The organism is Streptosporangium carneum, assembly GCF_027922005.1.
In the GTDB taxonomy this organism is placed as follows: domain Bacteria; phylum Actinomycetota; class Actinomycetes; order Streptosporangiales; family Streptosporangiaceae; genus Streptosporangium; species Streptosporangium carneum.
Genome location: NZ_BSEV01000011.1, coordinates 113877 through 170199, shown reverse-complemented (window position 1 = coordinate 170199; position 56323 = coordinate 113877). Strand labels below are relative to the sequence as shown.

The following is a 56323-nucleotide window of genomic DNA, read 5'->3' as shown; positions in this document are numbered from 1 at the left end:
AGAGAAGAAGGTAGATCAACCCCTTGATCTACTTCGATACACAAAATAATATTTAAACGCCAAATGTAGGCCTGATTCCCGACACCCTCAGCGGTCGGGAAATCAAACCGAAAGAAAGGCGGATCAGGATGAATCTGAAAAGATTGTCCAGAGTGACGGCGTCGGCCGTGTTGGCCGCAGGGCTCATCACAACTGGTACTGCGACACCGGCGTCCGCTGATTCGTCGTGCTCGACCTCCTACTTCTGCGTCTGGAGCGCCCCGTATTACAGCGGCGTCGTCGCACGAAGCACGGTCGCAGTCCCGGAGTGGCATCAGGCAGGGGGTAACTGGCCGACGCTGACCTGGAACGACAGGTCATATAAGAATCGATTCCAAACTCTCGCATGGGTTTGCGTCTACATCTCAGACTATAGTGGTCCGACGGTCTGGGTCGCCGCATCAGACAGCATCGACTATGTGACGGATCCCAACATGGAGGCCGCCATGGGTGACGCGCATCGCGGCCGCAGCTCTGGACAAACTTGCTAAAAAGAGAACGAAAGGGATCGATGATGAGTAGGAGCTTTCACAAGATTGCCTTCGGCGGCATCGCCCTTGCCGCCGTCGCGATCGCGACGGTATCCGGCGGCAATTATCTCCTGTCAACTGCCACCGCCGGAGACACCTCACAGAGCCGCGCCGCGGTCGTCACTCCGCTCGCGAACCACGACCCGGAGGTGCGGGAGGCACTGCTCGCCCTGTTCTCCGGGTCGGCGACAAGATATGCGGCGCAAGAGGAATTAGTGCAACGCTGCATGAAGAAACGTGGATTCACGTACGTCCAAAACCCCTCTTCGGCGACGGACGTCGCCCCGACCCTCGGCGAGGATCCCTACGGCCTCACGGTGGAGCAGGCGCGGAGAACGGGCTACAGGTCCGCGGAGAACGCCGGAGACTCCCCGGGAGAAGTGGACCGATCGGGTATCTCAAAGCTCTCGGAAGAGGAGCGGAAGCGGTGGGGCGAAGCGTTCTTCGGTCGTGACGACGCCCCCGAGATAAAGGCAGACCTGCCGGGCGGAGGAAGAGCAGGGACGACGAGCGAGGGATGCATGGCCGAAGCGAGGGAAAAGCTCTACGGCTCGCTGAGCGATTACGTGAAGTTTACTTACCTGGCCGCAAATCTTCCGATACGGGCCAGGCGGCAGGCGTCGTCGGACGCCGACATGACGCGTGTCGATTCCGCGTGGTCGTCGTGCATGGCGAGCAAGGGACACCCGAACCTCAAGAATCCGGATACGGCGAGAAGCAGTTCGATGGATTCGCACCGGCGGCTCGGCATCGGATCGGACGAGGCGCGCGACCAGGAGATCTCCCTCGCCGTCGCGGACGCTGAGTGCGAGAAGACGACCGACTACGCCGCGCAGCGAATCCGGATCGAGGACCGCCACTACGAGAACATGCTGAAAAAATACGCCACGGAGGTGGCGGACGCCAAGAAAATGAACGCCTCTGCCCTTCTTCGCGCGAAGGAGGCGTTGGGAGCGCAGTAAGAAGAGCTCCCGCCCGCCGAGCTTCAGTCACGCCGTCGTTCCGGCGCAGAGGCCGCGTCTGTTCCGGCAGGGCCCCCGGCAAGATTGGGGATACGCCGCACGAGTCCTCTCAACAGACGGCATGACATCGTGAACGAGCCCGGTCATCGCCCGATTCTCCGTGGTCGAAGGAGGAGGCGACGGCCGGGCTCGTCCGCGCAGACCCCGCGAGCCGGTCGACGGCGCGGATCGAGACGAAGGCCCGTGTCCGCTGCGATCCACGGTGAGGTCCAAGACCAGGACATCCGCGCCGACGGAGTCGACGGTCTGCGCGAGGCGCGGTCCACAGCGTCCATACCGACGGGCGGGGCGCAGCCGCCGAGCGGCCTGAAAGCCCTCGCCGAACCGTTCTTGCCCCCTTTCTCGTAACACCGCCGCCTCCGGCGGCACCGCTCTTTACGGCGACACCGCTCTTTACGGCGACGAGGCCTCCGTGGATGCGCCTCCTGGCCCGCATGCGACGAACGACAAGACCCGACGCCGGTGTGCAACCGTTCGGCCCGCCCGCTCGAAGACAGGGTCAGGACGACCCCGGAGAGGCTCGCAACACCTCGAGCTCCTCGTTCATCGCGTCGAGAAAGGCGGCCACGGTGCGCAACTCCTCCGGGCTGAAACGCCGCAGGGCGTTGTCGGTGCTGCGGCCGAGCGGACGGAAGAAGGCCGCGGCGAACTCCTTCGCCGTGTCGAGGTAGTGCACGTGGACCACGCGCCGGTCGTGCGCGTCGCGCACCCGGCGGATGTGCCCGGCCCGCTCCAGCCTGTCGAGGCACGCGGTGACGGCGCCCGAGGTGAGGTTCAGCTCCTCCCGCAGCCGGCTCGGAGTGATCGGCGACGGAGCGTCGAAGATCTTGATGAGGGCCTGGACGTCCGTGGTGTGCAGCCCGTGCTCGTTGGCGAACTCGTGGGCGACGCGGTTGAACTCGGCGGTCATCCTGCGCAGTCGTGTCGCGAAGGACCGCAGGTCGATGCCCTCCTCGCTGTCGCCGCTCATGTCGCCATGCTACATTAACTCAATCATTGAGTATCTTAATCATTGAGTTATAGGGCGTCACGGAAGGGCGATCTCATGGCGCGGCGACCGATCCGCTGGCTTGTTCCGGCGTTGCTGGTGCTGGTCTGGCTGGCCGTCGGCGGAGGGCTGGGGCCGTTCGCCGGCAAGCTCTCCCAGGTGTCCACCAACGACCAGGCCGCCTTTCTGCCCCAGAGCGCGGAGTCCACGCGCGCGCTGGAAGCGCAGGAGAGGTTCCGCGAGGGGCAGACGCAGCCGCTCATCGTGGTGTGGACCGCCGACGGGAAGACCGTCACTCCCGAGCAGAGCGCCGCGGCGACCCGGACGCTCGCCGCGCTTCGTGGCACGGCGGGTGTCGTCGGGACGCCCACACCCGCCTTCGGATCGGACGACGGCCAGGCGCTGCAGGGCGTGGTCCAGCTCAGCCCCGACCTCGAGGCGCTCGGGGAGACCCTGGAGCGGATCGGCTCGGCGGTGACGGTCGACGGCCTGCGGGCCCAGCTCGCGGGACCGGCGGCCACCCGGGCCGACCTGTCCGACGCCTTCGCCGGGATCGACGGCCTGCTGCTCGGGGTGGCGCTGCTCACCGTGCTGGTCATCCTGCTGGCGGTGTACCGGAGCGTGCTGCTGCCGCTCGTCATCATCGTCGGCGCGGTCTTCGCACTGGGCCTGGCGTGTGCCGTGGTGTACTTCCTGGCCGACCACGACATCGTCCGGGTCGACGGCCAGGTGCAGGGCATCCTGTTCATCCTCGTCATCGGCGCGGCCACCGACTACGCGTTGCTGCTGACCGCCCGCTTCCGGGAGGAACTGGCCGCGACCGGCGACCGCTTCGCCGCGGGCCGCGTCGCGCTGCGACGCTCGTTCGAGCCGATCGTCGCCAGCGCCGCCACCGTCGCCCTGGCTCTGCTCGCCCTGCTGCTCAGCAGCCTGACCAACAACCGCGCGCTCGGCCCGGTGGGCGCCATCGGCATCGTGTGCGCCGCCCTCAGCGCTCTCACCTTCCTGCCCGCGGTTCTCGTCCTGCTGGGACGCGCCGCCCTGTGGCCCGCGAAGCCGCGCCCGGCAGGCGCCGAGGCGCGCGGGATCTGGGGCCGCGTGGCCGCCCTGGTCGACCGCCGTCCGCGCCGACTCTGGATCGCGACCATCCTGCCGCTCATCGCTCTCGCCCTCTTCGCGCCGCAGCTGAACGCCAGAGGCGTGCCGCTGGACGAGACCTTCGTGAACGACGCGCCGTCGGTGGCGGCACAGGCGACGCTGAGCAAGCACTTCCCCGGCGGCTCGGGGCAGCCCGCGGTCATCGTCGCCCCCGCCGATCGGGCGGCGGCCGTGGAGAAGACGGCCCGCGACGTCGAGGGCGTGTCCGACGCCGCGCCGGTGACCCAGAGCGGACGGCCGGGCGACACCCCCAAGATCATCGATGGGCTCGCGCTGGTGGAGGCGACGCTGAGCGACGCCCCGGACAGCGACGCCGCCCAGGACACGGTCAAACGCCTGCGCGCCGCGCTCGCCCCGGACCGCCACGTCATGGTCGGCGGGTACAGCGCCCAGCGGTACGACACGACGGAGACCGCGAAGAACGACACCCTGCTCATCGTCCCGGTCGTCCTGGCGATCATCCTGCTCATCCTGATCGTCCTGCTGCGCTCCCTGATGACGCCCGTGCTCCTGGTCGTCACCGTGGCGCTGAACTTCCTGGCCACCCTCGGCGTCTCCACCCTGGTCTTCACCCACGTGTTCGGATTCACCGGCAGCGACGCGTCCGTTCCGCTGTACGGCTTCGTCTTCCTGGTCGCGCTGGGCGTGGACTACAACATCTTCCTCATGTCCAGGGTGCGCGAGGAGACCGCGCACCTCGGGGCGCGGGAGGGTGTGCTGCGCGGGCTGGTCACCACCGGCGGAGTGATCACTTCGGCGGGCGTCGTGCTCGCCGCCACCTTCGCCGCGCTGGTGGTGATCCCCCTGGCCTTCCTCGCGCAGATAGCCTTCATCGTCGCCTTCGGCGTCCTGCTCGACACCCTGGTGGTGCGCTCCCTGCTGGTCCCGGCGCTGGTACGGGATCTGGACGCGCGGGCCTGGTGGCCCAGCCGCCTGGGCCGCGCCGAGTCGCCGCAGGCGTCCCGGGGACTGACCGAAGCGCCGAGGTGACGCCCGGACCCGCCGATCAGCGCGGTCGCCGCCGACGGAGATCGCAGACGCCCCGGGCCGGCCGGGATGCCGGTGATCCGGAAGAAGGCGCGGAGGCAGTCGAGCACCCCTCCCCCGGCTGACCGGAGCAGGCTGACAAACCGGAGCAGGCTGACAAAGAGGAGTTACCGTGAGCTCATGACCAGCGAATCCGCGCGGCGACGCCACGAGCAGCTCCGTGACTTCCTGCGCATCCGTCGAGCCCGGCTCACACCGGGTGACGTCGGCATTCCTGCGGCGGGCCGGCGACGGACTCCTGGGCTGCGGCGCGAAGAGGTGGCGATGCTGGCCGGGGTCGGAGTGTCCTGGTACACCTGGCTCGAGCAGGGACGCGACATCACCGTCTCGGCTGAGGTGCTCGACGCGATCGCCAGGGCCCTGCGCCTGAGCGAACCGGAGCGGGTGCACCTGTATCTCCTGGCCGGTCTCAACCCGCCGCCCGCCGACGGGACGCCCGGGACCGAGGTCACTCCCGAGGTACGACGCCTGCTCGACGCGTGGGGGCGGCGGCCCGCGGTGTTGCGGGACCGCTACTGGAACGTGCTGGCGTTCAACGACACGGCGCGGGCGGTGTTCGACTTCGACGGCACCGCCCACAACTGCCTGATCACCTTCTTCACCAGTCCCCGGTACCGCGCGGTGCACGACGTGTGGATTTCGGCCGCGTCCGCCGTCGTGGCCGCCTACCGCGCCGATTCGGCGCACTTTCCGGACGATCCCGGGTTCCGGAGGGTGGTGGACGACCTCAGCGTCGCGAGCCCCGAATTCGCCGAACTGTGGGAACGCCACGAGGTGGGCGTCCCGGTCCAGGCCGTGAACGCGCTGCGCCACCCCGAGGCCGGTGAGCTGTTCTTCGACGCGACGACCCTGGCGGTCGCCGACCACCCCGACTGGCGTCTCGTGCTGTACAACCCCCGACCGGGCACCGACACCGACGGCCGGCTCGAAGGACTGCGGCGCATCCGCCTCGCCGCCCCCGCCTGACCAGCGTGGTGGTGTCACACCCACGACAACCACGCACTGTATGTCCGCGGCGCGGGTCGGCACGCTGAACCCATGACGTTCAACGGTTCCCGATTCAGCGACAAGATCGCACTCATCACCGGCGGCACCAGCGGCATGGGGCTGGCCACCGCGCACAGGCTGATCGCCGAAGGCGCGCAGGTGATCATCACCGGGCGCGACAGGACCCGGCTCGACGCCGCGCTCGAGGAGCTCGGCGACCGGGCGTTCGGGATACCCGGTGACGCGACGAGTCTCACCGACCTGGAAGCGCTGACAGCGACCGTCCGCGACCGGTACCGGCGGCTGGACGTGGTGTTCGCCAACGCGGGCGTCGGCGCGTTCCAGCCCATCGGCGACGTCACCGAGGCCGAGTTCCACCGCGTCGTGGACGTCAACTTCAAGGCGGCCTTCTTCACCGTCCAGAAGACGCTTCCGCTGCTGCCCGACCGGGGAGCGATCGTGATCAACGCGTCGTTCGCGCTGCACCGTGGTGTGCCCGACGCCGCTCTCTACTCGGCGACCAAGGCGGCGGTGCACAACCTGACGCGCACCCTCGCGGCCGAACTGGCGCCCCGGCGGATCCGGGTCAACTCCGTGAGCCCCGGCTACGTCGACACCCCGGCGTTCCGCGCCGAGATCTCCGCCGAGGCCCAGAGCGCCATCGCCACCACGGTCGCCGCAGGCCGTGTCGGCACCGCCGACGAGGTGGCCGCCGCGGTCGCCTTCCTCGCCTCCGACGAGGCCTCCTACGTCAACGGGCAGGACATCCTCGTCGACGGCGGGCTGATCCCCGCCGTCCCGGCACCGGCGCTGTAGTCCAGGACGGACCGGCGAGCACAGCGGCACGGAAAATAAATCCATACAGGATCGTCTACAACAAAACTATCTGCTACGGTCACTCCTGTTCCCTTCCGAACAGGAGACGGCGATGCCGCGCACCACCCCTTCCCCTCGACCGGCCCGCACCGACACGTCTCGATCGCGCTGGTCGGCCCTCGCCGTGCTGTCCGCCGCGACGCTGATGACGATCCTGGACGGCAGCATCGTGACCGTGGCGATGCCGGCCATCCAGCGGGAGCTGGGCTTCTCAGCCGCAGGGCTCAGCTGGACCGTCAACGCGTACCTGATCGCCTTCGGCGGGCTGCTGCTTCTGGCCGGTCGGCTGGGCGACCTCATCGGCCGTAAAGCGATGTTCCTGGCAGGGAACGCGGTCTTCACCGCCGCGTCGCTGCTGGCCGGAGCGGCCGGCGGACCCGGCACGCTGATCGCTGCCCGGTTCGCGCAGGGCGTCGGCAGCGCCATGGCCTCCGCGGTCGTGCTGGGCATCCTGGTGACACTGTTCACCGAGCCCAGGGAGCGCGCGAAGGCGATCGGCGTCTTCAGCTTCACCGGCGCCGCCGGAGCCTCGATCGGCCAGGTCCTGGGCGGGATCCTCACCGACGCGTTGAGCTGGAACTGGATCTTCTTCATCAACCTGCCGATCGGGCTGGCCACGATCGCGCTGGCGATCCGGGTGCTGCCCGACGAGCGTGGGGCCGGACTCGCCGCCGGGGCCGACATCATCGGCGCCGTGCTGGTCACCGGCGGACTGATGCTGGGCATCTACACCGTGGTCGGAATCGAGCAGTACGGCTGGCTCTCAGCACACACCCTCGGCCTCGGCGCGGTGTCGCTGGCTCTGCTGGCCGCCTTCGTCGCCCGTCAGGCGACCGCCAGGACCCCGCTGATGCCCCTGCGGATCCTCCGCTCGCGCAACGTCTCCGGCGCCAACCTGGTCCAGATGCTGACACTGTCGGCCATGTTCGCCTTCCAGATCATCGTCGCGCTCTACATGCAGAGGGTCCTCGGCTACGGCGCGCTCGACACCGGCCTGGCGATGCTTCCCGCGGCGGTGGCCATCGGCGGCGTGTCCCTGTTCGTCTCCGCTCGGCTCAACACCCGCTTCGGCGCGCGAGCCGTCCTGCTGGCGGGCCTGGTGCTTCTGCTCGGCGCGATGGGCTGGCTCACCCGCGTCCCGGTGAACGCGGACTACGTCGTCGACCTGCTCCCCGTGATGCTGCTCATCGCGGGCGGCGGGCTGGTGCTCCCGGCGCTGACCACGCTCGGCATGTCCGGCGCCCGAGTCGACGACGCGGGCCTGGCCTCCGGGGTGTTCAACACCACCCAGCAGATCGGCATGGCCGTCGGCGTGGCGGTGCTGTCCACCCTGGCCGCCTCGCGCACCGAAGGGCTGTTGTCGGCCGGCGCCGAGGAGGCCGTCGCGCTGACCGACGGCTACCGCCTGGCCTTCGGCGTCGCCGCCGCTCTGCTCGTGGCCGCCTTCGCCGTCGCACTGACCGTGCTGCGACAGCCCAGGCCGGACACGGCCTCCCGGAACGCGCTCCCTGCCGAGCGAACGGCCCGTTGAACAGCCCGTTGAACAGCCCGGCACCACCGCCGCACCCGACCCGACGACCCACAGCGTAGACAGGAATCGATCCAGATGACCGAGCTCACCGCCACGAACGAGAACGAGCCGGGCTCCGGCCCCGCGCCGCGGATCCTCACCGAGGAGGAGCTGGTGAACCTGCTCGGCGAGCAGCGCTTCGGCGTACTGGCGACCGTGAAAACCAGCGGCCACCCCCATCTGTCCACCGTTCTGTACCACTGGGATCCCGACGAGCGGATCGTACGGATCTCCACCACGAACGACCGCCTCAAAGCGCGTCACATCCGCAGAAACCCCAGCCTCGCCCTGCACGTGAACGGGCCGGACATCTGGTCGTTCGCCGTCGCCGAAGGCGACGCGGAGGTGTCAGAGGCGACGACCGAGCCCGGAGACGCGATCGGTCAGGAACTGCTGGCCCTCACCCCGGGTTTCGAGGACCCCGCGCAGGAGGCGGCCTTCCTCAGGCAGGCGGTGAGGGAACGACGCGTGGTGATCAGACTGCGGGTGTCACGTCTGTACGGCACCGCCCTGGACATCCCCGCCGAGGACTGACCCAGAACGCGACAGCGCGTACGGCGGGAGGGCGGCATCGGCCCCCGCCGTCACCGGCACCGCCGGGACGTCCTTCGTCACCGCGCGTGCAGCTGGAACGTCTCGCCTGATCACGGCACTCACGAACATCCACCGGCCGACCGGATCCGCCGTCTCCGGCAGCGTCGTCGTCGGCCCTCCAGCCCGCAGCCGACGGTCGGACCGAAGCGTTCGGAGCGTCCCCGGTGTCAACACCAGCCTCCGCCCTGCAGGGAAGAGGTCACGTCCACGACGTAGTCGTCGCGGTGTTCCTCCTCCCCCAGCACGTCCAGAAACCACACCGAGAGCTCGACGTCCCTCCCGCCGACGGATTTGGTGAAGCAGTCCATTCCTTTGCCCTCGCTCTCCGGGGAGGGCGTCCAGCCATCCTTGATCGCGGCGTCCCGGTAGAAGGACAGCACGTCGGCCTGCGACCCCGAAACACGATAGGCCTGCCCGACGGTCGTCACCCGGCTGTCGTTCTCACAGGTGCTGCTGCGTCCCTCCTGGGGTGTCGCGTCTGCCGGACGGACGTCGAGGATGCCGAGCGTGGCCAGGGAGGCGGCGAGCCGGTCATCATCGGCGTCGCACCCATAGGTCAACACCCATGAGACAAAAGGAGCGGCCACGACGACGCTGCCCCCCACGCAGAGGGCACTGAGGGCCACGATCACCGCCATCGTCGAGCGCTTCATGATCAACAGCTTAGAGTCCTGCGCGTTCGTCCACCAGGTACGTCCCGACCGGCGACGATCACCCTGTTCGGGCGACGGAGACCGCGCTCGGCGGCCGAAGTGAGTCCGCGGGTGGGGACGTCGTCGTCGGCAACGCCGTCCCCTCAGCGGCGCTCAAACCGTCGCCGTCGGCAACGCCGTCCCCTCAGCCGCGGTCAAACCGGCGTGCACGACAAGGAGGCCGGCTTCCGTCGTAGGCTGAACCTCGTTCGTGACGGACAGGAGGCTGAGGTGGCCGAGACGACGGCGGCCGAGGTGATGGCCGAACTGGCCGAGCTCGAGGACTCGAAGACACGCGAGGTGAACGAGAGACACGGTGACGATCACGGTGTGAACCTCAGCAGGCTGCGTGCGCTCGCGAAGCGGCTGAAGACGCAGCAAGAACTCGCGCGCCGGCTCTGGGAGACGGATGACACCGCGGCGAGACTGCTGGCGATCCTGATCTGCCGCCCGAAAGCGTTCGAGCGTGACGAGTTGGACGTCATGGTGCGCGAGGCGCGCACACCCAAGGTGCACGACTGGCTCACGAACTATGTGGTGAAGAAGAACCCGCACTCCGAAGAGCTGCGCCTGGCCTGGTCCGCCGATCCGGATCCGGTGGTCGCGAGTGCCGGCTGGGCACTGACCACCGAACGCGTGACGAAGAAGCCCGAGGGTCTCGACCTCGCAGGACTGCTCGACATCATCGAGGCGGAGATGAAAGACGCCCCGGATCGCCTGCAGTGGGCGATGAACCACTGCCTGGCTCAGATCGGGATCGAGCACGCCGAGCATCGTGCCCGTGCGATCGACATCGGTGAGCGCCTGGAGGTGCTCAAGGACTACCCGACTTCCCCGGGTTGCACGTCTCCGTTCGCCCCCGTCTGGATCACCGAGATGGTGCGCCGACAGCACGATGACTAGGAAAGGCCACGCTCACGTTCACGCCGCGCTCCCTCTGGGCACGTGATCTCGCAGCGGTGCCTCCCACCTGGAGCCTCCGGGCCTTCGGCTGTCCTGGACGGAGTGCGACACGGTTGAACGCGCTGTTCACCGTCCGAGTACGCCCCAGGTCCCGTGGATCACTGAACGCTGGGCGCGGGCCTCGCTCACCGGCACATCGCGTCGACGAACTCTGAGAAGCCCGGGAACTCCTCTCCCGCCCCCGCCACGATCTCCGCCGCGGAGCGGCGCCTTCCCGGCGCGTACCGCTCCGCGATCGCCTGGAACGCCTCGTTCGGCTGCGTCTCACGACCTGGGTCGGCGAATGCCTCCGCCGGGCCCAGGCCATCCGCGAACAACCGGAGCAGATCACCGAGATCGCGAGCTATCACGCCGCGTTCCCCCTCGGAACCGAGGTAGATGACGGGCTGTTCGGTGATTGACATGCCAGGCCGAACCAGCCAGAAACCCACATAGTCGCCTGCCCCGGTAGCGCCGAAAAAGCGGAATTCGCTGCCGTCGACCTCTTCGTTACCGGTCCACAGGCGAAACCACCACGCGGTCTTCTCCGGCGCCTCGAACCGTTCGTACAGCTCGAAATCACAACCGTGGGCCTCGTCGGCTTCTTCGTCCCACTCCCACTCGAAGCCAACCTCGGCCACCTCGGCCAAGGCGATGGGCAGGGCCAGATTTTCAGGTGCCTCCGTCATCCTGAGAGGCTAAGCCACTCCACATCCGGTAGCGATCCGAGTGCGTCGCCGCCATGGGGGATCATCAGGGCTGCTCCAGGTCACCGCCTCGGCGGGCTGTAGGTCCTGGCCGTCTGCCTCAGCCGACGGCGTCCGGGCCGCGTCTGGGTCCCGGCCGGCCGAGCGGGAGAAGTCAGCTCAGCCTGGCCGCCTTGCGCAGCAGCACCGAGCGTTCGCGCTGGTTGGCGCACAGCCGGGCCGCCAGCTCCAGCTCGGCGCGCGCTTCCGGTCGCCGTCCGAGTCGGGCCAGCAGCTCACCGCGTACGGTCGGGACCAGATGCGAACCGGGGAGCCGGTCTAAGGCGATCAGCTCGTCCACGATGGCCAGGGCCTGCGCCGGGCCCGAGGCCATGGCAACGGCGACGGCCCGGTTGAGCTCGACCACCGGCGAGGGTGCGACCCGGCCGAGTGCCTCGTAGAGCACCACGATCCGGTCCCAGTCGGTCGCCTCGACCGAGGGCGCCGACGCGTGGGTGGCGGCGATCGCGGCCTGCAGGCCGTAGGGGCCGAGGCCGCGAGTCGACGCCTTGGCCAGCGCGGCCAGCCCACGGCGGATCGCCGAGAGGTCCCACCGCCGCCGGTCCTGCTCGTCGAGCAGGACCGGCGAACCGTCCGGGCCGGTCCTGGCCGGGAAACGCGCGGCCGTCAGCTCGCACAACGCCAGCAGGCCGTGCACCTCCGGCTCGTCCGGCTGCAGCGCGGCCAGCGTGCGGGCCAGCCGGATCGCCTCGTACGCGACGTCGGGGCGCAGCAGCCGGTCGCCCGACGTGGCCGTCGACCCCTCGGTGAAGATCACATAGAGGACGCTGAGCACGCCGCCCAGCCGCTCCCGGCGCTCGGCACCCTGCGGCAGCTCGAACGGCACCCCGGCCGCCGCGATCGTCTTCTTGCCCCGGGTGATGCGGGCCTGCACGGTCGGCACGGGTACGAGGAACGCGCGGGCGATCTCCTCGCTGGACAGGCCGCCGACCACGCGCAGGGTCAGCGCCACCCGGGCCTCAGGGGAGAGCACCGGGTGGCAGCTGACGAACATCAGCGCCAGCACGTCGTCATCGATCCTGTCGGGACCGATTCCTTCGTCAACCGCCGCGTCGGCCGCCAAGTCGGCCGCCACCAGGGCGTATCGGTCCCGGAGGGCGGCCCGGCGGCGGATCGCGTCGATCGCCCGCCGCCGGGCCGTGGCCATCAGCCAGCCTGCCGGATTCGCCGGAGAGGCGAGCGGCCACGACACCAGCGCCTCGGCCACCGCCTCCTGGGCCGCGTCCTCGGCCAGCCCGAAATCGCCGGTGAAGCGGGTCAGCGCGGCGACGATCCGCGCCGACTCGATCCGCCAGACGGCCTCGACATCGGCCGTACCCATCAGATCCGGCCGTCGCTCTCGCGCCCGGCCCAGTCCTTGGTGATCACTTGTCGACCTGCGGGACCTCGTCGCTCCCGGGCACCCGCCGGACCTCGATCTTGGCTCCGGGGGCCGCCGGGACCCGCTTGGCCCACTCGACCGCCTCCTGTTTCGAGGCGACGTCGAGCAGGAAGAAGCCCCCGAACAGTTCCTTGGTCTCGCCGTACGGCCCGTCCGTGACCACCGGGGCCTCACCGCTGAAGTCGACCACGACGCCCTGGCCCGGATCGTCCAGTCCTTCCGCCGCGAGGAGAACGCCGGCCTTGACCATCTCCTCGATGAACTGGCGGGTCGTGGCCATCATCTCGTCGATGTCGGCCATCATGGCCGCGTTCGACTCGTCGGTGCCCCGCATGATCAGCAGGTACTTCGGCATCGCGTTCTCCTCGTCCGGCGGAGCCGCCTCTCGGCCCTCGCACCCCCACGTCGAACGAGCGGCCCGCGGATCGACACGGCCCCGGAGAAATCTCCCGCCGCGACGCGGCCGATCCCTCCGGCCCGTGTTCCGCCCGTCAGAGCGGCCCCTGAGCGATGGCCGACGCGGACGCCCTGCTGATCGGAAAGCTTATCGTCGCGTCTTCGGAAGGCGGCGACGCTCACACGGATCCGGGAAAGGCGTTCGGGACGCGCTCAGTTGAGCGTGCGGCGGGCGGGTGAGACCGGCAACGTCAGGAACCACTGGGCCGAGAACGACGGACTCCGACCGGCAACGCCTCGTGAATCCTCAGTCCTTGGCGGCTCCGGCCAGGTTCCCGCCCAGGTCAGCTGTCCGCCGTGGCCGGCCGTACCGGTGCGGAGGTCGCCTGACCGGCGCGGCGGAAGCACCAGAGACGACGGCCGAGTGCGACCGCCCCGAGCACGAAGCAGGTGAGGCAGAAGAGCGCCAGCGGTGGCAGCAGCCAGGCGGTGACGATCCAGTAATGGAAGCTGAACGCCCCCCAGATCGGCGTCGGCAGCACCACGCCCAGCACCGTCACCAGGGCAAGGGGCGCCAGCCGCAGAACCAGCCTCGGCCGGCGCGCCGCGCGGCGTCGCGAGGCCCAGCGGCGCGCTCGGACGGCCGCGGTGACCAGAAGCGCGGCCATCCCCACCGTGAGCGCGAGCAGGACCGCGTTCACGACGGTGAGCGGGTTGCTCATCGGCGTCGCCGGCGCCCCGATCCGTTCGGCGAGAAGGTTGGTCGAGAGCAGGCCGGGGTCGCCGCCGCTGTTGGTGAGGACGAGGGCGGCCACACCGGTCTTGGGCGAGAAGACCATGTCCCCGGTCCACGTCGCCAGTGTTCCGCCGTGGCCGATCACCGACGGCGGGGCGTCCGCTGTGACGGGGCGGGACTGCCAGCCGAGGGCGTAGTCGCCGGCCTTCGGCTGGACGGTGTGCAACTCGGCCAGGGAAGCGGCACTCAGCAGGTTCGCGCCGAGGGTGCCCTGGTTGAACCGCAGCCACCGCACCATGTCGTCCAGGGTCGAGATCACCCCGCCGTTGCCGACGCAGAACCCCGGCATCTCCGGTGCCGCGACGGCGGCCCCGAGAACGACCTCGTACCCGGACGTCAGGCCCTCGGCATGATCGGAACACCCCAGCGTCGAGCCGGTGTCGGTCATGCCCAGCGGCGTGAACAGCTCGGTGCGGAGGAAGTCGTCGAAGGACTTCCCCGACACCACCTCGACGATCCTCGCCGCGATCGAGTAGTTGGTGTTGTGGTACTCCGGGTGGGTGCCCGGCGCGGTGGCCAGGACCTTGTCGGCCAGCCTGGCCACGATCTCCCGCGCGCCGCGCGGAGGCGGGAACACGTACTCGTTGTTCGTGCTGATCGACAGCCCCGAGGTGTGGCTGAGGACCTGGCGCACGGTGATCCCGGTGAAGCGCGGATCGGCCATCCTGAAGTCGGGCAGGACCTTGACGACCGGGTCGTCCAGGGAGAGGCGGTCACGGTCGACCAGCAGCATGATCGCCGTAGCCGTCATCGACTTGCTCATCGACGCGATCCGGAACCGTGTCCGCGCCGTCACCGCGTTGCCGTCCCCGTCCCGGCCGCGGACGATCGTCTCGACCGACGCCCCGTCGATCACGGCCGCCGCGACACCCGGCGCACCGTAGACGGAGCGGTAGTCGTCGACCAGCCGTTCGCCGGTGGCATGGGCCGGCGCCGTCCAGCCGAGCAGTACGGCGACGAGCACACCGCCGAGGACGAGAAGGGAGGCCACACGAGACAAGCGCAGAGGTAGGAAACGCACGACGCCGAACCTAGGCCGGGCGTCTCCGGCCGACATCACCCCAAGGGGTGAGACGGCACCGCCCGGCGGGGTGGAATCTCAGTCAGGCAGATCGTTGCGGCCCACGAGCCCGTTCTCGTAGGCGTGGATCACCACGTGCACGCGGTCGCGCAGGTTCAGTTTCTGCAGGACGGCCCGGACGTGCGACTTCACCGTGTTCTCGCTCAGCACCAGCTCCGCGCAGATCTCGCTGTTGGACCTGCCGCGGGCGAGCAGGCCGAAGATCTCGACCTCGCGTGGGGTGAGGCCGTCCAGGGCCGCCGTCCTGCGCATCGGCACCTGCCGTACGAGATCGAGGACCGTCGCGGCCACCCCCGGGGCCAGCGCCGACGTCCCGGAGGCGACGTCGCACACGGCCTGGGCCAGGGCGGCGGGCCGGACGTCCTTGGTCAGGTAGCCGCTCGCGCCGGCCCGGATGGCGGCCACGACCAGTTCGTCGTCATCGAACGTCGTCAGCATGAGCACCCGGGTCGCCGGTGCGATCCTGACGATCTCCGCCGTGGCGGCGACCCCGTCCATGCGCGGCATGCGGATGTCCATCAGCACCACGTCGAGGCGGTACCGCCGGACGACCTCGATCGCGTCGCCGCCGTTCGCGACGTCATGGGTCACCTCGATGCGTTCGTCGGCCGACAGCACCGTACGGAGCGAGGCCCGCAGCAACTCCTGATCGTCGACGAGCATGACGCGGATCCCGCTCATGCCCCCTCCTTCGTGGGGAGCCGCGCCCGCAGCACCCATCCGTCGTCCCCGTCGTCGATCGACAGGGCGCCGCCCGCGGTACGCACCCGTTCCTCGATCCCCATCAAGCCGGTCCCCTGGCCGCCGGTTTCGCGAAGCGCCTTGCCGCCGTCGTCGCGCACCTCCACCACCACCTCGGCCGGGGTCCAGCGCAGGCGAACGGCCACCTCGACCGGTGGTTCGAGGTGGCGCAGCGCGTTGGTGACGCCCTCCTGAACGGTCCGGACCGCCGCGACCTCGGCACTCAGGCTCAGTGGCCGTCGCTCACCCGCCTCCGTGAACGTCACCGCGTGGAGCGGGCTCGCCGCAGAGGCCACGAGGTCGGGGAGGGCGTCGAGCGAGATCGGGACCTTTCCCGGCCGGGAACCGGCGCGTGGCGCCACGGTGGCCGGGCCCAGGGTGGCCAGCATCGCTCGCAGACCCTGGTGGGCGTCCCGGCCGGTCTCGGCGATGTCGCCGAGTTCACGGCGGGTCGCCGGATCCGCCGTCGTCACCGCCGCGGCCTCGATCCGCGCGACCATGACGGTGACCGTGTGGGCGATCACGTCGTGCAGGTCCCGGCGGATGCCGGCCCGTTCGTCCGCGACCGCCGCGGCCAGTCGTTCGCTCTCGGCTCGTCGGCCGGCCTCATGCCTGCGGCGTACCAGCAGGGCCGAAAGCCACACACCGCCGACCACGAGCATCAGCAGCCCGCCCTCGCCTAGGAGGGTCCATCCGGAGACGTCGGGAGGCAGCCGGGCCCACGCCACCAGCTCGGTGAGGACGACCCCGAGCACGGCGACGGCCAACGCGGCCACCGAGGAGCTGACCGAGACCAGACTGGTCAGCCGCCACAACATGAGGGGGAAGCACACAGCCGAGGGCAGCATGCTCGGTGACCACCCCAGGAAGGGCGTCGTCACCTGGACGAGCATTGCCAGCGCGCCGATCGCGTACCCCACCCACGGCCGTCGACGGACCACCACCGCTCCCACATGGAGCAGGACGGCGGCACCCGCCGCGGCGAGGATCTGCCGCAGGTCAGCGCCGAGGTGCCAGACGCCCGCCAGGATGATCACCGTCAGAAGAGCCAGGACCACGTGCGCCGCCACCGTCGTCACCGGCCATGTGCTCCGGCGCTGGGAGGCTGTCACGGTCGTCGCCTTCCGGTGGGCTCGTGGTGGGGAGCCGTGCCCGGCTCGACGTGCCACAGGATAGCCAGCGGTGGGCAGGCGTTCTGACGCCCCGCCACGAACCCGCCGGCGAAGCCCGTCGATGAGCCGCCTCATCGAACGCCGAGCCGTCCCGGTCAACGGCCAGGCGGCCGGGCGACGGTGGAGCGGACGGTCGGCGGTTCACATGCCGCTCCGCCGGACGTGGCCCGATATGGCCGATACGGTGCCCGATTCCCGCTGGAACCCGGGAGAAAGCCTGGGGCAGGCTGTCCGTGGACAGCGAACGGCGTGCCCTGCGGCCTGGACGTCTCTGTCGGCTGGACACCTCTATCGGGATGAGAACGCATGAGTTACGACGACCGCATGTCTCCGGACTCGCCGACGGACTCTTCGAACTCGCCGGTCGACGGTCTGGAGTTCGACGACGTGCTCCAGCGTGCGTACCGGCACGTGCTGAGCTGGCGGCGGTCGGTCGCCGATCGCCCGGTTTTCCCCGCGGTGACATCGGACGAACTACGTGATCTTCTCACCGACGGAGGCCCGCCCGAGGCGGGCAGCGATGCGATCTCAACCCTGGACGTCCTGGCGAGGGCCGGTGAGCTGGGGTCGACGGCCAGCGCGGGGCCACGCTACTTCGGCTATGTCATCGGCTCCTCCCTGCCCGTGGCCGTGGGCGCGGACTGGCTGGTCACCGCCTGGGACCAGAACGCGACGCTGTACTCCTGCGGCCCGGCGGTCTCGGTGATCGAGGAGGTCTGCGCCGACTGGCTGGTGAAGATGCTCGGCCTGCCTCCGCACACGTCGGCGGGATTCACCACGGGCACCCAGATGGCCGCCTTCACCTGCCTCGCGGCGGCCAGGCACCATCTGCTGGCCCAGCAGGGCTGGGACGCCGAAACGGACGGGCTCTGGGGAGCGCCGCGCATTCCGGTGACGGTCGGCGAGCAGCGTCATGCCTCGATCGATCGCGCCCTGCGCTACCTGGGGATGGGGACGCGTGTTCACGAGGTCGGGTGCGACGCGAACGGCGCGATCGACCTCTCCGCGCTACGCGCGGAGCTGGATCGGACAGATCGGCCACCGATCGTCTGTGTGCAGGCCGGCAACATCAACACCGGTGCCGTCGATCCGCTTCGCGAGGTGTGCGAGCTCGTGCACGACCGAGGCGGATGGGTGCACGTCGACGGAGCGATCGGACTGTGGGCTCTGGTCAGTGACAAGCACCGCCGTCTCCTTGACGGAGCCCACCTGGCGGACTCCTGGACCACCGACGCGCACAAGTGGCTGAACGTGCCCTTCGACTGCGGCATCGCATTCGTCGCCCATCCCGACGCGCACCGGGCGGCCGTCGGAGTCACCGCGGCCTATCTGGAGGCATCCGACCACCGGGATCAGATCAACACGATTCCTGACTGGTCCAGGCGTGCCCGCTCGGTGCCCGTCTACGCGGTACTGCGGACGCTGGGCCGGGCAGGCGTCGCCGGGCTCATCGACCGCAACATCGAGCACGCTCACCACATCGCCACCCGCCTCTCGGCGGAACCCGGCATCGAAATCGTCAATAAGGTCGTCCTGAACCAGGTTCTGGTGCGATTCACCGCACCCGGCCGCGACGACGACGAGCTCACCCGGGAGATCATCGGCAGGGTCCAGGACGACGGCACCTGCTGGCTCAGCGGATCGGTCTTCGACAACCGGGCGGTCATGCGCATATCGATCTGCTCGGCGTACACCACGACCGAGGACATCCAGCGCAGCGCCGAGGCCATCATCGGCTGCAGTCGCGACGCCACGGCCGGGCGGGCACGCACCCCGCGTACCGGCTGACCCGCGCCGACCCGTCGGCACAGACCGGCAACGCGAGCCGCCGCCGGGGCACAGGTCTCGACCGCGTCACACGGCCCGATCTCGGGGCGGCCTTGTGGCTGCGCACCACTGACGCCCAGGCATCGTGCGGGCGGGCCGCGGCACGGCCATGACCTGCCGCCCGCACAGCGCGGACGGAGACGGCAATTCCCGCCGCCCGAAGGCGCCCACGTTCCACACCCGCCCTCAGGCGGTGCGTAAACCATCAACAATAATTGCAGAAATCATCAATGACACCCTGGACATAAACCGGCAGACTGGCTTCGAGTTTAGTTCGAGAAAGGAGATGGACGTGTAAGGAAAAACGGATTCACAGATGGCGGTCGGTGGCGACTTCCTTGCCTATTCGGCCTGAAACAGGAAGTGAACAGCAGACAGGCAGGAAGCAGCCGATGTGATGCACGCTGCCCCCGACCTGACGGACCGTGCGGCGCGGGCGAAAGACAAGAGCTTCGCCGGCGTACGGCACCGAGACCGATGAGGGAGCAAGGCGAGTGAAAAAGCGAAGGACTCTGGCCGCCGCCATGCTGGCGGCATGCGCGATGGCCACCGTGGTCACCGCGGCACCGGCGCAGGCGAAGACGATGGACTGGGATAACTGCCCGGAGGGCTATGTGTGCCTTTATGGCGACACTTACGGCAGAGGGCGTTACAGCAACACACCGGGAACCGATCGCGCCAACGTCGGCCCCCACATCAACGATCTGACGAGCTCCATCTGGAACCGTACCAATGATGCCGTGTGTTTCTACGAGCATACGAACTGGGGCGGTAGAACCCTGATAGGCGTCCCGCCGGGGGGATGGGTGGACAACGTCGGAGCGTCCGCCAACGACAAGATCTCCTCATACCGCGGGAATGTGTGGTGCAGATGGTGACGAATGTCGACTCCACCCGCGACCGGGTACGGGCGGGCGAGTTCCAGACATTCTCCCGCTGATGCCATGGACAGGGCGGCGGCGCCGATGACGCCGTCCTGTTTCCGTTCCTTCACCTCGGCATACCACCCCAAGCAGTACGCGACGGGTTGCTGTCACCACTGTTCGGGGGCCTGACGGCTGTCCATTACTCTCGCCTGAGTTGATCTGTTTTTCGGGGGCGAAGACGAAGAGGGCGCCATGACTCGGGTACCGGAGGCGGGGACGCGATCCCCTGCAACGGCGGCGCTCCGCTTCGGCGCGGTCCTGGCCGCGTCGGGGCCGGTGATCTTGACGACCTTCGGTGTCGGCAGGCAGGATCTCGGCTGGTTCTGTGCCGCGACGGGCTCCGCTCCCTCCTCGCTGGAGGGTCCCTACGCGCTGGAGAACGCACCGGGAGAGCTGCTGTTCTGGGGCGTTCTCCTGCTGCCGGTCGTCGTGGCCGGCCTTCTCCTGCGCGGGTCACGCCGGGCCGCGCTCGCCGCCGTCGCCGCGGTCGGCACCGTGCTCGCGTTCGGGCTCGTCACCGCGTTTCTCCTGCCGGGCCCCGACCCGTGCACCGGGCAGGAACGTGCGGTCGTGCCGCCCTGGCCCCTGATCGTCTGCTACCCGGTGGCCACGGGGGCGCTGCTCCTGGCGGCTCGATCCCCCCTGCTCCGGAGACCGTACGGGATCATCCTGTGGGCGGGCGCCGTCACCGCGGCGGCGTGGGCGGCGATGTTCCACCGCCTCATGGTCACATCCGGCAACTCCCTCGTAGTCCGCTACGGCTTCGGCGGGGTTGCGGAGTCGCCCTGGGACGGCCTCGCCTGGTGGTCCGGTGACGCCGACAGGATCGGCCTGCCGGTCGTTCTCGTCGCGTTGGCGGCAGCCGCGAGAGCGGCGGCCTCCGCCCGATGGGAACGGCCGGCCGGCACCGCGGTCGCGGCGGTCATCCTCCTCTTCCCGCTACTCGACGTCGTGGAGTACGTCCGCTGGTGTGGCGGCGACTTCCAGATATCTCTCGTCGATTCGGTGCGATGGCACCTGCTTCTCGCGGCCGTCCTCGTCGCGTCGACTGCCTGGATCCCCCGACAGCGGATCTCCTGGGCCGGAACCGTCCGCCTGGCACGGCACATGATCCGCGGACAATCGAAGGACATGATCCCCGGACAGGCGAAGAATCTCGCCGTCGCAATCGTGATCGCGGCCACCGCCGTCTGGCTGGTCGTCTCGTCCTTCACCCCGACACGGTAGGAGCACAACGACACAGATCCCCCGGCATCGTACGGAGACCGGCGGTCCCCCAGTGTCAGCGACCAGATGCTCTCCGACCAGCCATCCCCCATCAGCAAGGTCCAGGCCACATCGTCGAGCAGCGATCTCGAACAGGCCGATATCAGGCTTAATGCGTGTTTTCGAACTCAGAATCCGTGTTACACAGTTTTACCGATGCCGACAAGCAACGAGTCTGGAAATATTACGTCCGCCTTTGCGGCGGACTTCGCCATTGGCCCCGGAAAGTGCCAATGGCGGCCGATACCTTGTGTCAACCCACGCGACACGACATGAAGGAGCGCTCATCGTGACACCCGAGACAGACCCGGCGACTGACCTCAACGGGTGGGGTGCCGCGCTGGCCAGTGCCTTCGAGATACTGCTCGGTGGAAAGCCGGCCGTCGACCCCGCCGCCAGATACGGGGTGTACTACGCCTCGGACCCCCTCGACGAGTTCCTGTTCCCGAATCCCTGGGCCACCCCTGACACGCTGTCAGGTCGGAAGCCGAGGCACCTTCCGGATTCGGACGGTGAGCACCCCTTCTCCCCCTGGACATGGCAGTTCAACCTGAGCGAGTCGCTGTTCCGCTTCGACGCCGAACTCCTGGCAGGAACGGGACCGTGGGGCGACGGCGGGCACAAGGGCCCCCAGCCGTTCGACGACGCCTTCGTCGCCGACCTGCGGACCGTCTCCTCGGTCGACGAAGCCGGTGAAGCACTGGTGCACGGCGCGGACTTGGGGCCGCTCCTGGGCCGCCACGGCGTCGACCTGACCGACGAGAAATCCGAGAAACTGAACGGCTGGCTGACCGTGCTGCTGCGCGTCGCCACCGATGGCACTCTCACCGATGCGATGCGGGCCGCCACGTTCACCGAACGTGGCCCCGGACACCTGGTGTCGATTCACGACATGGATGGCGCCCGCTCCGCCGACGAGCCCTGGGAAGAAAGGCTGAGCGCGGTCACGCATCCCGCGCTCCGCGACCATCTCCGCATGCTCTGCCTCACCGAGGACGACGCGCGCAGCGAGGGCGGCTTCTACTGCGGCACCGACCACTGGCCGTGGACCGATGTCCTGGAAGCGGTCGGCTGCTCCCTTGTCGCAGGCTGGGGATTCGGCGAGTCCCAGGCCGGTACCGCCGTCGTGCGACTGCCAGACAGACCAGGAGCGCGCTGAGCACGCCGCTTCATGATCCGGGAGGCGCAGAAAGCCGAGAACCTCCGATCCGGCGATCACCCCGCGCGTCCACGCCCACGTGATCCGCTCCGCGGAAACCGCCGTCGCCGAAGTCTTCGCCGAAGCTCTCGAACAAGAGGTGATTCGGGTTCTCACAAGGGTCCCTGATCCCGCCCTGTACAGGATCAGGGACTTTACGTTGAGGTGTGCACATACGAACTGACCGCTCGATATCGCCTCGTCAAATCTGGGTGGCCCGTTGCTTCAGCCGAGACGCCACCGCCCTGAACCGGATCAAGAAATCGTTGCTCAACGAAGCAAACGAGTCACTGCAACCGGGAAAGACCTGGTGTTCGTTGTGCGGGCGGCACATCACTTCGGGTGACCCGTGTTCATGAATGCCGCAGCCTCCCTGGGTCAAAGGCTGATCGATTCCTCGGCACTTGCCCTGCCGGGGTGAAGTCACCAGATCCGTAGCGCTGTTACCGAGGTCGAACTCGTGATGTGAAAATTGCCATCTGGACCTACACGGGACAGGGCTTGTCTCCCGGTGAACACTTCCTGGCCGCAGCCCTTGCCCCGTCGCGTCGATGTCAGTGGCGGCATCTGGCCCGAGGGCGGGGGCGAAAACCTGCTGATCCGCCGAGTCGAGCTCCTGAGAGGAACGTTGGCTGATCCCGGCTGCTCGGAACGGGGGGGACGGGCCCGGTCCCGGCCTTGGTCAGTGGTGGAAGACGGCCTCGGGATAGCGTGGGGAAGGTCCGTCGAGTAGCGGTTGGCGGCGCTGACGCAGGTGCTGATCCAGGAAGGCGCTGGTGTACTTCCGGATGATCTCCACACCTCGGGCACCGGGAAGGGCGCCCGCGGAGGCGGGGGTGTCCTGCTCGGTGAGCATCGGAAAGTCGGTGAACGATCCGTGGTCAGAGCCAGCGAGCGTGAGCCAGCGCTTCCAGCCGGTCATCCGGCGCCAGTCCCGGTCCCAGGAGGTGTCCTGGCCTCCGGGCTCACGGACCTTCTCGGCACCCATCATGAGGAACGGCCTGGAGAACTTCTTGGGGATCGGCACGAAGAAGGGGCCGTCCATGTTGACTCCGGCGCGTACGCGGGAGTCGTTGAGCATGGTCCACTGGGCGCTGCTGCCGCCCATGGAGTACCCCACCATCCCGATCCTGGCGGGATCGATCACTTTGGCGCTCTTCCACGCCGGGGAGGAGCCGGTCAGCCGGTCGAGGACGAAAGAGACGTCGGCGGCCCTGCCCTTGGTCGCCTTGGCACCGAATCCGGGCGAGCGCGCGGAGTCGCAAGCGGCACACGTCGCGGTGCGCCCACCGGGGAGGCTCGTGCCGTACGACTCGTAGGTGTGATCGACGGCGGCCACCACGTAACCCTTGCTCGCCAGTTCCTCGCTCAGCGAGGTGAGCCAGCCCCGGGGCATGGTGAACCCTGGCGACAGTACGACGAGGGGCAGGCCGCGTCCATGAGGCTCGGCGTCGACGAACGCGTTGGTCCGAGTTCTGCTGAGCATGTCCAACGGCACACCGGTGATCTGCTGGCCCTTCAGCAGCAGTTCGGACTCCACCGGAGTCATGTAGAGGGCCCTACGGCCGGTGGGCGCCTTGGCGGGATACCACAGCGAGACCATGAGCTCGCGCTTCCCGACCTTGGCAACCCACGGGTCCGGGCGGGTGTCGTCCACCAAATGCAGGACGGTCATGCCCACCACGTGCGGTCCGGTCGGTTTGGGCAGCGCGGGGACGTCGCCCGAGGACGAGACGGCAGGCGCCGCGCCAGTTGCCGCGATCGAGAGGACCGCGGCGACAGTCACGATGGCACCCTTGGTGAGAAGAGTTCGCATGGAACGATCCTTGCGGCGCCCCGCTGGACACACCTCCTTCACGGTGATGACCGGGGGATACATCTTTTGTCGCTTCGGCACCGAGCGGAGACCTGCAAACGATCTTCGCAAAGCTCTCGTCTTTGATCTACGAGGCGTAGGGCCGCACAATGGCCTCCAACAACATCATGAAGATCGCCGAGGCCGGAACCGCCTACTGGTTGGGGGCGAATGACGATGTTGTCGCATTCGGCCAGCCCCTACCCGACCTCAATCCCGGCTGAAGACCCGATCAAGTGGCCGGCGAGCGATGACGTCGCCGTCACGGGAGTTCCCCTGAGCGGGCGACGTCAGGTGAACGTTTCAGTCCCGGCGGGAAACTTTCGCAGTCGCCGCAGTAGCCGTACCCACAGTGACCAACGTGCGGGACGGCGGCTCATGCGGCCGGTCGCGGCGCGTTCGGCGTTGTCGAACAGATCGTGCACCAGGGCCTCGTGCATCCAGCGGATCACCAGCGGCCACAGTACGGTCATCCGCCCCTCGACGGTGCCGACGATCGTGTGAGTGAGGCGGCAGCGGCCCGGGCCCTGCGCGGTGATGAGAAACTCGTGGTAGCCGTTGAGCCCCGAGCCCGGTTCGAAGGACAGCCGGACGCGACGGCCGGGCTCGTAGTCGGTGACGCTGTAGCTGATCGGGCCGTGACCTCCGCGCGAGCCAGGGGTCAGCCCCGCGTCGAGGACCAGGGGCGGCCATGCTGGTTTGGGCCAGAGTTGGTCGTCTTCGGTTCCCACCTGATCCAACAGTTCGCCCAGGCGCTCAGCGGGCGCCTCAACGAGTCGGTGCTGGATGTTCCGCATCCGAGCCTCCATACGCTGGCGTATTGATACGGTGCCGTATCAATACGGTAGCGTATGTTCGTGACCTCCAAACGCCCGCGGCTCACCGCCCACGACTGGGCCGAGGCAGCCCTTGAGGCGCTCGGCGCCGCTGGACTGACAGCCGTCGCCATCGAGCCGCTGGCCGTCCACCTCGGCACCACCAAGGGAAGCTTCTACGCCCACTACGCCAACCGCGAGGCACTCGTGTCCGCCGCGCTGACGCTGTGGGAGCAGCGTTCGACCGAGGCGCCGATCTACGCGCTGGAAGCCGAATCGGATCCCGTAGCGCGGCTACGGACGTTGCTGAAGCAAGCGGGCCGACGCACCGGCCAGGACCCAAGCGAGATCAACATCCTGGCTTCGGCCGGACACGAGCTGGTGGCTCCCGTGGTGCGACGGGTGATGCAACGGCGCATCCAGTACCTGATCTCGTTGTTCGAGCAGATCGGGTTCACCCGGACCGAGTCCGTCCATCGCGCGACGCTGGCGCACACCGCCTACATCGGGCTCATCGAGATGACGACTCGCCTCCCGGGCGCGCTGCCCCTCGAGAACACCCGTGCAACCGACGAATACGTCAAATCCGTACTCGCCCTGCTTCTGTACGGCGCGGACCGCTGCGACCTACAGGAAGAAATCTGATGAGTGACACGCTCCAGAGGTTCATGCCCACATACGACCACCGCGTCGTCCATACGATCGGCATCCCCGCCCCGCGCGAGGACGTATGGGCGCAGATGCTCGCCGTAACGCTCGCCGAGCTTCCGCTCCCCCGCCTGCTGATGGCCATCCGTACCTTGCCCACCCGCCTTCGCGGCGGCGGGTCCGCACTCACGGCCAGATCACAGCCGCTGGCCGAGCTCTTTCGTGCCGACAACCGCTGGGTGACGCTGGCCCAAGAGCCGGGTCATGAACTGGTCCTCGGCAGAGTCGCTCGGTTCTGGCAGCCCGTCCCGACGGCGCCGACCAATGTTCGCACCGCTGAGGACCTCACCGCCTTCCGGGAATCCGGGTTCGCCAAAGCGGTGATCTCCCACGAGATCATCCCAGAGAGGACCGGCTCACGGCTGGTGACCGAGACCCGCATCCAGGGGACCGACCCTCGCGTACGACGGCTGTTCGCCGTCTACTGGTGGCTCATCAGACCGGGAGTCGGTCTCATCCGACGCAGTGCGCTCAACGCGGTCGCCCGCCGCTGCGACCATTCCGTCTAGGACCTGTACGAAGTTGAGATCAGAGGGATTCGCCTGCGCTTTGGTCTGCGAGCCCGGTAGGCCATCGCCATGGCGCGTGGAGACCTCACTGACGAGGAATGGTCCTCGATCGAGCCTCACCTGCCCCTGGGAAGGGGGCCCGATGCGACAGGGCCGGCGGAAGCGTGCGGGCCGGAGCGACGCTCAGCCTGCGACTGGCGCGGTCATGAGCGTCGAGCACGACACTCGCGGCGTGGAGGCACTCTTGGTCTTCAAGGGGGTTGCATCAGTGTTGCTGTCACCAGAGATCAAAAAAGCCCCGAACGGTGATCGTTCGGGGCGTCTTCCCTGCTCAGTTGCTGTGGTCAGGGGCGGGGTCGAACCGCCGACCTTCCGCTTTTCAGGCGGACGCTCGTACCAACTGAGCTACCTGACCTCGGTGGTGGATCGAACACCTACCAGAGCGGTCCTGACGGGACTTGAACCCGCGACCTCCACCTTGACAGGGTGGCGAGCACTCCAAACTGCTCTACAGGACCTTGCTTTGTCGGAAGTTTTCGCTTCCGTCTTTCTTGCCTTGCTTAGCTTACCAGTTCTTCGGAGGTCTTCGACCTGCCGTTTCCCTGGCGAGCTTTCGCTCGGCCGTGCCCCCAACGGGATTCGAACCCGTGTCGCCGCCTTGAAAGGGCGGTGTCCTAGGCCACTAGACGATGGGGGCTCGGAACTGTCGTCCCGCTCCGTTGCCGTCTTCCGCTGGAGACCTCTGAAGCATAGGGGACTTTTGACCCCGATGCCAAAGCGGCGTTCCGGCTTAAGGCGTCGTGGTGCCGGTGGTCGATCCCGTCGGAGACGGGGCGACCGTCGGCCCAGGGGAAATTCTACGGGCTGGGTTGGCCTCAACGTGACGTTCGATCTGAACGGACTGCTCTCCGAGGCCTCCCAGAGTGATGTCGTCCCAGGCCCGCAGGCGGTGTGTCTTGCGGTCGAAGTACAGGACCGAGGCCGCCACGGGGGTGGGTTCGTCGTGTTCCAGCGCCCGCAGGCCGGCGCCGCCGGTCGAGCCCTGCACGAGCAGACGGGTTCCGGTGGAAAGGATTTCAGTCGAGCGTTCGTGGGAGTGGCCCGCCAGGATCATCGGCGCCGCGCCGGAGAACCCCCTGGCGATCGTCGGGTCGTGCACCGCCACGAGGTCGACGGGTTCGGGGTCCTGGGCGATCTTGGCCGTGTGGGCGCGCCCGAGGGCGGTGAGGGAGTCGAGGTCCGAGTCGACGGCCACGGACTTGTCCGGGGTGAAGCGGGGATCACCCAGGCCGTAGATGCGCAGGCCCGCCACGGTCTTGACGGAGCCGTCGAGGACGACCGCGCCCTTCCGCTTCGCGACGGCCTTCTGGGTGGTCTTCGAGTCGTGGTTGCCCCTGACGAAGACGTACGGCAGGCCGAACCTGCCGATCTCCTCGGTGAACTTGTCCTCGGGGCCCGTGCCGTGGTCGGTCAGGTCGCCGGTGTCCACGATCACATCGATCTTGAACTGGGCGGTGAGCGAGTGGATGACGTTCCAGGCGATCGGGTTGAGGTGGATGTCGGAGACGTGGAGCACCCGGATCGACGTGGGGTCGGAGTCGTAGAGAGGCAGGGCGGAGACCGTGTCGTAGAGCTGGGAGACGTTGTTGACCAGCTTGGCGAGCTGGGCCCGGTAGGACTCGAACTTCGTCACGATCGACTCGGCGTCGCCCACCAGGGAGGGCGCTCCGGCGAGCAGGCCGGTGTACTTCGGCTCGACCACCGCGCTGGGACGGAACGTCAGGGCGATGGCGGCCCCTGTGCCCGCGATGGCCACGACGACGCTCAGCAGGCCTGCCAGCGCCGCCCCCGGCCTGCGAAAGACGATCAGAGAGCCGATGAGGCCTCCCGCGAGGCTGCACAGCAGGGCGCGCAGGACCAGCGTCCTGACCCCCTCGCGCAGCTCCCTCTCCAGCATGGCGGGCAGCTGGGCGGAAAGACGTGGATCCTCGAGGATCACCCCCACCCGGGCGGGGTTGATGTTCTCCAGGGTGACGCGCAGGGCGACCGGCGCGTTGTGGGTGTCGAACAGCAGCGTGCCGAACGGGTGGGCGTCCAGGACGGTCTCCCCCGCCCACGAGGGCACGGCCGACATGCCGATCTCGACGGGCCCGACGTTCGCGCGCACAGGACCGCCGAGCATGATTCCCAGCCAGCCGCTCGCGACGGCTACGACGACGATGGCCGCGCCGCGTACGATCCGCCCCTTCGCGAAGCGACGGGGCCCCTGGGTCCACTTCTTGAGATCCATGCGCATCTCCCCTACCCGGAAACGCGGGGCACAATGGCAAGTGTGATCGAGGTCTCGCGAGAGAGGTTCGAGGAGCTTGTGGCCGAAGCGCTGGACACGGTTCCTCCCGAGCTGACGAGAGTCATGGACAACGTGGTCGTGGTGGTCGTGGACGATCCGCCCGAACCGGATCTGCTGGGCCTGTACACGGGAGTTCCGCTCACCGAACGCGGCGGCTGGTACGCCGGGGTGCTACCCGACCGGATCGAGATTTACCGTCACCCGATCTGCTCGATCTGTGAGACCGAGGACGACGTGGTAGAGGAAGTGCAGATCACCGTGGTTCATGAGATCGCCCACCATTTCGGCATAGACGATGACAGACTGCACGAGCTTGGCTGGTAGCCAAAGCCACATTCTCCCCGGCTTGGTGCCGTCCCGGAAATTTTCCAATTTATAGCTACAGCCCGCATGGGATTGATTGCTTTCAGTTGCGCGACGGCGCTTCAACGGGCACCGTAGGTTACATACTGACCACCCACAGTCAATGTGCCTGCAGCCCAGCGGAGTCCTATGGCGGCCACCCGGCCCGGTCGGCTACCCGGGCGGCACCGCCGCCTCGCCGAGCGCCAAGTGACATATGGCGAAATCATCGCCATCAGAGAGTTTCGCGCGCTCTGGATGGCCCAGGGGCTTTCACTCCTCGGCGATCAGCTCTCACGAGTGGCGTTGTCCGTGCTGGTCTTCCAGCGGACGGACTCACCTCTGGCCACGGCGTCGGTCTACGCGCTGACCTACCTGCCCCCCATCATCGGCGGACCGCTGCTCGCGGCCCTCGCCGACCGTCACGCCCGACGACGGATCATGATCATATGCGACCTGCTCAGGGCTGCCATGGTCGCGCTCATGGCGATCCCCGGCATCCCCTTCGCGGCCCTGTCCGTGCTGGTCTTCTGCGTGGTGCTGCTCAGCGCCCCGTTCTCGGCCGCCAGGGCGGCGCTGCTGCCCGAGATCCTCGAGGGCGACCGCTACGTCGTCGGCTCCGCCCTGCAGAACATGACCAACCAGGGCGCGCAGATGCTGGGCTTCGCCCTCGGCGGCGCTCTGATCATGGGAATGGGACCGTACCGCGCGCTGGCCCTCGACGCGGCCACCTACCTGGCCTCCGCCCTGATCCTGGTCGCCGGTGTACGGCGCCGCCCCGCTCCCCTGTGCGGCGACGCCGACTCCTCCTCGATGTGGACCATGACGCGCGGGGGCGCCAAGCTCGTCTTCGGCGACCTACGGCTGCGAACGCTCGTGCTCTTCGCCTGGCTGTGCGGCTTCTACGTGCTTCCTGAGGGAATCGCCACCCCGTACGCCGCGACGCTGACCGACGACCCGCAGCGGATCTCCTTCATCGCGGGCCTGCTGATGGGCGCGATGCCGACCGGGACCGTCGTCGGCGCGTTCCTGTTCGGCCGGTACGTCAGCCCGTCGAGGCGGCTGCGTGTGATGGGCTGGCTGGCGATGCTGACCTGCGCGCCGTTGATCGTGTGCGCCGTACGGCCGCCGCTCGCCGTGGTGCTGGTCCTGTGGTTCGTCTCGGGGGTCGGCGGGGCCTACCAGCTCGCGGCGAACGCCGCGTTCGTGCAGTGCGTGCCCGCCGAGCGGCGGGCTCTGGCCTTCGGGCTCGTGCACTCGGGCCTGCTCGCCTCCCAGGGCGTCGGAATCCTCGTCGGCGGCGCCGCCGCCGACAGGTTCGGCCCCGAGAACGTGGTGGCACTGGCCGGCGCGGCGGGACTGCTCGTCGCGGCCGCGCTGGCCGTGCTCTGGGTCCGATCCCGCAAGGAGATCATCGAGGGGGTTCGCGCTGAGGCGACCGCCTGAGTCACGCCTGGGGGGTGGTGTCGCCGTGCTCACTCGGGGCCGCGGGAGCGGGGTAGGTCGGCGCCGGGGCCTGGGCCGGGGCCTGGTGGGCGGGGTACTGCGGCGCCGGAGGGGGGTACTGCGAGGCCGAGTACTGCCCTGCGTGGTGCTGCTCCTGCCGCCCCGCGTTCTTGGCCCAGCTCTGCTCGGCCTTCGCCCATCCCTGCTCGGCCTTGGCCTTGGCGTCCAGCCAGACCGGGTTGTCCTTGTTCTTGGCGACCAGATCCTGGAGGATCGAGGAGCTCTTGCCCTCCTCGGGCAGGAGCAGCCAGCCGATCGCGTAGATCCCCACACCGAGTCCGCCGAAGAAGCTGGCCACTGCGAGAGCCGCGCGGATGATGTTGGGATCGATTCCGACGTAGTGTCCGAGACCGGAGGCCACACCCGCGACGATGCGTCCGTCCCTGGTCCTGCGGAGCTGCCTGACACCCGAGAAGTCGTTTTCGTTCATGTCCTCAGACTGCCCGGTGAAGGCCTCCGGTCACATCGGGATTCCCCCTGGCGTGACCCTGACATCCCTCCTGAAAGCATCGGCAATACCCTGACAGGGGCCGATGAGAGAGGAACACCCCATGGACGACCTCCTGCGCATCGACGACACGTTCTCCGAGGAACAGCGCCTCATCCGTGACACCGTGAAGGAGTTCGTCGCGGACAAGGTGCTTCCCCACGTGGGCGACTGGTTCGAGGAGGCGGTCTTCCCCGCCCGCGAGCTGAGCCCGCTGCTCGGCTCGCTCGGCCTGCTGGGCATGCACCTGACCGGGTACGGCTGCGCGGGCCTGGACGCCGTCTCCTACGGCATCGCCTGCCGGGAACTGGAGGCCGGAGACTCCGGGCTGCGGTCGTTCGTCTCGGTGCAGGGCTCGCTCGCCATGTTCCCCATCTGGAAGTACGGCTCCGCGGAGCAGAAGGAGCAGTGGCTGCCCCGGATGTCCTCGGGCGAGGCGATCGGCTGCTTCGGCCTCACCGAGCCCGACCACGGCTCGGACCCCGCCAACATGCGCACCCACGCCAAGCAGGATCCCTCAGGAGACTGGATCCTCAACGGGTCCAAGATGTGGATCACCAACGGCTCGGTCGCCGACGTCGCCGTGGTCTGGGCCCAGACCGACGACGGCATCCGCGGCTTCGTCGTTCCCACCGACACGCCCGGCTTCTCCGCCCCCGAGATCCACAGGAAGATGTCCCTGAGGGCCTCGGTGACCTCCTCGCTCTACTTCGACGACGTCCGCCTTCCAGCGGCCGCCGTACTGCCTGGGGTCCGCGGTCTGAAGGGGCCGCTGTCATGCCTGTCGGAGGCCCGCTTCGGCATCCTGTGGGGCGTCGTGGGCGCGGCCCGCGCCTGTCTGGAGGCCGCGGTCGACTACTCCAGGACCCGCGTTCAGTTCGGCAGGCCCATCGGCGGCTTCCAGCTGACCCAGGAGAAACTCGCCTGGATGTACGTCGGCCTGGGGCAGTCACAGCTCACCGCCCTCCATCTGGGCCGTCTGAAGGACGCGGGCACCCTCACCCCCCGTCAGGTCAGCTTCGGCAAACTCGCCAACGTCCGCGCGGCCCTGGACATCGCCCGCCAGTCGCGCTCGGTCCTCGGAGGCAACGGCATCACCCTGGAGTATCCAGTGATCAGGCACATGAACAACCTGGAGAGCGTCCTGACCTACGAGGGAACCCAGGAGATCCACACCCTCGTCCTCGGTGAGGCCCTGACCGGCATCCCCGCCTACCGCTGAGCACCGCCCCGGAGCCCGGGCCGTCGAGGCGCGGGCGCCCGGGCCTCCGCCGAAGCGCGGAAACCCGTCACCGAGCCACGGTCGCCGAGACCTGCCGCTGAAGCGCGGGTCGCCGAGGCCTACCGCTGGAGCGCGGGTCGCTGAGGCCGCCCACTGGGACGCCATTCGGGGGCCTGGGCCGCCCTGCTCAGCTCGCGCTCCCAGGAGACGCCCCGGCGCAGGTAGGAGCGGAACAGCTCGGCGGTGGCCCGGGCGTCGGCCAGCGCGGCGTGAGCGCCCGAGAGCCGGATGCCCGCCCGCTCGCAGCAGGCGGCGAGGGTCCACTTCCCCTCGGAGATGAAGTCCGGTGCGAGTTTCTGCGTGCACAACGTCTCGGTCAGCCAGTGACTCTCGGGCAGGACCCGCAGAAAGCGCAGATCGAAAGAGGTGTTGTGCGCCACCAGGACACGCCCGGCGATCCGGCTCCAGACATCGTCGAGCACTTCCTCGATCACCGGCGCCCTCGCGACCATCCTCTCGGTGATCCCGTGGACGTGCACGGCCCCTGTCGCGCGCCGCGGATTGATCAGCGAGTGCCACTCGTCGAGGGTCGCGCCCTCGGTGTCCAGGGAGACGAGAGCGATCTCGCAGATCTGGTCGCCCTTGGCCGGCGAGAAACCTGTGGTCTCCACGTCCACCACGACATACCCTTGCCGCGATGCCACGCGAACACCCCCGGTGGACTCAAACCCCGAGCTCGTCATGACTGCCACTGTATGATCCGTCCGCCCCTCCCACACACGATTCGGCCAACAGGCACCCCCTCCGGGCCTGGCGACGGACGTTAGTGGACACTATCCTCGGTACGCTGTCTCCAGCGGGGCGTTAGCTCAATGGTTAGAGCTGCGGACTTTTAATCCGTAGGTTCTGGGTTCGAGTCCCAGGCGCCCTACCACTCCTGACCAGGAAACAAGGCTCTGAGCTGGGCCTTTGTTCCTGGCGATCTTTCCTGGCACATGCGGCCAGGGCGGCGATCGGGATCCGGCGCCGGGAGCGGCCCCGCACGGTGATGATCGGGGTGTGGCCGCGCGGGCTCCAGGTCCGTGCGATGGGCGGCGTCATCGACGGGCCGGTCTCGTCTTCGAAGACGATCCAGGCGCCGAGCGCCGCCGCGGATCTTCCACGTTCGGCCAGGTCTCCTTCACCCAGCCGGTCACCGCCGCCTGATTGCGCTCCAGGGCGCAGCGGGCCGGGACCTGACAGGAGTAGCCGTTGCGGATCAGCAGCTTGCGCACGCCTTGGAGGGTGTAGGTCAGATGGAAGCGCCGGCCGATCACGGTTTTCATGCGTGTCAGGGTCCAGCGCTGGTCCGGCCAGCCGTACCAGATGGGCCCTTTGACCAGTTCCTGCTCCAGGACGGTGAGTTGCCGCTCACTGAGCCGGGGCAGGGAAGCCGGCCCGTGCGAGCGCAACGCTCCGGCCCCTCCGCTCTGCCAGTCCCTTTTCCATCGCTGAACGGAGCGGAGGCTGATCCGCAGGTCCTGGGCGATGGCCGTACTGGATTCATCCCGCGCGAATCTCTCGGCTGCCTGGAGCCGTAGTCGTTCGCGGAACGCTCTTCGTTCGGCGGACAGTCCTCCGCCTTGTGCGTACCTCATGATGTCGGTCTACTCGGCAAACAAGGCAGGTCAGGACCTACGACACCACGAGTTCAACGTCAGTAAAAGCGGCAATTCGCTGGGATCGCCTCAATCAGTCGAGGGAAGCTGAACCAGCAGTCCTTGGGAGGAGAACAATTCATGATCGAGGAACCGCCCAGTGACTCTTCCCAAGATGCATAGATACTCCTCTATCTGTCCTTCCGTCGATGTGATGTCGTACGGCAAACCCTCCAGGTAAGTTTGGTATTCCTCCTCATAGTAGATGCTTCCAGTGCATGTCCCGTCGTGGGTGTAGAACAGTTCGTCGATTTCTTCTATACCAGGGATGTATGAGACATCGAAAGCGCGCTGACCGCCGAGACTGAGTGGGTCCGAAGACAGCATCAGGCCGTTGAGATAAATAACTATTGACCAGCCAGGAGCAAGGCGGGCAATCCAAGCCTGATGCGGTGCCTGGGACTTGGAACCGTATGATCTCATGGCGGTCTGAAAGTCGCATGCGGCTGTCGTCTCCGTTGCGACTCGCAGCCGTCGGGCTACCTCGTCGATGTCTTCGATGCTGACCCATTGAGCCATGAAGAAGTCATGGAATCCATGTTCGAGCAGAAGGCGATGTTGATTTTCGGTAGGGAGGGCATGCATGGAGGATGTCCGGATTCTATATGGTGAGCGTCGACAGGGAAGGGGTAAGGAGTGGCACCATACCACTCCTTACCCCTTCCCTAGAATAGGTTTAGCTGGTCGGCGTCAAGGCGCGATGAGCACCCAGAAGGGATTTTCTTTCCCGACCCGGAAGTCTGCGCAGAACTTTTTGAGCGCCGTTCCCTGAAGGTTGTTTTGTTTGCCGTTCAGGGCCCTTACGGAGAAATGCCCTTGAGCGTATCCGGCCCCTTGCAGGGTTGAGGCGAACGGGTATTCGTCGCAGGTGTTTGTTTTCCCCACGGGCAGTTCGTCACTCCTGTATGGCGGGGGATACTTGTCCGGCATGTAATATTTGCAGTAGTTGATACTCCAGGAGTGACGGTCACGGGCTTTTTCGCGATCGGTGACCTCCTGCGGGGAGGACGGTGGGGACGTCAGAGGCGGCGGGAGCAGCCAGTGCATTTCCTTTGGCGTTTCCACGCTTCCCACGTCCATATGCATTTCAATCCGAGAGAAAAACTTCCTGTTGTATTCGGCGGTTTCGCTCTTCTCTGCTATGCCCCTGGTCAGCGGCTTCCCTGCAGCGTCGTCGCCGTCCTCATCGTATCGGGGAGCAGCCCAGTTGCCGTATATGAACTTATTTTGCTCGTTGCCCAGAATCTTTCACGTGGGCGGGTATGACGGCTTCGACCAATCATGGCCTGGCCGGAGGTATGGGAAGGTCTGAGAGTTGTTTGGCTTCAGGGCGTCCTCGATATGCTCGATCACCTCTATGAAGGCTCTGTCGTCGCTCTTGGACATGACGAACACGCGCTTCGCTCTGGTGTTGATACAACCACCGACCCGGTCTACGACATCCTCGTCCCCGGCGCCGAACGTCAGGCTGTCGCAGCGGAAATTCGGCACCCAGCTCAGGAGATGCGGCTCGCCCTTACCGTGCCGCCGAATTCCGACGACCTTCCCGTCGTCATCTAGGGCTTTATCGCTCCAGAGACGAAGGGTCGGGTCCGCCAACCCCTCCACATCGAATCGGATATGAGGGGCAATCGTGCAGACGAACGTGCTCTTTGCATCGACGGTCGCATAGATCGCCCTCGGACCGTTCCGGACGGTTCAATGCAGGTCAGAGGGCATGAGCGGTCCGTCCTGAACGGGTCTGAACGCCCCTGTATTGCAACCCGAAGTGCAACCCCGGTGCCCGGTGGGCCGGGGCTGAGGCACGAAGCCCTGAACAGTCGATCGCCCCCAACCGTCGCGCGCCATCAGCCACTTACTGGCGATCGTGACACAGAAGTGTGCGACTGACGTCTTGCTCGCAAAGACGCACATCGATCTTGCTGAACTTGCGAAGACGCAGATCACAGCGTTGATCGCGTTCCCTGTGACTCTTCGCCGCTCTCCCTGGTTCCTCCCCGTTGGCACGCGACGGGCACGGCCCGAGATCTCCGAGCAGACGCGCACATCCCGCCCGCCTGATCATCCTGTTCACCGTCGACCCGCCCGAAGAGGCCCCTCGTCGCACACCGGCAGCTCGGCGGCCCGATCATGCTTGTCGGGGACAATCTCGGGCACCCATCTGAGCGCCGGGATGCGCGCCTTCGTCGCTGATCAGGACTGGCTGACCGTCGTCCAGCCGCCCACCCACGCCGCTGACCTCAACCCGGTCGAGGGCGTCTGGTCGCTGCTGCGGCGCTGCTTCCTGTCCAACATCGCCTTCACCGGCCCGGAGCACCTGATCCGCACCGTCCGGCAAGGACTGCGCACCATCCAAAACCGCAGCGACCTCATCGACGGCTGCCCAGAGGGAGCGGGGCTGACCCTCACATCGGCATAACCGCACACGACATCACGAGTTCAACCTCAGTAATCCGTAGGTTCTGGGTTCGAGTCCCAGGCGCCCTGCCGCTCCTGACCAGGAAACGAGGCTCTGACCTGATCCTTTGTTCCTGTCGATCTTTCCCGGCGCATGCAGCCGAACGCAGCCCCACGCCACTGTTCGCGGAACACACGCGGAATGGAACCGGCGACGTTTCCCCAGGTGGCGACGGGGATTCCGGAGGCGCGTGGAACGATTCCGGGGCCTGTTGGGCCGACACGACGAAGGACCCCGAGGAATTCCCGGGGTCCTGCGTGCTGACCCGTTGGGAACGTCATGTCGTGAGCGCTTCCAGGATCCGCTTGTCGGCCGTCTCGTGCTGCCCGTCGATGCACCTGGCGTAGAGCTTGAGCGGCACGTCCACCCCGTGCCCGGCCCGCCGGGCGACCTCCGGCGCGTGAACCCCGGCGTTCAGCCAGAGCGAGACCGCCGCGTGCCGCAGGTCGTACGGCCGCCGCGCCGGCGGTGAGGCCACCTGCTCGGGGGGATCGGCGGAACGCAGCCCGGCGAAGTACATGCGGGCGAACATGGCCGCCATCATCTGCCCATGGGTACGGCCCGCGTAGGTCGGCGCGGTGAGCAGCTCGCGTGCCTGGGCCGGGTTGACCACCGCCCGCCGGTCGATCTCGCCCCTGGTCTTGACCTTGCGGAACTTCACCTTGTCGATCACGCTGCCGGGATGGACGCGATCACGATGCTCCAATGGCTCCTGGAACGCGATGTGAACGCCCTGCTCAGGGTGGACGCCGAACGTGGGAGCGCTCGGCCCTGGACCTTCCACGCGAGCGGCGGAGCCCAAAGTAGTCGATGGGTCGTCCGCGCCGACGCCGACTCCGCCGAAGAATGCCTCCGACAGGCTCGCAAGGCGCTCAAAGCCCATGGGCTAGATCTACCCGGGTAAGGCACCCACTGAGGTCGAGCTCTCCAGTACCACCCCCACGAGCGCCTGATGGTGGCTGATCGCCATACGGGGTCGGGAGCGATCGACGGTCCGGGGCCTCGTTTCTCAGCCCCGGCCCACCGAGCACCGGCGCAACGGAGGAGCAACCGTCCCGTGCCCGCTGCGTGCCCGTCAGGAAGGGGAACGAGAGGGAACTACGAGGACTCGTGGAGGGGACGCGCCCATCTCGATCTGGAGTGCGGCAAGTCGTTGGATGGCACACCACCGAACCGGCTCCTCCGATCACCGAAAAATCGAAAGCCCACCGCCCGGCAGACAGACGAAGCGCAAATCATCAGGCCCGCAGGTGCTCCACGCCTCGTATTGGGAGTCGGGTTTCACGTTCAGGTGCGTCCCGGTGTCGAAGACCAACCGCAGCGCACCGGACTTGAAGGCAACCGATGACACGAGTGTCGCGCCGAAGAGCACCAGGGCCGGCGCCACCTCCTGACGCTCAGGGGTCAGCTGGACCGGCTCCGCGTCCGGAGCACTCAGCGGGCCTCTGGTGAGCGTCGCCGCGGACTCGATGTTCACCTGGGCATCGCCGTCGAGGAGCAACGTCAGCTGATAGCTCACCCGGACTTGGACCACCTGCATCCCTCGGTAGGGCAGAATCCACCGGTCCTCCAGCTCAGCCAGATCCGCCGGTGTGGTCACAGTGCCGTCCGAGCGCATGACCGCTTCCCGGATCAACGGGTCGGCAGCCGCATGATCCCTCCTCAGGTGGTTCACCGAGACCACCATCCGAAGCGTCTCGTCGCCGTACGGAAGCACATAGGCGAGGACTTTGTACTCCTGGCCGTCCTCTCCGGTGACGTTCTTCCAGTCCTTGTCACCGTTCTCTTTCATCACAGCGAGCTCGTCGTAACGTGCGACACGTCGCCAACGGTCCAGCTGCTCCTCCGCGATCCTCGCCGCGGCCTTCTCGTTCAGCTTCACCAGGTCATCCTGTCGCTCGTGCCGTCAACGTGCCATCAGAGCATCAGAGAGGGTGACGAGGGGGCAACCACGGTCACTCACGACCGGCCGAGAGCCCAGCTCAGCCGCGCTACGAGGCGTGATCAACGCACTTCCCGAGCTGACGGTGCCTCGACCAGGGAAACACCGAGTAAGCCGAGAGGAACTTGGACGGCAGAATGACTGGATGCGGCGATTCGATGCCGCAGGGGCCGGCCTCGTCCCCGGGCAAGGGGTGCAGGGCCAGGTGACTGGCCATGAGCCGTGGGGCGTCATGGCGCTGATTTCGGGTCATGAGGGCATCGGCGCCTCCATTGACGCCGCTGTGAGCGACAGCCCTTCTCAGCCCTGCCCTCCACCACCGGAAGGGTGGATTCCACGACCGGCACGGGCCCATAATCCCCAGGTTCTGGCCCTGTCTCCTGACAGAACAGAAGCTTTCGACCACCTGTTTCGAGGCGGTACACGAACGAGGTCACACCGCTCGGCCCCGATCCCAGCTCGCAGGCCAAGGCCGGAATCGGAGCCGACCAGCCGCAGCCGGGGAACCTCCGTACGGCAGTCTCTTCGGCGGTCAGCAGAGATCGAGAGCGAGCTCCAAGCGCAGGTACGCGTCGACCCAGGCCTGCTCGGTCGCCTGGTCACGGCCGTAGGTCAGCGTCGCAGCGAAGGCCGTGACGGCCTGCGCGACGCGGTGCAGTCCAAGCGCGGTCAACCGCTGCGCCGCGCCCGCGAGCCGATCACCGTACGGCGGGGGCAGGTGGCTCAGGCCCCGGTGGGGCGCCTCTGCGAGCAGATCCCGGGTGTCGGCCAGAGCCGCGAGCAGCGGTTCGCGTGGGGGCGCGTCAGCGGCCGCGAGCCTGCCGGAGCACCCGGCGGGCTGCAGGTCGGGGACGATGACCCGATCTTCGACCGCCAGGCCGACCGGCTCGATGACGACGCTTCCGGCTGTTCTGCGCACGATGCCGCTGACGAAACGCAGCTCACCTTCCGTACCGGCGAGCACGGCCGCCAGCGCGTCGAGGCGTCCGGGGGCGGCGCTGGTGTGGGTGGCGCTGACGGTGGCGGGATTGCCCGCCCGGTCGGTGATCACGGCGTCGAGACGCTGGTCGCCGGGAGCATAGGTGACGGACCCCACCCCGGCCACGGCGACGACCCGGACCAGCTCCGCTTCGACACGCGGGCGGATCGGCCGCGGGACGAGGGCGTCGAGTTCGCGAGCGAGGGCGGTGAAGTCGGTTGCCACCAGTGACGGCGGCAGTTCGTCCCAGTCGCCCCGCGAAGGGCTGACGGTGGTCTTGGCGATCCGTCCTGAGGCCAGCCGCACCGTCCGGCTGGCGCTGCGGACGGCGGATTCGGTGACGAGATTTCCCGCGGCGAGCGCGGCCAGCGTGGTCGTGGCGATCCGCCGTCGTGACAGCTCCGCGCCGTCGGCGTCGCCGTTCCAGTGGCGGCGAAGCACGAGCACCATGGAGCTGGCGCTGTGGACGAGGTACACCTCGGCGATCCGCTGGTCGCCGAGGGCCCGGATCCGGCAGCCGAGGCTGTCGAGGCGGACTCGGCGCAGGGGTGTCTCGGCGGCCTCCGCGCTGCCCAGCACGCTGCTGCGCAGGGTGGCATCCGGGCGGATCACCGCACGGTGGCGGGCGTGCAGCTCGGCGATGTGACCGGCGAGCAGTTCTGGACGGTAGTGGGCGCTGCGGTCGTGGTAGGCGGTCAGCTGCTCGGCGAGGTCGTCGACGGCCAGCAGCGGCCAGCGCAGACCGGCGTCATCGAGGTGGCGGCGCACGTCGGCGACGGTGGTCTCCAGGCTCTGCCCGAGACTCGTCGCGCCGTCGTACAGGACCGTGGCGGCCAGTGCCAGCGCCCGCTCCAGCCCGGAGCCGGTGCCTGCTTCGACGCCGCCGACGTCGACCCGCACGTCAGACACGTCGGGATGCCTGTCGTCGGCGGCGCGGAACGCCCACACCGCCAAGGCGACGACCTCGTCGCGGCTGCCTGCGACGGTGTCGGTGTGCACGAAGCCAAGGTCACCGGGGACCAGGAAGCGCACGGTCGCTGTGGCGAGCTCGACCTGCGGCACCGGATCGGCGGCGGTGGCACGGCGGACCCGGGCGGTGTATCCGGCCTGCTCGGCACGGCGGGCGGCGGCCATCATGCGGGCGCCGATCCTGGCGGTGAGTTCGTCGTCGGTCACCTGCCCCGGAGACCAGGGCGCGGGCGGCCGGTCGGCCGGGCGTTCCGCGCCGGGTTCGGCGGCACGCCGGTCGACCGGGGGATCCTCGCCCGGCCGGTCGACGCGCTGGTAGGCCAGGATCACGCCGATCAGGTGGCGGCAGACGCCCCTGGCGCCGCAGGTGCACCGCCCGGCGTCGAGGCCGCCAGGAGGCAGGCTGGCGGCCGGGCCGTCGGGGAACTCGCCGTGCACCGTGCCGTCGGCGTCGGCGCGCAGCCGTGGCGCGGCGCCGTCGATTTCCTTGGCGGCGCGTTTGACCAGGCCACGATTGGTGAGTGCGGCGAGGGAGTCGGCGGTGAGCGCGAGCAGGTCGGTCCTCATCGGCCCACGTGCTCCGCGACGAAGGAGGCCAGTTCGCCGGGTGTCATCGCGCCCACGTGCGCCCCGACATTCGCCATGCGCTGCGCCAGCTCCCGGTCGTAATCGGGGTTGGCCTGCTCGTCGAGAGCGGCCAGGCCCAGCACCTTGGTGCCCTGCTCGACCAGGTCTCGAACGATGCGCACCAGCCGGTGCGGATCGCCGCCCTCGTAGAAGTCGGAGATCAGCACGACGATCGCCCTCCGCGGCTGGTCGACCAGGTCGGCACCGTACGCCGTCGCGCGGGCGATGTCGGTGCCGCCGCCGAGCTGGACCTTCATGAGCAGCTCCACCGGATCGTCGACGTCGGCGGTCAGGTCGACGACCTCGGTGTCGAAGGCGACCAGGTGGGTGCGCACACCCGGCAGCCCCCACAGGCACGCCGCGGTGACCGCCGAGTGGATCACCGAGTCGACCATGGATCCGGACTGGTCGACGAGCAGGATCACCTGCCACTGCTCGAGGTGGCGGCGGGTGCGGGTGAAGAAGTACGGAGTCTCGATCACCACCTTGCCGGTGTCCGGCTGGTAGCGGCCCAGGTTGGCACGCATGGTCCGGGTGACGTCGAAGTTGCGGGCCTGCCGCAGCCGGCCGGGACGGCGCGCCTTCGTGCCGGAGAACGCGGTCCGCACCTCGGTGGCGAGCTTGTCCGTCAGCTGCCGGACGACCGTCTCCACGATCCGCCGGGCCAGTCGCAGCACCTGCGGGTTCATCAGGTGCTTCGTGCGCAGCACCGCCTTGAGCAAGGCCGGGTTGGGTTCGATGCGCTCCAGCACGGCCGGGTCGGTCACCACGTCGTGGATCTCGTAACGTTCGACCGCGTCGCGGTGCAGCCGCTCGACCGTCTCCTTCGGGAACAGGCGGGTGATGTCGTCGAGCCAGTCGACGGTGGTCAGCACTGACACGCCGGTGCCGCCCTCCCGGGGACCGCTGCGCCGTACACCTCGCTTACGCAGGTCGTCGTCGCGGCCGTAGAGCCAGTCCATGGCCGCGTCACGGGCGGCGGCCTGCGCGCCGAGCTGTTGTCCGCCGAGGCAGGCGCCGCCGGACTCGCCGAGCAGCAGCCGCCAGCGTTCGAGAACGGGGTCGATCATGGAACTTCCTTCGGCCTCGTGACCGGAACAAGCATGGTCATAATGTGATCAATCCCTCCCGGCGTAGCGCCGCGTCGACCCGCTCGTCCAGTGCCATCCCGGCCGCCACCAGCTCCGGTGTCGCATCGAGCCGCATCAGGTTCCGGCTGGAGCCGGTGCGCCACTGAACCAGGCGGGTGGCGATGATGTGCCGTTCGCGGGGCGGGAAGTATCCGAACGCCGCGCGCAGCGCCGGCAGCGCCACCAGGAAGTCGTGGCCGGTCATCGCTCCCACCAGCTCGTCGAGCAGCTCCAGCGTCCCGGCGGTGTGCAGCACCTCCTCACGGGCCAGTGCGAACAGCCCGGCCAGCCAGTCACCTGCCGACGCCGGGGTGAAAGCACCGCGTACCGCTCGAGCGGGGTCCGCGACAGCCGTACCGCGCAGCGACCAGCCCAGCCCGAACGACGCGCCACGCAGGTCGGGTGGCGCGTCCTGGCAGGCCGCGAGCCGGTCGGCGACTCCCAGCGCCGCCTGGGTGTCCAGCCCGAGCGCCGTCCCGGCGTGGGTCAGGACGTCGCGGACCGCGATCAAGGCGTTGATCCGCCTGAGGTCGGCCGGCGCCGTGCCGCCACGCACACCCTCGGCCAGCCACAGGACCCGGCGGGTGGCGCCCGCGATGACCGTGCCCAGCGTGGTGCTACGGCTGGTCTGGAACATGTCACCGTGTCGCCACATCGCCAGGACGACGGTCAGCGTGCGGCCCAGCGATCCCAGGTCGGCCGCCGCGCCGACGGCCCGCGCCAGGTCGTCCAACACCTGCCCGGTCAGCTCTCCGACGCCGCACAACGCCGCATCGAACAGCAGGTCGGCCAGCTGGTCCATGTCCGCGGCCGTGATCTTCTCCGAGAGGGCGGCGGCGGCCGCCTCCTGCGGGTCCACGCCGTAGCCGCCGGCCTCTATCAGGGCGGGCAGTCGGTCGTCGGACTCGGTCAGCGTCCACTGTTCGACCAGCACCGGGCCGCCTGCCGGATACGGCCCGGACTCGCGCGCCAGGCCGGGGATCGCCAGGACCCGCAGCCGGTGCAGCAGCCTGCTGCGCTCTCGGTCGATCTCCTTGCCAAGGTCGAGACGCACCTCACCGGAGCCGTCCAGACCATGGCGGCACAGCTGCTCGGTGACGGCGTGCACCAGCGGCGGCAGCGGAGTCGACGTGTGCAACCGGCCGACCCGGTCACCGCTGAGCGCCGCGACCATCTCCACGATCGCGGGATGGTTGCCTGCCTGCAGCCGCCCGCGGGTCGCCCAGGGCAGCGGGACCTCGAGTGCCTCGCTGACCAGGGCGCTCGCCAGGCCGTCCAGCACGTCGACCCGGGCCGGATGCCGGTGACCGCGCACCAGCGCCAGCCCGTCCGCGGTGGCCCGGGCGGCGATCAGGTCCGCGGTGGACACCTGCTGGCTTCGTGCGCGCAGCCGTACCGCCACCGCCTCGGTGAGCCTGCGGGCGGCCTCTCCCGGGCCCGACTCCCACAGCTGCTGGTAGTAACCCGGCGACGGCATGCCCGACTGGTAGCCGTCGAAGGCGTCCAGCCGCCGGAACGAATACGGCACCAGGTAGCTGCCGACGACCGCGTCATCAGGCGGTTCCGGCAGCTCCGGCCAGGTCTGCTCGCCCTGCTCGGTCAGCCGGATCAGTGCGGGGCGGTGGAAGCCGCCGGTGACCACGACGACCGGCCGCTCGCCCGCGTCGGCGACGGCGGCCCGGATCCACCGCGCCATGTACGCCTCGCGGGCCATGTCGTCGGCGCCGGGCTCGGCGTCGCCACGCACCAGGTCGAAGTAGGTGGCCAGCCGTTCGGCCAGCCCGTCGGCGGGCTCGATCTCGAACAGGTGGTCCCACAGGGCGTCCACATTGTCGACCGCGAAGGCACGGCACAGCCGCTCGGTCACCTCGGCGTAGCGGGCCTCGGCGTCGGCGTAGCGGTTGCGGACCTCGGCCAGCGCCGGGTGCCAGGCGGGCAGGTCGATGAAGCGCAGCTCCGCGCCGACGGCGTGGCCGACGGTCAGCGCCGCCCACTCGGGGGAGTAGTCGCACAGCGGCGCCCACGAGCCGTGCCGACGCCGGGCGTCGCGGTAGCCGGTGTACACCGCGATCGGCAACTCGTGCCCGAGCAGCAGTTCCCCGAGCCGGTGGTTCATGTCGGCCGGTCCCTCGACCAGCACGTACGCGGGCCGCAGCGCCGAGACGGTGTCGGCGACCAGCCGGGCGCAGGCGGGACTGTGGTGCCGGACGCCGATGAACGTCGCAGTCATCGTCACCCCGGCAGCAGGTGACGGGCCTCGTACAGGGCCTGCCACTGGTCGCCACGCCGCCCGTTGGCCTGCCGCTCCAGATACCTGCGGAGCTTCGCCAGATCCTCCGGGTTGTCCTTGGCCGCGGTCCCCGCCAGGCACGACACCAGGTCGGCCGCCGTGCCGGGCTCGCCGCGCAGGAACCAGCCGCGCAATCCGACGGCGTGCGCGACCGAGACCGCCTCGGCGGTGCTCATCACCCCGGACAGCCGGTCGGTGGCGTCGCCCCGCCTGGTCTGCCCCTCGCGCAGCTCACGAAAAGCGGTGACCAGGACCTCCAGCACATCGCGCCTGGGCGGCGCGCCGACCCCCGAGCGCCGCAGGAGCGCCGTAGCCTCCGCCTCCACCAGCGACAGCTCGGTGTCGAAGTCGGAAATGGGGAAGACGGTCTCGAAGTTGAAGCGCCGCTTGAGCGCGGCGCTCATCTCGTTGACGCCGCGGTCGCGGGTGTTGGCGGTGGCGATGACGGTGAAGCCCTCCTTCGCGAACACCATCGACTCCGGCCCGGTCAGCTCGGGTACGGCGAGCACGCGGTCCGACAGCGGCGACAACAGGCAGTCCTGCACCTCCAGCGGGCACCGGGTGATCTCCTCGAAGCGCACCACCTTGCCTTCGGCCATGCCCCGCAGCAGCGGGGCGGGCACCAGCGACCGCGTCGACGGGCCGTCGGCGACCAGCAGCGCGTAGTTCCACGAGTACTTGATCTGGTCTTCGGTGGTGGCCGCGCCGCCCTGAACGGTGAGCGTCGAGGCGCCGCTGACCGCGGCGGCGAGCAGCTCCGACAGCAGCGACTTCGCGGTGCCCGGCTCACCGACCAGCATGAGTCCCCGGTTGGTCGCGAGAGCCACCAGAGCTCGATCGATCAGTGACGGGTCGCCGACGAACTTACGGCTGATGCCGAGTTTCTCGTCGCCGACGACGAAGCGCAGGGCGGCTCTCATGCTCAGCGCCCAGCCGGGCGGCCGGTCGCCGTCGTCGCTCTCACGCAGCCGGGCCAGCTCGTCGGCGTAGCGCACCTCGGCCGGGGGCCGCTGAATGTGGTCGTTCATCGGATGAGCTCCTGCAGCTCGCGCATGATCTCGGAGGCGGTGATGGGGTCGAGGCCGTCGAAGTCCTGCTTGGAGAGGTGCAAGGTCTGCTCCTCCTCCATCTCGATGTAGCCGACAGAGACACCGGGATCGAGACTGACCGTAAAGGTCCTGCCTCCGGGAAGGTCCCGCTCGATCCACCCCTGCCAGCCGGCGTCCTGCGGATCACCACGCCGCCAGGCCCCCCGTTCCAGACCGAGCACCCGGCCGGTCGGGATCTTGGTGAACAGGTTCGGGTCGAAGTCCTCGACCGAGGTGTGGACCTCCCGGCCCAGCTGTGGGAACGGCTGCAGGATCTCGTAGTCGGCGAACACCTCCGCCCAGGCACTGAGGGTCTCGGCCAGCTCCAGCGGATGCGCGACCCCGATGACCGCATCGCCCGGCAGGGTCAGCGTCTCGTCCTCGACGTCGGCGAAGCTGCGGTCCTCGGCCACGCGCAACGCGCCGAGCAGATCACCCGAGGAGTCGTAGTACCCCCAGACCAGCCTCCGCACGATGTGCCACAGCAACGGGTGGCCGACGAACAGCCGCGTGAAGTCCTCCACGCTCCAGCGCCGCCGGTCCACCATGGCCTGCTCCAGCCGGCGGATGTTGTCGGAGGCCGCGGTACGGACGTCCTTCTTCAGCCCGGCGAAACGCCGGTAGGCCGCGGACGCCGGCTCCGCATCATCCTTGACACCCGGCTTGGGCAGGCTCTTCAGCCGCTTGCCGCCGGAGTCCACCACGTACGGCTTGAGCTGCTCGTCGAAGCCGACCACGAACTTCCTGGCACCGTAGTCGAGGGTCAGGCTGCCGTCGGCGGCCAGGCCGAAATCCGGCACCAGCCGGTCGGCCAGCTCCTGCGTCTCCAGGCCCAGCTCCGCGGCGACCTCGGCCATCTTCTGCCGGGCCCGGTTCTTGAGCCCGCTGAACTTGACCTTCTCGGCGATGCCGTGCAGGTGCATCAGCGCGACCTCGGACCCGAGGGCGGCCAGGATGTCCAGCCCGGTGACGGCCCGGCTGTGCCCGCCCTCACCGGGCCAGGTCCGGATCAATGGGGTCAGCCTGCGGACGGTCTCGTCGTCACCGAGTAACGCGAGCGCGTCCATCATCCAGCTCTCCTTGGACGGGTACCCGGCCGCCTGCCACCGCTGGAAGAGCGCCCAGGCGAAGTCCGCGAGGCTCCGGCTGTCGCAGGCCTCCTTGACCAGGGAGATGCCGGCGTACGGGTCGCCGGGCCTGGAGATCGCCAGCATCGTCATCACGTGGCGGGCCGCCTCGATCGGCAACGCCCCGGCGCCACCGCGCAGCTGAACACGGGTCAAGATCGCCGGATCGGCCCAGTCGGGCACCGCCGGGATCTTGCCGGGGAGCACGTCGAGCGGGTCCGCGGCCAGCAGGCCGGCGATCGCGGCTTCGGCAGCCGGGCCGTACCCCGCGGCGGCCTGGGCCACCGCGTCGCGGTTGCCGCCCGCGACCAGCGCCAGCAAGGCTTGCTCGGCCTGCCGGCGTGCCGGACCCGGCTTGCCCAGAGCCGCCGGGACCAGCGCCCGGGCGGCGGCGCCGGGGTGTCGCGCCAGCCAGGACAGCGCGGTGGCCCGCACCGACTTCAGCCGGGTCAGCCACTCGGCCATCAGCACGGCGATCTCCGGGGCGGCGAACGGGAGCAGTGCCGGAGCGATCAGCCCGGGGTTCTTCCGAGCGCTGGCGACCACCACGGGCAGCGCGGCCGGCCCGAAGCGGGCGACCACCACCCGGATCCAGTCGGACGCGCCCCACAGATCGGACGGGACCCACGTCTCGAGCAGCGGCCTGACCAGTTCCTCCGGTCCGAGCGTGAACAGATCCACCTCTTGGTACCAGGGGGCGCGGCTCGCTCCGGTCCCGGCGAGGTTGGCGGCGATGTGGGCGGCGATGCGCTTCCAGTCGCGGCCGCGGTAGCCGCCCTGGTCCGATCGGGCGGAGCGCCAGGCATCGCGCTCGCCCGGCCCCCACACCAGCGTCGGTTCGTCCGCGCACACCAGGTCGCTCACCACCACCGGCTTGCCGGCCGTACGCGGACGTTTCCACGGCGGGCTGACCAGCACCTCGGGCAGGGCCTCCGGTGGAGCGGTGGCGACCGCCGCAGCGGTCGAGATCGCGCTGATGCGCTTCGCGGCGGCATCGCCCACCTCCGCCAGCACCTCGTCCACCAGGTCGGGGTGGGCCAGCACGTGGGCACGGAACAGCTCATCCAGCACCTTGCCGCCGGAGGCGGCCAGCATCCGCATCGCCCGGCGCGGGAAGCGGGCCGCCGCCCGCAGGAGCGCCGGCTGGGTGGGCTTGTGCTCGATCCGGTCGATCAGCGCCCGCATCGCCTCGTCGCTCGGCAACTCGGCGATCGCCGCCAACAGCCGCCGCCGCTCCTCCGTGCTGTAGGCGTCATCGGACCATCCGGCCAGAACCGGCACCGCCGCGGCGCCCATGCCGTCGATGAGCGTGGCCAGCAGGGCGGGAGTCTGAGTCACCCGATAACCCGACACGTGACTCGCGATCAGTGCCACCTGGTCCGGGGTGCTGATCGCGGCGATCAGGCAGTCGGCGAGGCGCGAGCCGATGCCGGCGGCTTCGGCGCAGTCCGCCTCCACCCAGTCGATCTCGGTCGGCACCAGGTAGGACACGGCCACCCGATGGTGCGGGCCCTTCTCACGGCACCGGGCCAGCGAGGTCACCACCTCGGCGTATTCGGCATCCGACGTCGCCGCGACGGCGGCGCGGACCCGCAGAAACAACTCCGTCCGGTTCCAGCCCCACCAGCGACCGGGGTGGTCGGTCGCGCCCAGTCGCTGGATCGGCAAGGCGGGCCTCGTGCTGCTGTTGTGGTAGTCACCGTCGCATTTCAGCGAGCTCAGCTCGGCCACCGCCACCGCCGCGAACACCGGGCCGCGCTCCAGCAGCCAGGTGTCGGCGAACGCGGGCAGCGTCGTCGTGTCCTGCCAGTCCACGTACGCGCCCACCACTTCGGCGGCCACCGCGGCGCCCAGCGGAGTCACGTCCCCTGCCAGGTGTGCCGTGCCCGCTTCGACGATCTCCGGATCGGAGCACAGCTCCAGGGAGTCGAGGATCGCCTGCCGGTACTCGGCCAGTGTCGCAGCGACCTTCGCCGGTGCGCCCGCATCCGGCCGCTTCACGGTGACCTCCACGCCGCCCCGCCGCGGATGAAGGCCGCGTACCCAGCTCGCCGGCATCATGAAGAGATCTTCGTCGGCGACCTCGGCGGGTCGCTGTGCCGGTGCCGACGCGTTGGGCACTCGCTCCGAGGTCGCCTGCGGCGGTGAGGTCACCGACACGGCCGGCGCGTCGTCCTCGACGTAACCCTTGCGCAGCTTCTCGGCCGCCAGCTTGTCGGCCGCCGCCTCAGCCGCCGCGGCGGTGTCGAACGACTTGACCTGCGTCTGGCCGGCTGTGCCGAGCCGCCCGTACCGGATGTTCAGATCGGTGCCGTTCTGGCTCACCTGCCAGAACTTCGCCGAGCTTCCGCTGACGTAGGTCAGCATCCGTTCCATGGTCATGCAGATACCTCGCAAGGGTCTACGCATTACGCGCTCAAGGGGCACGGGCCAAAGTAGCCATGCATGCCGACAATCTCTGGAACGCATGTCCTGAAATGGCATGGTGTGGAATCTTCATCTCATATACCGCTCGGTGCTACTCGTCGATCAGTCCGCCGAGCACCTCGCGACCCTCGCAGGGGTGATGAGGGCAGCCGCCCCAGGCCAACAAGACGTTCTCAGGACACGGCCTGGCGCGCCACGCGGTAGCGGAGGTAGACGACTCTTGAGTTGAAGGCGCGGGTCTCGACGAGTTCGAGATCCACCCGGCGCTCGTGCTGGGGAAAGAACGGAATGCCGCCGCCGACCAGCACCGGGTAGACCCTGGCCCGGTACTCGTCGATCAGACCCGACGCGGCCGCCTCGGCGGCGAGAGTCGCGCCGCCGATCGCGATGTCGCCCTCCCCCGGCTCGGCTCGCAACCGCTCGATCTCCTCCGCCAGGCCACCGGAGGCCAGGCGGGCGTTTCCCCGCACCGCCGACAGCGTGGTGGAGAACACCACCTTCGGGAGCGCCTTCCAGATCGCGGCGAATTCGAGCGTTGAGTAGTCGAGCGACGGGTTCTGGTCGACGGTCTCCCAGTACAGCATGGTCTCGTACAGCCGTCGTCCCAGCAGATGGACGCCGACCTTGCGCACCTCGTCGGTGGCGAGGTCAAAGACCTCCTTGTCGGGCGCCGTCCAGTCGAAGGAGCCGTCCGGCCCGACGACGTAGCCGTCCAGCGAGACGGCCATCGAGTAGGTCACGCTGCGCATCAGAGGTCCTCCTCGGTAACTGGTTCGACAGTGCGACCGCCGGACGCCGCAGGACTCGTCACGGCTCGCGGGATCCCCTCAGACCTCCCGCCCCACGCGAAGATCATCACGAGGGGCGGTGATCCTTCAGGACACGGCCTGGGCATGCTTGATCCGTCAGACCACCCGTACGGCCAAGCCCATATCGAGCGGATCAGGCGCTCCATAACATCACTACCGCAACGACACGAAGGAGAAAGATCACGGCGAACGCCAGCGACCCCCGCGCCACATCCATGGGGGCGGGACAGCCTGCCTCGCGCGCCATTCGGAATCGTGCCGGGCGTGGAATAGTTTAGGGAGTGAAGCAAGCGGGATGGGGAGTCGTGGCGGATATACGAATCGAGTGGCCGGACCCAGAGGGCCAGGAGATCGTGGAGCGTCTGTTCGCCGTGGCGGTGGCCCTACGCGTGCACTTCGAGGAGACCGCCGCCGACGCCGGGCTCACCGTCCCACAGGCTCACACGCTGATCCATCTCCAGGAGCCCCAGCGCATGGGGGAGGTGGCCGCGCATCTGCGCTGCGAGCCGTCCCACGTGACCGCGATCGCCGACTCCCTCGAACGGTGTGGCTTCCTGCGGCGGGAACCAGACCCGGAGGACCGTAGGGCCAAGCGGCTTCTCCTCACAAGTCGCGGACAGCAGCTCAGGGATCGCCTCCTGGCCCGCCTGTTCGAACGGGCGCCGATCATCTCGGTGCTCGAGGCCGACCAGCGGACCGAGTTGCTGTCGCTCCTGCGTACGGCTCAGTCAGTGGCCGGTCCCGACATCCGGCGCTGAACCTCTGAGGGCGGCCCAGAGGGTTTCCCCTCTCCCTGCTCTCCCTGCCCGCTTCTGCCAGCTCGACGCCGCCGGCGAACCCGAGGCGGCCGACGCCGCGTAGGCGGGTGTCCTCGCCGACCGCCCCCCACCCGGAACACGCGCTCGCCATGGCCGCCGTAAACCGCCCGCGTCACCGTTCGGCTCGACGGCGGGCCCCGGCGTGCGTCCGCGTCGCTTGACCACGATGTTCGGCCCCACCGCATGGCGAACGCCATGGGGGATTCCGCCGGCAGCGCCACCGGCGGCAGAGCGCTGCTTCGCAGCCGTCGCCTCACCGGCCCCGCGCCGAGCCGTATCACTGCTGACCGCCCTCGATGGGCCCCTTGCTGGCGCGCCAGAAATAACTTCTGATAGAAAACAGTTCAATCACTGAAGTAATTCACCGCGAGGAGACCGCGACCATGTTCATCGCCACCGCCGTCCTGTCCGTCCTGCTGGCCCTCGCCTTTGCCGGAGCCGGCTTCCCGAAGGTCTCCGGCAAGGACGACATGGCGGCTCAGCTCGGCAGACTCGGGGTGCCTACCGGGCTCATGCGCGTCATCGGCGCACTGGAGATCGTCGGAGCCGTCGGCCTGCTCGTCGGGTTGTGGGTCGGGGTGCTCGGCGTCGCGGCCGCGGCCGGCCTGGCACTCCTCATGGCCGGCGCCGTCGCCACTCACCTCAAGGCTCGCGACACCCCCAAGGACAGCCTGCCGTCACTGGTTCTGCTGGTGCTCAGCGCGGTCACGGCCGCCCTCGGCCTGGCCGCCCTCTAAAGCACGAAGTCACCGGGCCTGTCACGCAACATGATCAATGAAAGGTCCCCTGATGCCCACCCCTCCCACGACCGAGACCGATCTCCCGATCGACACCCTCTTCGCACGACCCGCGACCGAAGAGCAGCTCCACCGAACTGCGGCAGCCCACCATCCCCGGTTCTCACCCCCCGCCCCGGCGTCGCGAAAGAGACATCGGTGACTATGAGGCGAAGCGCACGTCCGGAGGTGACTCGGGGTGGCCGCTGAGCCGATGGGGCTGGGGCGGCTGTTGTCCGGTCAGTTGCGGGGGACGGATTCGGCGGCGGTTTTGAGGTCGTTGAGCCAGGTTTCAAGGCCCATGTCTGAATTGGGGTCAGCTTGGGGGCCGGTGTGGCTTTCTTCGGTGCGGACGAGGATGCCGCCGGGGACTTTGATGAAATTCCAGACATGGATGCCGTCGATGTGGAATCCGGCGCCGTCGGCAGGTCCGGTCCAGCGGATGCACTTGCCGTACTGGAGTTGCCGGACAGTGGAGGTGATGACCACCGCGGGGGGCGGGAGCGGGGGGTTGGAAGGTAGGTGAATGGTCGCCCGGAACCGTGAGTGCTTGCGCAGTGGGCCCGAGTCGAGGCGCTTCACGGTCATGGGGGCGGCGGGCTTCTGCCAGGAGGGCCAGCCTTCCACGTCGGTCTGCAGATCCCAGACCGTGCGGAGCGGCGCCTGAATGAAGATCTCGGCCCGGTGGCGGGCTTCGGCGGCTGGGTCGACACCTTTGCCCTGGCAGGTCAGTGAGGCCGGACTGGTGCCGTGATCGGGGGTGACGGCCTGGGCGGGCGCGGCAGCGGCGCCGAGGACACCGGCGACAGCCAGTGGGACCGCGAGCAGGGCAGCACGCGCGCCGGTCCGGCGACGAGGGGTTCGCGAGGTGGTCGAGCGAGTACCGAACATTCTTCTCCCCTGTTCATCGACCGGTCCGGCCGGTCGAGTTAGCATCACTAGCGATAGTTAGACCCTATAACGAGATGCGGTGAGCATCAACAGGAGAAGTGAGAAGCTGTAACTGGCGTGAGTGGTTCTGCCGAAGCTACATCCATGCGGTTCCAGCGCGAGGTCAGGTGTGTGACGGCAGCGCTGACGGCGACGTCCCCGAACTGCTGCAGTTGATCCCGCTCGGCGACCTCAGTCTTGAGCGAGGTGGAAGCCGTACCGCAGAGCCGTTGATCGTGCTGACAAGACAGAGGTCCACGGCCCGAAGCGAGCCCGGCTGTACGGCTTCCGATTTCCTTTGCCGGATCGGATCACGGGCCTTTCTGGTGCACCACATGAACTGGCACGCTGTAGAAATGGCCGAGAAGGACACAGCGACCTCACCCAGGCGACCAAGACGAACTTCGCGTAACAGAACGTTGGTCATGTCCGCCGTCGCTGCAGGCGTACTGCTCGTCTGTGGTCTGTTCGTCCTCAACCGCGACGACTCCCAGCAGGTAGACCTGTCTGCAGTGTTGGCTCAGCTACGTTCAGGAAAAACATGGAGCGCCAAGGTCATAGAAGACGAACGGCAAATCGAAATCACCACCGCGGACAAGAAGCACTTTCACGCCTACTGGAGGACCGACAGCCATAGGGAAGAGCTCGTCAAGGAGCTCAGGAAGGCCGAGTTTCCCGGCGGTTACTCGGTTGAGGTTCCCGTGAACCGACAGTGACACCGCCGTCATCGACCGCATGGTTCTGCCCGAAAGCTTTCATCGAGCCAAGGTCCGACGCATCCCTCGCGATCGCCCGGCGGCGGCTGGTCGTCGTACGAGGCTGGAGGCGGTCGACGGTCTCGGGGCTTCGTGCCTCAGCCCCGCCGCCCACCAGGCATCGACGTCGTACTTCGGGGTGCGGCACAGGGCATGCGGAGCCGTTCAGGATGGACCGTACATGTCCTCCGACCCGCATGGAACGGTCCGGAGCGGCCTGAGGGCGATCTTCTAATCCGTAGGCTCCGGGTTCGAGTCCCAGGCGCTCTATTCCGACGAACCGGGCAGACTCTCTATTTCGCGATCGGAAAGCCCGCCCCGGGTTACAACGGCTGCCGTCAGGCATCGAATAACGCCCGTCCCATTCGGCTCGCCGCCTCGATCGCCAACGTCTCCGTGACATGTGTGCGGCCAGGGCGATCGTCCGCCGACCGGCCGCGCTCTTGGCCGGTCAGCTCGCTCAGGCGGATGCGTCCCGGGTGCGGTGGGAGGTGAACGCGCAAATGGTCCTCATGCGATCTGCGGGTCGCCGGCCGGATTTCTTTAAAGTATGCACCTCGGAGGGATCTGTGATCGCGGCGGGCTGTACTAGATTTCCTGCCATGTCGATTGCCAGCATTCCCAGTCCCCCCGAAGGGGTCTGGTATTTGGGACCGTTGCCCATCCGCGGTTACACGATCTGCATCATGCTCGGTGTCGTGGCGGCCGTCGTCGTCGCCGAGCGCCGCTGGCGGAATCGCGGTGGGGCGCCGGGAACCATGCTGGACCTGGCAACGTGGGGGATCCCGTTCGGCATCGTGGGTGCGCGGCTGTACCACGTCATCACCGACTGGCAGCTGTACTTCGGGCCTGACGCCCCGCACCGGCCGATCGACGCGATCCTGGTCTGGGGCGACTCCGGACCGGGCTGGCGCGGTCTGAGCGTCTGGGGCGCCGTCGCCCTGGGCGGGGTGGGCGTGTGGATCGCCTGTCGTCGCCGGGGCATCGCCCTGAGCGCGGTCGCCGACACCGTGGCCCCGGCCGTCGCCATCGGTCAGGCCATCGGCCGGTGGTGCAACTATTTCAACCAGGAGCTGTTCGGCGGCCCGACCGACCTGCCCTGGGGCCTGGTCATCGAGGCGGGCCGCCCGGGGACCGTGGCGGGCGTCGCCACCTATCACCCCACGTTCCTCTACGAGTCGCTGTGGAACGTGGGCCTGGCGCTGGCACTGATCTGGATCGGCGGTCGCTTCGCGCTGCGGCACGGTCGGCTCTTCGCCCTGTATGTGGCGGGCTATACCGCGGGCCGGTTCTGGATCGAGGGCCTGCGCGTCGACCCGGCCAACGAGATCCTCGGGATGCGGCTGAACCAGTGGACATCGGCCGTTCTGTTCCTGGGCGCGATGACCTATGTCTACCTGACCCGGAACAAGAGGTCCAAGGAGTCTCTGGGCGATGAACGGGTTCCCGTCGAGGTGAAGTGACCCCACAAGACGGCGCCGCCTGCACCCGGCGGGCCCTGCCGCCGGGTGGGACGACGGCGGGATGATCAGACAGGGCGGTTGCGGGGGAGTTGGGGCAGGACACCGGACCAGGCTCAGCGCGTCCCCTTCGCGGTCCGGCTGAAGTGGTTGGGGCCTGAGCAGGACGGCTACAGCTGACGGCCGGCGAAGAGCTCCAGGTGAAAGCAGTTCGGACAGCGACGGGCGTCCACCTGCCATTTGGGGCGGCCCCACAGCTTGACTCCGCCGAACACTCCCCGCTCCAGCTCACCTTCCACCCATACGGCAAAGCCGGGCGTCTGTGCTTGGGCGTCGGAGACGAAGCCGGGCTCCAGCCCCTCGTGGCCGCACTGGGTGCACTTTCCGTCGGACATTGGATGATCATAAGGACAGGCAGGGTCTCTCGGCTATACCGTCCCACGGCTCATGGAAGCCGCATGCGTGCCGACGGTGTCGGTGTGACGGCCGGGCTCGTATCCCTTTGAGCGGACAGCCCGCGGTCGTGTTTCCCGTTCTCGCCGGAGGACCTGGTGGCGATCGGGCGGGACGCGGAGTGCCCGGCGCCGGCCGGGGTGGTCAGCCGACACGGCCGAACAGTGGGCGCCGCTGGACGATCACCTCTCCACGATGGGCCCCACGAGCATCGGGCGGGTGAGCATGTCGGGCGTGAACGACACTCCGGTGACCTTCGCCGCCAGGGCGAAGGCTCTTGGCACGGCGGTGGAGTAGTTGTCCTCCCATGCGGCGTCCCACGCGGCTTCGCCCTCCGGTTCGTCCAGCCCCATGCCCAGTTCGCGCATGAAGCCGTTGAGCCGGTCGGAGGCTGAGCCGTAACGTTCGTACGGGTGCCGCAGCCGGTAGCCGGTGACGACCGTGCCGTCGATCGCGTACTCGAAGCTGTGCTCGGCGGCGTAGTCGTGCCGGGTGACCGCCAGCACCTCACAACCCCGCGACAGCTCGGTCACCACCTCGTGGAGCGTGGCCATCCAGCCGTGGGGCTCGACGGCCACGCACCACTCACCGGCCTGGAAGACGCCCACGTGGCCGCCGCCGTCTCCGCCGCCCGTCTCGGTGACGAACTCGTAGGCCTTGTCGTCGAGTCCACCGAAGTCCGACTCCTGGCCGGAGTCCTCACCGCGGCTGAAGCGGCGCACCACCTCCGCTGGGGCAAGTCCACGGAAGAAGGCCACACTGAAGATCGTGCCCAGTGCGCCGCCGCCCGAGCTCTCGGACACGTTGAGCCACTGGAACGGGGCCAGGGGATCCGTGGTTGTCATGCGGGACATGGTGGCAGGCCGTACCGACAGGAGGCCGAGATCGGCTGCCACCGAGGCCCCGGCCGCGCCACGCGGGCAGGAGCACGCCCATCAGGGTCGTGATCCCGCCCCGAGCGCTCGTCGGCGCTTGTCAGACACCCGCTACTTGTTGACGTACTTGTATAGGTAGCCGGCGGCCTTCTTGAGCTGGGCGGACGTGCCGTCGCCGGTGCGGTGCCGTTCGGCGACGCCGAGGGCCTTCGTCAGCGTGGTGCTGCCGTGGACCTTGGTGGAGCCGTTGTGGACGCCGTGGGCGTAGTTGAGCCAGGCGGCCAGCAGTTCACGGTCGAGCAGAGCCTTGGCGGTCCTGCTCTTGGGGGCGAGGACCTTGTAGGCCTTGCCGAGGGAGCCGGTGTCGGTCACCTCGGGGAAGACCTTGCTGCCGTTCTGCGCGAGCGACAGGTAGCAGACGAGGGTCCTGTCGTCCAGCGTCCCCTTTCCGCGGAGCATCTCGGTCGCCCACCGCCTGGCGTTCAGCGGCTTGGCCCCCTTGCCCCGCTTGCACGTGTCCGGGACCGGCAGGGGGTCGGTGACCGTGCCGAGGTCGCCGGGGTCGGACGTCCGGGTCGGCGTCGACGTGGCCGTGGCGGTCGGCGTGGCCGTCGGAGTCGCGGTCGGGGTGGGAGACGGGGTCGGCAGGGGCGGGAGCGCGGCGACGAGGTCGATCCGCTTGGTGGTCACCGTGGCGTCGCCGCTGGGGTAGGTGATGCTTTTGCCGGTGGTCTGCAGCTTCTCGACGAGCTTCTCGCCGGGCAGCTTCGGGTACGCCTGCCGGAGCAGTGCCAGGGCCCCCGCGACGTGGGGCGCGGCCATGGAGGTGCCGCCCAGAACGCCGTAGGTGTTGCCGGGCATGGCGGAGTCGATGGCCACGCCGGGTGCGAAGAGGTCGAGCAGGGGGCCGCGGTTGCCGAGGG

The 56323-nt window shown here is 68.4% G+C and carries 51 protein-coding genes, 4 tRNA genes and 1 pseudogene (2 of these 56 only partly in view); 25 read left to right on the top strand and 31 right to left on the bottom strand.

Going from position 1 to position 56323, the window contains the following annotated elements:
* The 3 genes from PKF00_RS23845 to PKF00_RS23840 all read left to right on the top strand — a co-directional run.
* Window positions 1–14 carry the end of a hypothetical protein gene (locus PKF00_RS23845; protein ID WP_271219846.1) on the top strand. The gene continues 241 nt to the left of window position 1, outside the view, so only the last 14 of its 255 coding nucleotides appear in the window; the start codon falls outside the window, past its left edge; the stop codon is at window positions 12–14.
* 114 nt (window positions 15–128) lie between these two features.
* On the top strand, window positions 129–530 hold the full coding sequence (locus PKF00_RS44705) for a peptidase inhibitor family I36 protein (protein ID WP_369011179.1): 402 nt from the start codon (window positions 129–131) through the stop codon (window positions 528–530).
* Window positions 531–550: 20 nt separating this feature from the next.
* The gene (locus tag PKF00_RS23840; protein WP_271219845.1) at window positions 551–1531 is read left to right on the top strand and encodes a hypothetical protein; all 981 of its coding nucleotides are present in this window, start codon (window positions 551–553) and stop codon (window positions 1529–1531) included.
* A gap of 559 nt (window positions 1532–2090) precedes the next feature.
* Here PKF00_RS23840 and PKF00_RS23835 read toward each other — a convergent pair.
* Window positions 2091–2561 carry a MarR family winged helix-turn-helix transcriptional regulator gene (locus PKF00_RS23835; protein WP_271219844.1) on the bottom strand — a complete coding sequence of 157 codons (471 nt, stop codon included), beginning with the start codon at window positions 2559–2561 and terminating at the stop codon, window positions 2091–2093.
* 75 nt (window positions 2562–2636) lie between these two features.
* Between PKF00_RS23835 and PKF00_RS23830 the strand changes: the two genes are divergently transcribed.
* The 5 genes from PKF00_RS23830 to PKF00_RS23810 all read left to right on the top strand — a co-directional run bounded on the left by PKF00_RS23830 (window position 2637) and on the right by PKF00_RS23810 (window position 8751).
* A complete protein-coding gene (locus PKF00_RS23830) occupies window positions 2637–4727 on the top strand; it encodes an MMPL family transporter (protein WP_271219843.1) in 2091 nt (696 codons plus the stop codon).
* Between the two features lie 177 nt (window positions 4728–4904).
* Window positions 4905–5750 carry a helix-turn-helix transcriptional regulator gene (locus PKF00_RS23825; protein WP_271219842.1) on the top strand — a complete coding sequence of 282 codons (846 nt, stop codon included), beginning with the start codon at window positions 4905–4907 and terminating at the stop codon, window positions 5748–5750.
* A gap of 72 nt (window positions 5751–5822) precedes the next feature.
* Window positions 5823–6587 carry a glucose 1-dehydrogenase gene (locus tag PKF00_RS23820; protein ID WP_271219841.1) on the top strand — a complete coding sequence of 255 codons (765 nt, stop codon included), beginning with the start codon at window positions 5823–5825 and terminating at the stop codon, window positions 6585–6587.
* 112 nt (window positions 6588–6699) lie between these two features.
* Window positions 6700–8178 carry an MFS transporter gene (locus PKF00_RS23815; RefSeq protein ID WP_271219840.1) on the top strand — a complete coding sequence of 493 codons (1479 nt, stop codon included), beginning with the start codon at window positions 6700–6702 and terminating at the stop codon, window positions 8176–8178.
* Between the two features lie 75 nt (window positions 8179–8253).
* Window positions 8254–8751 (top strand): PPOX class F420-dependent oxidoreductase, encoded by a 498-nt coding sequence (locus tag PKF00_RS23810; RefSeq protein WP_271219839.1) that lies wholly within the window; start codon window positions 8254–8256, stop codon window positions 8749–8751.
* Window positions 8752–8978: 227 nt separating this feature from the next.
* Here the strand turns inward: PKF00_RS23810 and PKF00_RS23805 are convergent, their stop codons facing one another.
* Window positions 8979–9464, bottom strand: a complete 486-nt coding sequence (locus tag PKF00_RS23805; RefSeq protein ID WP_271219838.1) for a hypothetical protein — start codon at window positions 9462–9464, stop codon at window positions 8979–8981.
* 270 nt (window positions 9465–9734) lie between these two features.
* Here PKF00_RS23805 and PKF00_RS23800 point away from each other — a divergent pair, with 270 nt between their 5' ends.
* On the top strand, window positions 9735–10406 hold the full coding sequence (locus tag PKF00_RS23800; RefSeq protein ID WP_271219837.1) for a DNA alkylation repair protein: 672 nt from the start codon (window positions 9735–9737) through the stop codon (window positions 10404–10406).
* 185 nt (window positions 10407–10591) lie between these two features.
* Here the strand turns inward: PKF00_RS23800 and PKF00_RS23795 are convergent, their stop codons facing one another.
* From PKF00_RS23795 to PKF00_RS23770, 6 genes and pseudogenes are all read right to left on the bottom strand, one after another.
* The gene (locus tag PKF00_RS23795) at window positions 10592–11134 is read right to left on the bottom strand and encodes an SMI1/KNR4 family protein (protein WP_271219836.1); all 543 of its coding nucleotides are present in this window, start codon (window positions 11132–11134) and stop codon (window positions 10592–10594) included.
* Between the two features lie 172 nt (window positions 11135–11306).
* On the bottom strand, window positions 11307–12533 hold the full coding sequence (locus tag PKF00_RS23790; RefSeq protein WP_271219835.1) for an RNA polymerase sigma factor: 1227 nt from the start codon (window positions 12531–12533) through the stop codon (window positions 11307–11309).
* Window positions 12533–12948: pseudogene (locus PKF00_RS23785) on the bottom strand (YciI family protein). The gene PKF00_RS23790 and the pseudogene PKF00_RS23785 overlap by 1 nt, the downstream one beginning before the upstream one ends.
* Before the next feature lie 385 nt (window positions 12949–13333).
* Window positions 13334–14806, bottom strand: coding sequence for a serine hydrolase domain-containing protein (locus PKF00_RS23780; RefSeq protein ID WP_271219833.1), 1473 nt, complete (start codon window positions 14804–14806; stop codon window positions 13334–13336).
* A gap of 78 nt (window positions 14807–14884) precedes the next feature.
* Window positions 14885–15547 (bottom strand): response regulator, encoded by a 663-nt coding sequence (locus tag PKF00_RS23775; RefSeq protein ID WP_271219832.1) that lies wholly within the window; start codon window positions 15545–15547, stop codon window positions 14885–14887.
* Complete coding sequence (locus PKF00_RS23770) at window positions 15544–16719, bottom strand: sensor histidine kinase (RefSeq protein WP_271219831.1); 1176 nt, start codon at window positions 16717–16719, stop codon at window positions 15544–15546. The genes PKF00_RS23775 and PKF00_RS23770 overlap by 4 nt, the downstream gene beginning before the upstream one ends.
* 366 nt (window positions 16720–17085) lie before the next feature.
* Here PKF00_RS23770 and PKF00_RS23765 point away from each other — a divergent pair, with 366 nt between their 5' ends.
* The 4 genes from PKF00_RS23765 (at window position 17086) to PKF00_RS23750 (ending at window position 21957) form a co-directional block, all read left to right on the top strand.
* A complete protein-coding gene (locus PKF00_RS23765) occupies window positions 17086–18567 on the top strand; it encodes a pyridoxal phosphate-dependent decarboxylase family protein (protein ID WP_271219830.1) in 1482 nt (493 codons plus the stop codon).
* A gap of 533 nt (window positions 18568–19100) precedes the next feature.
* Window positions 19101–19484: a peptidase inhibitor family I36 protein gene (locus PKF00_RS23760; protein WP_271219829.1), complete on the top strand. Its 384-nt coding sequence runs from the start codon at window positions 19101–19103 to the stop codon at window positions 19482–19484.
* A 240-nt stretch (window positions 19485–19724) separates the two neighbouring features.
* Window positions 19725–20759, top strand: coding sequence for a hypothetical protein (locus PKF00_RS23755; protein ID WP_271219828.1), 1035 nt, complete (start codon window positions 19725–19727; stop codon window positions 20757–20759).
* 328 nt (window positions 20760–21087) lie between these two features.
* Window positions 21088–21957, top strand: coding sequence for a hypothetical protein (locus PKF00_RS23750; protein WP_271219827.1), 870 nt, complete (start codon window positions 21088–21090; stop codon window positions 21955–21957).
* A gap of 721 nt (window positions 21958–22678) precedes the next feature.
* On the opposite strand, the gene PKF00_RS23745 is transcribed toward PKF00_RS23750, so the two are convergent.
* The gene (locus PKF00_RS23745) at window positions 22679–23812 is read right to left on the bottom strand and encodes an alpha/beta hydrolase family protein (protein WP_271219826.1); all 1134 of its coding nucleotides are present in this window, start codon (window positions 23810–23812) and stop codon (window positions 22679–22681) included.
* A 329-nt stretch (window positions 23813–24141) separates the two neighbouring features.
* The gene (locus tag PKF00_RS23740; RefSeq protein WP_271219825.1) at window positions 24142–24648 is read right to left on the bottom strand and encodes an SRPBCC family protein; all 507 of its coding nucleotides are present in this window, start codon (window positions 24646–24648) and stop codon (window positions 24142–24144) included.
* A gap of 60 nt (window positions 24649–24708) precedes the next feature.
* Between PKF00_RS23740 and PKF00_RS23735 the strand changes: the two genes are divergently transcribed.
* The gene (locus PKF00_RS23735) at window positions 24709–25311 is read left to right on the top strand and encodes a TetR/AcrR family transcriptional regulator (protein WP_271219824.1); all 603 of its coding nucleotides are present in this window, start codon (window positions 24709–24711) and stop codon (window positions 25309–25311) included.
* Entirely contained in the window at window positions 25311–25883 is a 573-nt protein-coding gene (locus PKF00_RS23730) for a hypothetical protein (protein ID WP_271219823.1), read from the top strand. Before PKF00_RS23735 ends, PKF00_RS23730 begins: the two co-directional genes overlap by 1 nt.
* 341 nt (window positions 25884–26224) lie before the next feature.
* On the opposite strand, the gene PKF00_RS23725 is transcribed toward PKF00_RS23730, so the two are convergent.
* The 4 genes from PKF00_RS23725 to PKF00_RS23710 form a co-directional block, all read right to left on the bottom strand.
* Window positions 26225–26298: transfer RNA gene (locus tag PKF00_RS23725), tRNA-Phe, on the bottom strand.
* A gap of 28 nt (window positions 26299–26326) precedes the next feature.
* A tRNA-Asp gene (locus tag PKF00_RS23720) sits at window positions 26327–26401 on the bottom strand.
* Window positions 26402–26507: 106 nt separating this feature from the next.
* Window positions 26508–26580: transfer RNA gene (locus tag PKF00_RS23715), tRNA-Glu, on the bottom strand.
* A gap of 93 nt (window positions 26581–26673) precedes the next feature.
* Window positions 26674–28173, bottom strand: a complete 1500-nt coding sequence (locus tag PKF00_RS23710; RefSeq protein WP_271219822.1) for a metallophosphoesterase family protein — start codon at window positions 28171–28173, stop codon at window positions 26674–26676.
* A 33-nt stretch (window positions 28174–28206) separates the two neighbouring features.
* Between PKF00_RS23710 and PKF00_RS23705 the strand changes: the two genes are divergently transcribed.
* Both PKF00_RS23705 and PKF00_RS23700 read left to right on the top strand, forming a co-directional pair.
* Entirely contained in the window at window positions 28207–28557 is a 351-nt protein-coding gene (locus PKF00_RS23705) for a metallopeptidase family protein (RefSeq protein WP_425582292.1), read from the top strand.
* A 168-nt stretch (window positions 28558–28725) separates the two neighbouring features.
* Complete coding sequence (locus tag PKF00_RS23700; protein WP_271219820.1) at window positions 28726–30021, top strand: MFS transporter; 1296 nt, start codon at window positions 28726–28728, stop codon at window positions 30019–30021.
* A 1-nt stretch (window position 30022) separates the two neighbouring features.
* Here PKF00_RS23700 and PKF00_RS23695 read toward each other — a convergent pair whose 3' ends face one another.
* Window positions 30023–30511, bottom strand: coding sequence for a PspC domain-containing protein (locus tag PKF00_RS23695; protein ID WP_271219819.1), 489 nt, complete (start codon window positions 30509–30511; stop codon window positions 30023–30025).
* A 121-nt stretch (window positions 30512–30632) separates the two neighbouring features.
* On the opposite strand from PKF00_RS23695, the gene PKF00_RS23690 reads away from it, so the two are divergent.
* Window positions 30633–31790, top strand: coding sequence for an acyl-CoA dehydrogenase family protein (locus PKF00_RS23690; protein WP_271219818.1), 1158 nt, complete (start codon window positions 30633–30635; stop codon window positions 31788–31790).
* A gap of 119 nt (window positions 31791–31909) precedes the next feature.
* Here PKF00_RS23690 and PKF00_RS23685 read toward each other — a convergent pair whose 3' ends face one another.
* Window positions 31910–32494 (bottom strand): 3'-5' exonuclease, encoded by a 585-nt coding sequence (locus PKF00_RS23685; protein WP_271219817.1) that lies wholly within the window; start codon window positions 32492–32494, stop codon window positions 31910–31912.
* 154 nt (window positions 32495–32648) lie between these two features.
* On the opposite strand from PKF00_RS23685, the gene PKF00_RS23680 reads away from it, so the two are divergent.
* Window positions 32649–32724, top strand: a tRNA-Lys gene (locus tag PKF00_RS23680).
* A 163-nt stretch (window positions 32725–32887) separates the two neighbouring features.
* On the opposite strand, the gene PKF00_RS23675 is transcribed toward PKF00_RS23680, so the two are convergent.
* The 3 genes from PKF00_RS23675 to PKF00_RS23665 all read right to left on the bottom strand — a co-directional run bounded on the left by PKF00_RS23675 (window position 32888) and on the right by PKF00_RS23665 (window position 34567).
* Window positions 32888–33427, bottom strand: coding sequence for a winged helix-turn-helix domain-containing protein (locus PKF00_RS23675; RefSeq protein ID WP_271219816.1), 540 nt, complete (start codon window positions 33425–33427; stop codon window positions 32888–32890).
* A gap of 90 nt (window positions 33428–33517) precedes the next feature.
* The gene (locus PKF00_RS23670; RefSeq protein ID WP_271219815.1) at window positions 33518–34072 is read right to left on the bottom strand and encodes a hypothetical protein; all 555 of its coding nucleotides are present in this window, start codon (window positions 34070–34072) and stop codon (window positions 33518–33520) included.
* Window positions 34073–34177: 105 nt separating this feature from the next.
* Window positions 34178–34567 (bottom strand): NucA/NucB deoxyribonuclease domain-containing protein, encoded by a 390-nt coding sequence (locus tag PKF00_RS23665; protein WP_271219814.1) that lies wholly within the window; start codon window positions 34565–34567, stop codon window positions 34178–34180.
* A 201-nt stretch (window positions 34568–34768) separates the two neighbouring features.
* On the opposite strand from PKF00_RS23665, the gene PKF00_RS23660 reads away from it, so the two are divergent.
* The gene (locus PKF00_RS23660; RefSeq protein ID WP_271219813.1) at window positions 34769–35047 is read left to right on the top strand and encodes a hypothetical protein; all 279 of its coding nucleotides are present in this window, start codon (window positions 34769–34771) and stop codon (window positions 35045–35047) included.
* Between the two features lie 574 nt (window positions 35048–35621).
* Window positions 35622–35906 (top strand): transposase, encoded by a 285-nt coding sequence (locus tag PKF00_RS23655; RefSeq protein WP_271219812.1) that lies wholly within the window; start codon window positions 35622–35624, stop codon window positions 35904–35906.
* 316 nt (window positions 35907–36222) lie between these two features.
* On the opposite strand, the gene PKF00_RS23650 is transcribed toward PKF00_RS23655, so the two are convergent.
* The 8 genes from PKF00_RS23650 to PKF00_RS23615 form a co-directional block, all read right to left on the bottom strand.
* Window positions 36223–36651 carry a site-specific integrase gene (locus tag PKF00_RS23650; protein ID WP_271219811.1) on the bottom strand — a complete coding sequence of 143 codons (429 nt, stop codon included), beginning with the start codon at window positions 36649–36651 and terminating at the stop codon, window positions 36223–36225.
* A 480-nt stretch (window positions 36652–37131) separates the two neighbouring features.
* The gene (locus tag PKF00_RS23645; protein ID WP_271219810.1) at window positions 37132–37827 is read right to left on the bottom strand and encodes a DUF6188 family protein; all 696 of its coding nucleotides are present in this window, start codon (window positions 37825–37827) and stop codon (window positions 37132–37134) included.
* Window positions 37828–38419: 592 nt separating this feature from the next.
* The gene (locus PKF00_RS23640) at window positions 38420–40402 is read right to left on the bottom strand and encodes a YehQ family protein (protein WP_271219809.1); all 1983 of its coding nucleotides are present in this window, start codon (window positions 40400–40402) and stop codon (window positions 38420–38422) included.
* Complete coding sequence (locus PKF00_RS23635; RefSeq protein ID WP_271219808.1) at window positions 40399–41532, bottom strand: VWA domain-containing protein; 1134 nt, start codon at window positions 41530–41532, stop codon at window positions 40399–40401. The genes PKF00_RS23640 and PKF00_RS23635 overlap by 4 nt, the downstream gene beginning before the upstream one ends.
* Before the next feature lie 37 nt (window positions 41533–41569).
* Window positions 41570–43822, bottom strand: coding sequence for a DUF5682 family protein (locus PKF00_RS23630; protein ID WP_271219807.1), 2253 nt, complete (start codon window positions 43820–43822; stop codon window positions 41570–41572).
* 2 nt (window positions 43823–43824) lie between these two features.
* Window positions 43825–44910: an ATP-binding protein gene (locus PKF00_RS23625; protein WP_271219806.1), complete on the bottom strand. Its 1086-nt coding sequence runs from the start codon at window positions 44908–44910 to the stop codon at window positions 43825–43827.
* Window positions 44907–48479 carry a WGR and DUF4132 domain-containing protein gene (locus PKF00_RS23620; RefSeq protein ID WP_271219805.1) on the bottom strand — a complete coding sequence of 1191 codons (3573 nt, stop codon included), beginning with the start codon at window positions 48477–48479 and terminating at the stop codon, window positions 44907–44909. Before PKF00_RS23620 ends, PKF00_RS23625 begins: the two co-directional genes overlap by 4 nt.
* A 218-nt stretch (window positions 48480–48697) precedes the next feature.
* The gene (locus PKF00_RS23615; RefSeq protein ID WP_271219804.1) at window positions 48698–49273 is read right to left on the bottom strand and encodes a dihydrofolate reductase family protein; all 576 of its coding nucleotides are present in this window, start codon (window positions 49271–49273) and stop codon (window positions 48698–48700) included.
* A gap of 365 nt (window positions 49274–49638) precedes the next feature.
* On the opposite strand from PKF00_RS23615, the gene PKF00_RS23610 reads away from it, so the two are divergent.
* Both PKF00_RS23610 and PKF00_RS23605 read left to right on the top strand, forming a co-directional pair.
* Window positions 49639–50091, top strand: a complete 453-nt coding sequence (locus PKF00_RS23610; RefSeq protein WP_271219803.1) for a MarR family winged helix-turn-helix transcriptional regulator — start codon at window positions 49639–49641, stop codon at window positions 50089–50091.
* 443 nt (window positions 50092–50534) lie between these two features.
* Window positions 50535–50888: a DoxX family protein gene (locus PKF00_RS23605; RefSeq protein ID WP_271219802.1), complete on the top strand. Its 354-nt coding sequence runs from the start codon at window positions 50535–50537 to the stop codon at window positions 50886–50888.
* 279 nt (window positions 50889–51167) lie between these two features.
* Here the strand turns inward: PKF00_RS23605 and PKF00_RS23600 are convergent, their stop codons facing one another.
* Window positions 51168–51818 carry an SRPBCC family protein gene (locus PKF00_RS23600; protein WP_271219801.1) on the bottom strand — a complete coding sequence of 217 codons (651 nt, stop codon included), beginning with the start codon at window positions 51816–51818 and terminating at the stop codon, window positions 51168–51170.
* Between the two features lie 464 nt (window positions 51819–52282).
* On the opposite strand from PKF00_RS23600, the gene PKF00_RS23595 reads away from it, so the two are divergent.
* Window positions 52283–52573, top strand: coding sequence for a hypothetical protein (locus PKF00_RS23595; protein WP_271219800.1), 291 nt, complete (start codon window positions 52283–52285; stop codon window positions 52571–52573).
* Between the two features lie 641 nt (window positions 52574–53214).
* Window positions 53215–54075, top strand: a complete 861-nt coding sequence (gene lgt / locus PKF00_RS23590; protein WP_271219799.1) for a prolipoprotein diacylglyceryl transferase — start codon at window positions 53215–53217, stop codon at window positions 54073–54075.
* Between the two features lie 167 nt (window positions 54076–54242).
* On the opposite strand, the gene PKF00_RS23585 is transcribed toward lgt, so the two are convergent.
* From PKF00_RS23585 to PKF00_RS23575, 3 genes are all read right to left on the bottom strand, one after another.
* Window positions 54243–54467 carry a hypothetical protein gene (locus PKF00_RS23585; protein WP_271219798.1) on the bottom strand — a complete coding sequence of 75 codons (225 nt, stop codon included), beginning with the start codon at window positions 54465–54467 and terminating at the stop codon, window positions 54243–54245.
* A 240-nt stretch (window positions 54468–54707) separates the two neighbouring features.
* Window positions 54708–55370: a DUF6461 domain-containing protein gene (locus tag PKF00_RS23580; RefSeq protein WP_271219797.1), complete on the bottom strand. Its 663-nt coding sequence runs from the start codon at window positions 55368–55370 to the stop codon at window positions 54708–54710.
* 141 nt (window positions 55371–55511) lie between these two features.
* Window positions 55512–56323 carry the 3' end of a S8 family peptidase gene (locus PKF00_RS23575; RefSeq protein WP_271219796.1) on the bottom strand. Its footprint extends 1072 nt past the window's final position, so the window shows 812 of its 1884 coding nt (coding positions 1073–1884); its start codon lies beyond the right edge, outside the window; its stop codon occupies window positions 55512–55514.

Excerpts from the sequence above, each read along its gene's own strand:
- PKF00_RS44705 (WP_369011179.1), top strand. The coding sequence starts at position 129 with ATGAATCTGAAAAGATTGTCCAGAGTGACGGCGTCGGCCGTGTTGGCC.
- PKF00_RS23840 (WP_271219845.1), top strand. The coding sequence starts at position 551 with ATGATGAGTAGGAGCTTTCACAAGATTGCCTTCGGCGGCATCGCCCTT.
- PKF00_RS23835 (WP_271219844.1), bottom strand. The coding sequence starts at position 2,561 with ATGAGCGGCGACAGCGAGGAGGGCATCGACCTGCGGTCCTTCGCGACA.
- PKF00_RS23830 (WP_271219843.1), top strand. The coding sequence starts at position 2,637 with ATGGCGCGGCGACCGATCCGCTGGCTTGTTCCGGCGTTGCTGGTGCTG.
- PKF00_RS23825 (WP_271219842.1), top strand. The coding sequence starts at position 4,905 with ATGACCAGCGAATCCGCGCGGCGACGCCACGAGCAGCTCCGTGACTTC.
- PKF00_RS23820 (WP_271219841.1), top strand. The coding sequence starts at position 5,823 with ATGACGTTCAACGGTTCCCGATTCAGCGACAAGATCGCACTCATCACC.
- PKF00_RS23815 (WP_271219840.1), top strand. The coding sequence starts at position 6,700 with ATGCCGCGCACCACCCCTTCCCCTCGACCGGCCCGCACCGACACGTCT.
- PKF00_RS23810 (WP_271219839.1), top strand. The coding sequence starts at position 8,254 with ATGACCGAGCTCACCGCCACGAACGAGAACGAGCCGGGCTCCGGCCCC.
- PKF00_RS23805 (WP_271219838.1), bottom strand. The coding sequence starts at position 9,464 with ATGAAGCGCTCGACGATGGCGGTGATCGTGGCCCTCAGTGCCCTCTGC.
- PKF00_RS23795 (WP_271219836.1), bottom strand. The coding sequence starts at position 11,134 with ATGACGGAGGCACCTGAAAATCTGGCCCTGCCCATCGCCTTGGCCGAG.
- PKF00_RS23790 (WP_271219835.1), bottom strand. The coding sequence starts at position 12,533 with ATGGGTACGGCCGATGTCGAGGCCGTCTGGCGGATCGAGTCGGCGCGG.
- PKF00_RS23775 (WP_271219832.1), bottom strand. The coding sequence starts at position 15,547 with ATGAGCGGGATCCGCGTCATGCTCGTCGACGATCAGGAGTTGCTGCGG.
- PKF00_RS23765 (WP_271219830.1), top strand. The coding sequence starts at position 17,086 with ATGAGTTACGACGACCGCATGTCTCCGGACTCGCCGACGGACTCTTCG.
- PKF00_RS23755 (WP_271219828.1), top strand. The coding sequence starts at position 19,725 with ATGACTCGGGTACCGGAGGCGGGGACGCGATCCCCTGCAACGGCGGCG.
- PKF00_RS23745 (WP_271219826.1), bottom strand. The coding sequence starts at position 23,812 with ATGCGAACTCTTCTCACCAAGGGTGCCATCGTGACTGTCGCCGCGGTC.
- PKF00_RS23740 (WP_271219825.1), bottom strand. The coding sequence starts at position 24,648 with ATGCGGAACATCCAGCACCGACTCGTTGAGGCGCCCGCTGAGCGCCTG.
- PKF00_RS23730 (WP_271219823.1), top strand. The coding sequence starts at position 25,311 with ATGAGTGACACGCTCCAGAGGTTCATGCCCACATACGACCACCGCGTC.
- PKF00_RS23710 (WP_271219822.1), bottom strand. The coding sequence starts at position 28,173 with ATGGATCTCAAGAAGTGGACCCAGGGGCCCCGTCGCTTCGCGAAGGGG.
- PKF00_RS23705 (WP_425582292.1), top strand. The coding sequence starts at position 28,207 with ATGGCAAGTGTGATCGAGGTCTCGCGAGAGAGGTTCGAGGAGCTTGTG.
- PKF00_RS23700 (WP_271219820.1), top strand. The coding sequence starts at position 28,726 with ATGGCGGCCACCCGGCCCGGTCGGCTACCCGGGCGGCACCGCCGCCTC.
- PKF00_RS23695 (WP_271219819.1), bottom strand. The coding sequence starts at position 30,511 with ATGAACGAAAACGACTTCTCGGGTGTCAGGCAGCTCCGCAGGACCAGG.
- PKF00_RS23690 (WP_271219818.1), top strand. The coding sequence starts at position 30,633 with ATGGACGACCTCCTGCGCATCGACGACACGTTCTCCGAGGAACAGCGC.
- PKF00_RS23675 (WP_271219816.1), bottom strand. The coding sequence starts at position 33,427 with ATGAGGTACGCACAAGGCGGAGGACTGTCCGCCGAACGAAGAGCGTTC.
- PKF00_RS23670 (WP_271219815.1), bottom strand. The coding sequence starts at position 34,072 with ATGCATGCCCTCCCTACCGAAAATCAACATCGCCTTCTGCTCGAACAT.
- PKF00_RS23665 (WP_271219814.1), bottom strand. The coding sequence starts at position 34,567 with ATGGACGTGGGAAGCGTGGAAACGCCAAAGGAAATGCACTGGCTGCTC.
- PKF00_RS23660 (WP_271219813.1), top strand. The coding sequence starts at position 34,769 with ATGGCCTGGCCGGAGGTATGGGAAGGTCTGAGAGTTGTTTGGCTTCAG.
- PKF00_RS23640 (WP_271219809.1), bottom strand. The coding sequence starts at position 40,402 with ATGAGGACCGACCTGCTCGCGCTCACCGCCGACTCCCTCGCCGCACTC.
- PKF00_RS23635 (WP_271219808.1), bottom strand. The coding sequence starts at position 41,532 with ATGATCGACCCCGTTCTCGAACGCTGGCGGCTGCTGCTCGGCGAGTCC.
- PKF00_RS23630 (WP_271219807.1), bottom strand. The coding sequence starts at position 43,822 with ATGACTGCGACGTTCATCGGCGTCCGGCACCACAGTCCCGCCTGCGCC.
- PKF00_RS23625 (WP_271219806.1), bottom strand. The coding sequence starts at position 44,910 with ATGAACGACCACATTCAGCGGCCCCCGGCCGAGGTGCGCTACGCCGAC.
- PKF00_RS23620 (WP_271219805.1), bottom strand. The coding sequence starts at position 48,479 with ATGACCATGGAACGGATGCTGACCTACGTCAGCGGAAGCTCGGCGAAG.
- PKF00_RS23615 (WP_271219804.1), bottom strand. The coding sequence starts at position 49,273 with ATGCGCAGCGTGACCTACTCGATGGCCGTCTCGCTGGACGGCTACGTC.
- PKF00_RS23605 (WP_271219802.1), top strand. The coding sequence starts at position 50,535 with ATGTTCATCGCCACCGCCGTCCTGTCCGTCCTGCTGGCCCTCGCCTTT.
- PKF00_RS23600 (WP_271219801.1), bottom strand. The coding sequence starts at position 51,818 with ATGTTCGGTACTCGCTCGACCACCTCGCGAACCCCTCGTCGCCGGACC.
- PKF00_RS23595 (WP_271219800.1), top strand. The coding sequence starts at position 52,283 with ATGTCCGCCGTCGCTGCAGGCGTACTGCTCGTCTGTGGTCTGTTCGTC.
- lgt (WP_271219799.1), top strand. The coding sequence starts at position 53,215 with ATGTCGATTGCCAGCATTCCCAGTCCCCCCGAAGGGGTCTGGTATTTG.
- PKF00_RS23585 (WP_271219798.1), bottom strand. The coding sequence starts at position 54,467 with ATGTCCGACGGAAAGTGCACCCAGTGCGGCCACGAGGGGCTGGAGCCC.
- PKF00_RS23580 (WP_271219797.1), bottom strand. The coding sequence starts at position 55,370 with ATGACAACCACGGATCCCCTGGCCCCGTTCCAGTGGCTCAACGTGTCC.